This is a genomic window from Chromatiales bacterium (assembly GCA_020445605.1).
In the GTDB taxonomy this organism is placed as follows: Bacteria; Pseudomonadota; Gammaproteobacteria; order JAGRGH01; family JAGRGH01; genus JAGRGH01.
On the sequence record JAGRGH010000057.1, the window covers coordinates 1 to 57,671 of the forward strand.

Annotated in this window: 51 protein-coding genes (1 of these 51 running past the window's edge); 21 read left to right on the forward strand and 30 right to left on the reverse strand. The window is 65.6% G+C overall.

Annotated elements, in window-relative coordinates:
* Positions 1 to 208: 208 nt before the first annotated feature.
* From KDG50_14515 to KDG50_14525, 3 genes are all read right to left on the reverse strand, one after another.
* Entirely contained in the window at positions 209 to 1,510 is a 1,302-nt protein-coding gene (locus KDG50_14515; GenBank protein MCB1866628.1) for a methyltransferase domain-containing protein, read from the reverse strand.
* Positions 1,511 to 1,631: 121 nt separating this feature from the next.
* Positions 1,632 to 5,123: an FAD-dependent oxidoreductase gene (locus tag KDG50_14520; protein ID MCB1866629.1), complete on the reverse strand. Its 3,492-nt coding sequence runs from the start codon at positions 5,121 to 5,123 to the stop codon at positions 1,632 to 1,634.
* Positions 5,124 to 5,156: 33 nt separating this feature from the next.
* On the reverse strand, positions 5,157 to 5,660 hold the full coding sequence (locus tag KDG50_14525; protein MCB1866630.1) for a TIGR00645 family protein: 504 nt from the start codon (positions 5,658 to 5,660) through the stop codon (positions 5,157 to 5,159).
* A 128-nt stretch (positions 5,661 to 5,788) separates the two neighbouring features.
* On the opposite strand from KDG50_14525, the gene KDG50_14530 reads away from it, so the two are divergent.
* The gene (locus KDG50_14530) at positions 5,789 to 6,760 is read left to right on the forward strand and encodes a DnaJ domain-containing protein (protein ID MCB1866631.1); all 972 of its coding nucleotides are present in this window, start codon (positions 5,789 to 5,791) and stop codon (positions 6,758 to 6,760) included.
* A gap of 29 nt (positions 6,761 to 6,789) precedes the next feature.
* Complete coding sequence (locus tag KDG50_14535) at positions 6,790 to 7,083, forward strand: MerR family transcriptional regulator (protein ID MCB1866632.1); 294 nt, start codon at positions 6,790 to 6,792, stop codon at positions 7,081 to 7,083.
* Between the two features lie 96 nt (positions 7,084 to 7,179).
* Here KDG50_14535 and erpA read toward each other — a convergent pair whose 3' ends face one another.
* The 4 genes from erpA to KDG50_14555 all read right to left on the reverse strand — a co-directional run bounded on the left by erpA (position 7,180) and on the right by KDG50_14555 (position 9,908).
* Entirely contained in the window at positions 7,180 to 7,527 is a 348-nt protein-coding gene (gene erpA / locus KDG50_14540) for an iron-sulfur cluster insertion protein ErpA (GenBank protein ID MCB1866633.1), read from the reverse strand.
* 120 nt (positions 7,528 to 7,647) lie between these two features.
* Positions 7,648 to 8,097: a polymer-forming cytoskeletal protein gene (locus KDG50_14545; GenBank protein ID MCB1866634.1), complete on the reverse strand. Its 450-nt coding sequence runs from the start codon at positions 8,095 to 8,097 to the stop codon at positions 7,648 to 7,650.
* Positions 8,098 to 8,126: 29 nt separating this feature from the next.
* A complete protein-coding gene (locus KDG50_14550; GenBank protein MCB1866635.1) occupies positions 8,127 to 8,858 on the reverse strand; it encodes a hypothetical protein in 732 nt (243 codons plus the stop codon).
* Between the two features lie 9 nt (positions 8,859 to 8,867).
* Positions 8,868 to 9,908 (reverse strand): N-acetyl-gamma-glutamyl-phosphate reductase, encoded by a 1,041-nt coding sequence (locus tag KDG50_14555; protein ID MCB1866636.1) that lies wholly within the window; start codon positions 9,906 to 9,908, stop codon positions 8,868 to 8,870.
* Between the two features lie 187 nt (positions 9,909 to 10,095).
* Between KDG50_14555 and KDG50_14560 the strand changes: the two genes are divergently transcribed.
* Entirely contained in the window at positions 10,096 to 11,859 is a 1,764-nt protein-coding gene (locus tag KDG50_14560; GenBank protein MCB1866637.1) for a chloride channel protein, read from the forward strand.
* Between the two features lie 194 nt (positions 11,860 to 12,053).
* Here KDG50_14560 and KDG50_14565 read toward each other — a convergent pair whose 3' ends face one another.
* From KDG50_14565 to KDG50_14575, 3 genes are all read right to left on the reverse strand, one after another.
* Positions 12,054 to 13,331 carry a TRAP transporter large permease gene (locus KDG50_14565; GenBank protein ID MCB1866638.1) on the reverse strand — a complete coding sequence of 426 codons (1,278 nt, stop codon included), beginning with the start codon at positions 13,329 to 13,331 and terminating at the stop codon, positions 12,054 to 12,056.
* Positions 13,328 to 13,855, reverse strand: coding sequence for a TRAP transporter small permease (locus KDG50_14570; GenBank protein ID MCB1866639.1), 528 nt, complete (start codon positions 13,853 to 13,855; stop codon positions 13,328 to 13,330). Before KDG50_14570 ends, KDG50_14565 begins: the two co-directional genes overlap by 4 nt.
* Positions 13,856 to 13,923: 68 nt before the next feature.
* Positions 13,924 to 14,925: a TRAP transporter substrate-binding protein gene (locus tag KDG50_14575; GenBank protein MCB1866640.1), complete on the reverse strand. Its 1,002-nt coding sequence runs from the start codon at positions 14,923 to 14,925 to the stop codon at positions 13,924 to 13,926.
* 143 nt (positions 14,926 to 15,068) lie between these two features.
* Between KDG50_14575 and KDG50_14580 the strand changes: the two genes are divergently transcribed.
* From KDG50_14580 to KDG50_14630, 11 genes are all read left to right on the forward strand, one after another.
* Positions 15,069 to 15,734, forward strand: a complete 666-nt coding sequence (locus KDG50_14580; GenBank protein MCB1866641.1) for a DUF4126 domain-containing protein — start codon at positions 15,069 to 15,071, stop codon at positions 15,732 to 15,734.
* 2 nt (positions 15,735 to 15,736) lie between these two features.
* Entirely contained in the window at positions 15,737 to 16,159 is a 423-nt protein-coding gene (gene hemJ, locus KDG50_14585; GenBank protein ID MCB1866642.1) for a protoporphyrinogen oxidase HemJ, read from the forward strand.
* Between the two features lie 72 nt (positions 16,160 to 16,231).
* Complete coding sequence (locus KDG50_14590) at positions 16,232 to 16,504, forward strand: oxidative damage protection protein (GenBank protein ID MCB1866643.1); 273 nt, start codon at positions 16,232 to 16,234, stop codon at positions 16,502 to 16,504.
* A gap of 32 nt (positions 16,505 to 16,536) precedes the next feature.
* Complete coding sequence (gene prmC / locus KDG50_14595) at positions 16,537 to 17,349, forward strand: peptide chain release factor N(5)-glutamine methyltransferase (protein MCB1866644.1); 813 nt, start codon at positions 16,537 to 16,539, stop codon at positions 17,347 to 17,349.
* A 232-nt stretch (positions 17,350 to 17,581) separates the two neighbouring features.
* Positions 17,582 to 18,868, forward strand: a complete 1,287-nt coding sequence (locus KDG50_14600) for a DUF11 domain-containing protein (GenBank protein MCB1866645.1) — start codon at positions 17,582 to 17,584, stop codon at positions 18,866 to 18,868.
* Positions 18,869 to 18,939: 71 nt separating this feature from the next.
* A complete protein-coding gene (locus tag KDG50_14605; protein ID MCB1866646.1) occupies positions 18,940 to 20,343 on the forward strand; it encodes a radical SAM protein in 1,404 nt (467 codons plus the stop codon).
* Positions 20,344 to 20,350: 7 nt separating this feature from the next.
* Positions 20,351 to 21,601: an ATP-grasp domain-containing protein gene (locus KDG50_14610; GenBank protein MCB1866647.1), complete on the forward strand. Its 1,251-nt coding sequence runs from the start codon at positions 20,351 to 20,353 to the stop codon at positions 21,599 to 21,601.
* 276 nt (positions 21,602 to 21,877) lie between these two features.
* Positions 21,878 to 23,104, forward strand: a complete 1,227-nt coding sequence (locus tag KDG50_14615) for a hypothetical protein (GenBank protein MCB1866648.1) — start codon at positions 21,878 to 21,880, stop codon at positions 23,102 to 23,104.
* Positions 23,101 to 24,741, forward strand: coding sequence for a hypothetical protein (locus tag KDG50_14620; GenBank protein MCB1866649.1), 1,641 nt, complete (start codon positions 23,101 to 23,103; stop codon positions 24,739 to 24,741). The genes KDG50_14615 and KDG50_14620 overlap by 4 nt, the downstream gene beginning before the upstream one ends.
* Before the next feature lie 262 nt (positions 24,742 to 25,003).
* Positions 25,004 to 25,783: a hypothetical protein gene (locus KDG50_14625; GenBank protein ID MCB1866650.1), complete on the forward strand. Its 780-nt coding sequence runs from the start codon at positions 25,004 to 25,006 to the stop codon at positions 25,781 to 25,783.
* A gap of 177 nt (positions 25,784 to 25,960) precedes the next feature.
* Positions 25,961 to 26,878 carry a hypothetical protein gene (locus KDG50_14630; GenBank protein ID MCB1866651.1) on the forward strand — a complete coding sequence of 306 codons (918 nt, stop codon included), beginning with the start codon at positions 25,961 to 25,963 and terminating at the stop codon, positions 26,876 to 26,878.
* A 100-nt stretch (positions 26,879 to 26,978) separates the two neighbouring features.
* Here KDG50_14630 and KDG50_14635 read toward each other — a convergent pair whose 3' ends face one another.
* Positions 26,979 to 27,710 (reverse strand): dienelactone hydrolase family protein, encoded by a 732-nt coding sequence (locus tag KDG50_14635; GenBank protein MCB1866652.1) that lies wholly within the window; start codon positions 27,708 to 27,710, stop codon positions 26,979 to 26,981.
* A gap of 262 nt (positions 27,711 to 27,972) precedes the next feature.
* Here KDG50_14635 and KDG50_14640 point away from each other — a divergent pair, with 262 nt between their 5' ends.
* The 3 genes from KDG50_14640 to KDG50_14650 are packed head-to-tail and all read left to right on the forward strand — an operon-like array spanning position 27,973 to position 31,500.
* Positions 27,973 to 28,227, forward strand: a complete 255-nt coding sequence (locus KDG50_14640) for an acyl carrier protein (protein MCB1866653.1) — start codon at positions 27,973 to 27,975, stop codon at positions 28,225 to 28,227.
* A 14-nt stretch (positions 28,228 to 28,241) separates the two neighbouring features.
* Complete coding sequence (locus KDG50_14645) at positions 28,242 to 29,951, forward strand: hypothetical protein (protein MCB1866654.1); 1,710 nt, start codon at positions 28,242 to 28,244, stop codon at positions 29,949 to 29,951.
* Between the two features lie 19 nt (positions 29,952 to 29,970).
* Positions 29,971 to 31,500 (forward strand): amino acid adenylation domain-containing protein, encoded by a 1,530-nt coding sequence (locus KDG50_14650; GenBank protein ID MCB1866655.1) that lies wholly within the window; start codon positions 29,971 to 29,973, stop codon positions 31,498 to 31,500.
* Positions 31,501 to 31,522: 22 nt separating this feature from the next.
* Here the strand turns inward: KDG50_14650 and KDG50_14655 are convergent, their stop codons facing one another.
* The 11 genes from KDG50_14655 to KDG50_14705 form a co-directional block, all read right to left on the reverse strand.
* Positions 31,523 to 33,814: a hypothetical protein gene (locus KDG50_14655; GenBank protein ID MCB1866656.1), complete on the reverse strand. Its 2,292-nt coding sequence runs from the start codon at positions 33,812 to 33,814 to the stop codon at positions 31,523 to 31,525.
* Positions 33,815 to 33,900: 86 nt separating this feature from the next.
* Entirely contained in the window at positions 33,901 to 34,722 is an 822-nt protein-coding gene (locus KDG50_14660) for a hypothetical protein (protein ID MCB1866657.1), read from the reverse strand.
* 361 nt (positions 34,723 to 35,083) lie between these two features.
* A complete protein-coding gene (locus KDG50_14665; protein MCB1866658.1) occupies positions 35,084 to 35,665 on the reverse strand; it encodes a cytochrome P460 family protein in 582 nt (193 codons plus the stop codon).
* A 145-nt stretch (positions 35,666 to 35,810) separates the two neighbouring features.
* A complete protein-coding gene (locus tag KDG50_14670; protein MCB1866659.1) occupies positions 35,811 to 36,290 on the reverse strand; it encodes a cupin domain-containing protein in 480 nt (159 codons plus the stop codon).
* Positions 36,291 to 36,392: 102 nt separating this feature from the next.
* Positions 36,393 to 36,842 carry a hypothetical protein gene (locus KDG50_14675; GenBank protein MCB1866660.1) on the reverse strand — a complete coding sequence of 150 codons (450 nt, stop codon included), beginning with the start codon at positions 36,840 to 36,842 and terminating at the stop codon, positions 36,393 to 36,395.
* 145 nt (positions 36,843 to 36,987) lie between these two features.
* Positions 36,988 to 37,779 carry an ABC transporter permease subunit gene (locus KDG50_14680; GenBank protein ID MCB1866661.1) on the reverse strand — a complete coding sequence of 264 codons (792 nt, stop codon included), beginning with the start codon at positions 37,777 to 37,779 and terminating at the stop codon, positions 36,988 to 36,990.
* A complete protein-coding gene (locus KDG50_14685; GenBank protein MCB1866662.1) occupies positions 37,779 to 38,615 on the reverse strand; it encodes an ABC transporter permease subunit in 837 nt (278 codons plus the stop codon). Before KDG50_14685 ends, KDG50_14680 begins: the two co-directional genes overlap by 1 nt.
* A gap of 50 nt (positions 38,616 to 38,665) precedes the next feature.
* Positions 38,666 to 39,775 carry an ABC transporter ATP-binding protein gene (locus KDG50_14690; protein ID MCB1866663.1) on the reverse strand — a complete coding sequence of 370 codons (1,110 nt, stop codon included), beginning with the start codon at positions 39,773 to 39,775 and terminating at the stop codon, positions 38,666 to 38,668.
* Positions 39,772 to 40,869, reverse strand: coding sequence for a polyamine ABC transporter substrate-binding protein (locus KDG50_14695; GenBank protein MCB1866664.1), 1,098 nt, complete (start codon positions 40,867 to 40,869; stop codon positions 39,772 to 39,774). The genes KDG50_14690 and KDG50_14695 overlap by 4 nt, the downstream gene beginning before the upstream one ends.
* Positions 40,870 to 41,003: 134 nt before the next feature.
* Entirely contained in the window at positions 41,004 to 41,498 is a 495-nt protein-coding gene (locus KDG50_14700) for a hypothetical protein (GenBank protein ID MCB1866665.1), read from the reverse strand.
* A gap of 11 nt (positions 41,499 to 41,509) precedes the next feature.
* Entirely contained in the window at positions 41,510 to 44,101 is a 2,592-nt protein-coding gene (locus KDG50_14705) for a leucine--tRNA ligase (GenBank protein ID MCB1866666.1), read from the reverse strand.
* A 191-nt stretch (positions 44,102 to 44,292) separates the two neighbouring features.
* Between KDG50_14705 and KDG50_14710 the strand changes: the two genes are divergently transcribed.
* The gene (locus KDG50_14710; protein ID MCB1866667.1) at positions 44,293 to 44,811 is read left to right on the forward strand and encodes a zinc ribbon-containing protein; all 519 of its coding nucleotides are present in this window, start codon (positions 44,293 to 44,295) and stop codon (positions 44,809 to 44,811) included.
* Positions 44,812 to 44,915: 104 nt separating this feature from the next.
* On the opposite strand, the gene KDG50_14715 is transcribed toward KDG50_14710, so the two are convergent.
* The 7 genes from KDG50_14715 to miaB all read right to left on the reverse strand — a co-directional run bounded on the left by KDG50_14715 (position 44,916) and on the right by miaB (position 51,379).
* Positions 44,916 to 45,773, reverse strand: coding sequence for a sterol desaturase family protein (locus tag KDG50_14715; protein ID MCB1866668.1), 858 nt, complete (start codon positions 45,771 to 45,773; stop codon positions 44,916 to 44,918).
* Positions 45,774 to 45,834: 61 nt separating this feature from the next.
* Entirely contained in the window at positions 45,835 to 46,047 is a 213-nt protein-coding gene (locus tag KDG50_14720) for a hypothetical protein (protein MCB1866669.1), read from the reverse strand.
* 61 nt (positions 46,048 to 46,108) lie between these two features.
* Positions 46,109 to 47,614 carry an apolipoprotein N-acyltransferase gene (gene lnt, locus KDG50_14725; protein MCB1866670.1) on the reverse strand — a complete coding sequence of 502 codons (1,506 nt, stop codon included), beginning with the start codon at positions 47,612 to 47,614 and terminating at the stop codon, positions 46,109 to 46,111.
* Positions 47,611 to 48,477, reverse strand: coding sequence for a CBS domain-containing protein (locus KDG50_14730; GenBank protein MCB1866671.1), 867 nt, complete (start codon positions 48,475 to 48,477; stop codon positions 47,611 to 47,613). Before KDG50_14730 ends, lnt begins: the two co-directional genes overlap by 4 nt.
* An 88-nt stretch (positions 48,478 to 48,565) precedes the next feature.
* Positions 48,566 to 49,027, reverse strand: coding sequence for an rRNA maturation RNase YbeY (gene ybeY / locus KDG50_14735; GenBank protein MCB1866672.1), 462 nt, complete (start codon positions 49,025 to 49,027; stop codon positions 48,566 to 48,568).
* Positions 49,024 to 50,001 carry a PhoH family protein gene (locus KDG50_14740; protein MCB1866673.1) on the reverse strand — a complete coding sequence of 326 codons (978 nt, stop codon included), beginning with the start codon at positions 49,999 to 50,001 and terminating at the stop codon, positions 49,024 to 49,026. The genes ybeY and KDG50_14740 overlap by 4 nt, the downstream gene beginning before the upstream one ends.
* Before the next feature lie 25 nt (positions 50,002 to 50,026).
* Positions 50,027 to 51,379, reverse strand: coding sequence for a tRNA (N6-isopentenyl adenosine(37)-C2)-methylthiotransferase MiaB (gene miaB, locus KDG50_14745; protein ID MCB1866674.1), 1,353 nt, complete (start codon positions 51,377 to 51,379; stop codon positions 50,027 to 50,029).
* Positions 51,380 to 51,456: 77 nt separating this feature from the next.
* Between miaB and KDG50_14750 the strand changes: the two genes are divergently transcribed.
* Positions 51,457 to 53,364, forward strand: a complete 1,908-nt coding sequence (locus KDG50_14750; protein ID MCB1866675.1) for a sulfotransferase — start codon at positions 51,457 to 51,459, stop codon at positions 53,362 to 53,364.
* A gap of 17 nt (positions 53,365 to 53,381) precedes the next feature.
* On the forward strand, positions 53,382 to 55,295 hold the full coding sequence (locus KDG50_14755; protein ID MCB1866676.1) for a sulfotransferase: 1,914 nt from the start codon (positions 53,382 to 53,384) through the stop codon (positions 55,293 to 55,295).
* 36 nt (positions 55,296 to 55,331) lie between these two features.
* On the opposite strand, the gene KDG50_14760 is transcribed toward KDG50_14755, so the two are convergent.
* Positions 55,332 to 56,282, reverse strand: coding sequence for a PDC sensor domain-containing protein (locus KDG50_14760; protein MCB1866677.1), 951 nt, complete (start codon positions 56,280 to 56,282; stop codon positions 55,332 to 55,334).
* A 286-nt stretch (positions 56,283 to 56,568) separates the two neighbouring features.
* Between KDG50_14760 and KDG50_14765 the strand changes: the two genes are divergently transcribed.
* A protein-coding gene (locus KDG50_14765) for a DUF853 family protein (protein ID MCB1866678.1) crosses the window boundary here: on the forward strand, positions 56,569 to 57,671 show its 5' portion. The gene runs 382 nt beyond the window's last position; the window shows 1,103 of its 1,485 coding nt (coding positions 1-1,103); the start codon lies at positions 56,569 to 56,571; its stop codon lies beyond the right edge, outside the window.

Genomic DNA, 57,671 nt, shown 5'->3' on the forward strand with positions numbered 1-57,671 from the left:
AGGCGTCGCGATTGTTGCCGCGCTGGATGATGTGCATGGGTACGCCGGGGAGGGTGATCCGAGGCCTTCTTGGCATGATCGTTCAGTCCGTTGATTGTGGAGTTTCAGGGTATCAGGGCTGGCTTCCCGCGGAAAACCGTGGTCTGTCCCCTATGAAACCTTGTCCCCTATGAAACCTAAACGCTCCCTATGAAACGCTGACAGCCCGTCAACGAACCAATTCGGCGACAATGTTCATCGCCGGGAACAGGCGCGCGAGCGCGGTGCGTTCCCAGCGCCGCATGTGGCCCACATCCGCATTGACCCAGCGCGCGACGCGGCGCACCAGCCAGCGGCCCGATTCAAATGTCAGGCGCAGTTCACGAATCGCTGCGAATCTGAAGTCGAAGTAGTAGTCGCGCCCGACGTCACCAGCGAAGAACCCGAAGGTCTCGATCGAAAACAGGCGACGATGGGTCGGATCGGCATAGGCGCACCAGCACGAGAAATGCGGCACCTGCGCATGCAGCGTCCCGCCGGGCTTCAGTACGCGGTGAATCTCGGCGAGCAATTCCGGATACCGGTCGAGGTGTTCGAGGATATCGATGCACAGCACCTCGTCGATGCTCGCATCGGCAAACGGCAGCCGCCCCCGGGCCAGGTCGAGCTGTACGTCCACCTGCGGCAATGGCGCTATATCGACATTCCAGTAACCAAACCGCGGGTCCGTCCCGCAACCCAGATGCAGCCGTGATGGCGCGCGGTACAGTTCGCCGCCACGCGAGACCAGTCGCAGGGTGCGCGCGTGCAGCTCGCGGCGCTGCGAGTCGAATCCGTCCTCGCGCTTGTGAATCGCCTCGGCACTGCGGTAGCTGTGGCAGAACAAGTTGTCGTGCCAGCGGGCCTCGGGACGCATGTCCCCGGCGAGACTCAGCAGCACATCCTCGCCGTTGCGAAGTTCGCCAAGATCAATGCCGAGCCGACCGGCAATCGCAATGCAGCGATCGAGCTGCGCGCGCGTGAAACAGAACACGCCCCAGAGCGTGTCGACCGGCCCGGTTCCGACCCAGCGCTCACCCGTTTCCAGAAAGCGCCCGCCACGGATTCCGGCCGGCGCACCGGGACGCGCAAGCAGACGTTCGACGAGTTCATAGATCGCCGCGGTCGACAGAAACACGTCGTCGTCAAACGACAGATAGAACTCGGCCGGGTGCTCCGCGCAGCGCAACCAGCGCACACCGACGCCAAAACGGCGCGGCTCATTGATCGCGACGATGCGTGGATCGTCATACGGGATGAACGCACGGACATCGATGGCCGTGTTCGAATTCGAGATTACGATGCGCTCGACGAACGGACAGGCGAGCGGCGCGCGCAGCAGGTGCGGCAGGTTCTGCGGACGCGTGTAGACCGGGATGACGACCGTGATTTTTGCCGCAGGCAACGGCCGGTCCGACAACGCAACAGCGTGCCCGCGCAGAAACCTTGCACGCCGCAGCCGGTAGGCCCACGAGCCGCCTGAGTTCTTCATTCTGGAATCGCCATGGGAGAGCCTGGCGGCATTCGACCGGTCCGGTGAATTCGCCACGCCTTTGACCAGGTTGATTGTTTCACCCACCGACAAGCATCCGCTATCACCGAAACGATCCGGCTCAGGGCGTCTCGCGGCCGTGGTCAAGAAGGTGGCGCACCCACAAATTCGTCAGGTGTTCGGAAAGACGGTTTTGCGCCTGACGCGCGGCGAGATTGTCCAGATCGATCCACTCCAGCGGCTGATCCTGCATGGCGCAGGCAAACACCGCGCGCGTGCGTTCACCGGTCTCCGGATCGATCTGCCATTGCAGGCACTGGCCGCACACCCCCTTGAGCATGCACTGCATGGGCGTTCCGACGGTACCGGTGATCGCCACATCCGGCGCGAAATGCGCGCGCAATTCCGAATGCCAGCGCCCCTGCAGGGCCGCGAGCAGCCCCGTAGAACCCATCACGTATACCTGTTCGATGCTGCCCGGCTTCCATTCGGCGCCAAACTCACCGGCGGCCGCGCGTTCGAGCAGCGCAATCACGTCGCCCTCGATCACGGAACGGTCGCCCGCACGCGCGTTTTCGATCGCCTCGCCGCGCGCGCAGGCCCACAGGATGCGATCGGCGGCCTGTTCGAGTTCCGCGCGCGCATAGCACTGCTCGCGCGAGCCATAGGCCGCGATGTAGTGCACGCGATTGCCGGCCGCGCGCAGCGCGGGGCCCAGGTCCAGCATCACGGCCGCGCCCCAGGCGCCGGCGATCACCAGCACGTCGCGGTCGCGCGGCAGGTGTGCCGGCGCGCCGGTCGGCCCCATCAGCACGACGGGTTCGTCGGCTTGCAGGCGCGCGGCGATTTCCGCATTCGCACCGCCGCGCAACAGCATGAGCCGAACCATGTCGCCGTCGACCCCGGCGCCGCTGACGGTCTGCACCGGAATCTGCACGCGCGTACCGTGCACGACCGGTGCCGCGTGTTCGTAGGTCTGGAGCCGGAAGAACTGCCCCGGTCGAAAGTTCGCCGCGGCCTGCGGCGCACGCACATGCAATTCAATCACACCCGGATCGCCCGTCAGCACGCGCGCCACCCGCGCGACGAGCCGCTCGCTCATGCGCGCATAAAATGCCCTGAGCTCACTTGCCTCGCCGTGACCATCGACGACCGGTGCACAATCCGCTATGGCCTTCAGTACATATGGATAGCTGCGTTGCGCGGAGGCGATCGCCTTGACCACGGAGCCGTGAAATACCGGGTGCGTATCACCGATGAACGTGACCGTGTGCCCGTTCGATGAATACGAGGTGAACGGGCCGAACTCGCGCGCCTTCGCATGCGCGGCGACATCCACCGGCTGTAGCTGGTCGTGATGACACACGTGCGGCAAAAAATGCCGGCCATCGAGCTGGAAGGTGCCGCGGTGCTCGGTCTCGTAGACGGTGTTCGGCGACGCACCGGCCGCGATCAGGACCGCCCGGGCCGGCAGCCGCAGCTCGCTCCACTTCTCCAGCCAGCGACCGTCCTCGGCACGTTCGCGGCGACGGAACACCACGGCCTCGACATGCTCGTGCTGATCGAGTTCGGCACGCAGCGGTTCCAGTGCTTCGGCGTAGTAGATGCCCTCTTCGAGCGCTCGCACGACCTCTTCATGATTGCGCAGATACGCGGGCGACTCGTTGAGACTGCGTCGATACGCAATCGTGACCCCGCCCCACCCGCGCAGCAGTGGCAGGAAATCGGGCGCGATGCCGGCCTGTTCCGCCTGCGCACGCACCGCGCGGACGGCACGCCCATGCGCGAGGAACTCGTCGAGCACGCCGTTGTTTTCGGCATCGAGCCGGGCGCGCGCCGCCGATTCCCCGATCGAATCAACCAGGCGTTCGTAGCGCGTGAGCGTCTTTTCGACCTGCACGACGTAGTAGGCCTGCACCTCGGTCGCGGCATCCACGGCGGTGAGTCCGCCGCCGATCACCACCGCCGGCAGGCGAACCTGAAGGTTGGCAATCGAATCGCGCTTCGCCGCACCCGTGAGCTGAAGCGCCATCAGAAAGTCATTCGCCTGACGCATGCCGCGCGCGAGCGAATGGCCCATCGGGATGACCTTCGGCAGCCCCGCACCGGTCGCGATGCAGACGTGATCAAAACCCTCGCGCCAGGCATCGTCGAGCGTCAGCGTGCCGCCGAGCCGCACACCGCCGAACGCCTGAAACGTCGCGCGGCGTGCGAGCGCGAGATGGATCAGTTTCAGGAAATTCTTGTCCCAGCGCACGGTGATGCCGTATTCGGCGACACCGCCGAAGCCCGACATGACACGAGATTCCAGCGGCTCTTCGAGCATCGCGTAATCGCGCACCGGCGCATCGAGCAACTCGCGCGGCAATGGTTCGAGCTTCAGCCCGTCGATGCCGACGACGGCGCAGCCCTCCATGCTCAGGTGATGCGCCATCGTGAAACCCGCCGGCCCCAGCCCCGCGATCAGCACCTTTGTGCCGTTATAGGACCGCATGCACGGCTGCGTCGCGCGCAGCGGATTGAATCGCGCCAGCAGATCGTAGAGTTCCACACCCCATGGCAGTGCAAGCACGTCGGTCAGCACGCGCGTCTCGATCTGCGGGATGTCGACCGGCTGCTGCTTCTGGTAGATGCAGGCCTTCATGCAATCGTTGCAGATCCGATGGCCCGTTGCCGGCAGCATCGGATTGTCGATCATCGCGACCGCGAGCGCGGCGATGGCATGACCGTCGCGCTTGAGCAGGTGCATCTCGGAGATCTTCTCGCCGAGCGGACACCCCGTCAGCACCTCGCCGAGCGGATTGACCTTGAGCCCGAGTTCGGGCGCGCCCTTCTTTTCGGGAAAACCCTTCGAGCAGAAGTCGCCGTCGTGATCGTGACAGAACACGCAGTAGTTGACCTCGGCCTGCACGTTGCGCCGATCCATGCGCGGATCGGTCAATGCAAAGCCGTCGCGCGGGCGATGGTTCACGGACGGTCCCTGGCGACGACGCAGTTCGTCACCGGGCACCGGCTCCAGCGCGACCAGCTGCGCGTGATCCACGCGTTGCGGACTACGGAAGCTGCGCCAGCCGGCCACCGCGGCCTGGCCGGCCGGGTCGCGCTGGGCAAGCACGCACCAGTGCAACAACGTTGAAGCTTCGGGGCTGCTCGCATCCAGTCCCATCGCATACTGCGCAATGGCATGTTCGCGATCGCTGCCTTCGAGACCGGCATCGGCCAGCAGGCGGTCGAGCGCGGCGTCCAGCGCGGCAAAGTCCCCGGCGATCGGTTCGCGAAACCGCCGCACGCGTTTGGCGATCCATTCGCGACGAAACGCGTCGATGACGTTTTGGGCGACGGTCGTCGCGCGCAGGGCCGCGAGTTCGGCCTCGATACCGAAGCCCTGCGCGAGGAACCGTTCCAGATGCGGCGCGACCGCGACCAGCAGCCCGGACAGCGCCTCGGGTTCGAACGTCTCGCCGGCGCGCAGCGCGGCCAGTCGCGCCGCGAGTTCCGGCTCGGCGGCGACAAGGCGTTCGCGAAACAGCGCGTCCAGACGCGCAAGCCCCGCCGGGCCCTGCAGGTCCGCCCAGCTCAGGCCGTCAAAACGCAGCTTCAGGGTCGGCGACATGGCTTGGACCGGCCGGTGGCCGGCCGCTGGCGGTCAGTGTTCGCGATGCGAGGAAAACGAAATCCGGTCGAGCACGCCCATCAGCACGGCCGAGACCACGAAGGTCAGGTGGATGATCACATACCACATGAGCTTTTCGGCATCGATCTGCTGGGCGTTCATGAACATGCGCAGCAGATGGATCGACGAAATCGCGACGATGGAGGCGGCGACCTTGAGCTTCAGCGTGCCGGCGTCGAGCTTGCCCAGCCAGTCGAGCTTCTCGGCGCCCTCCTCGACATCGATCCGCGAGACGAAGTTCTCGTAGCCCGAGAACATCACCATGACCACGAGGCTCGCGACCAGCGCCATGTCGATCAGCGACAGGATCGTCAGCACCATGTCGGCCTCGGCCATCACGACGACGTGCGAGAGCACGTGCCAGACCTCCTGGAAAAATTTGATCGCCAGCGCGACCAGCGCCAGCGACAGCGCTAGATAGACCGGCGCAAGAATCCAGCGGCTTGCGAACAGGGCGCGTTCGATCAGTCGTTCCAGCGTGAGCATGGCGGTCCCGGGCGGAAAATCGGCCGCCGATGGTAGCAAAAGCCGTGGCCGGGGCGTTTGAACCGGCGACCCGCTGCCCCCATCATCGGCAGCAGACCCGCACCCGCCACGGCCAGGCCATGCAGTTCAAAGACTATTACGACACGCTCGGCGTCAAACGCTCCGCAACGGCGGACGAGATCAAGCGCGCCTACCGCAAACTCGCCCGCAAGTACCACCCGGACGTCTCCAAGGAGCCGGACGCCGAGGCCCGCTTCAAGGAGGTCAACGAGGCCCACGAGGTGCTCAAGGACCCGGAAAAACGCGCCGCCTACGACCAGCTCGGCGCGAACTGGAAGGCCGGGCAGGACTTCCGCCCGCCGCCGGACTGGGATACCGGCTTCGAGTTCCGCGGCGGCGGCTTCACGGACGCCGACGCGCGCGGTTTCAGCGACTTCTTCGAGCAGCTGTTCGGCCAGCGCGGCGGCTTTGCCGGCGGCGGTGTTCACCGCGGCGCCGGCCGTGGCGGCATGCGCGTGGCCGGCGAGGATCACCACGCCCGCACCCAGATTGCGCTCGAGGACGCCTACGCGGGCGCGACCCGCTCGCTGAGCCTGCGCCTGCCCGAGGTCGACGGCGGCGGCCACGTCGTCAGCCGGGCCCGCACGCTGAACGTGCGCATTCCCAAGGGCGTGACCGAAGGCCAGCGCATCCGCCTGCAGGGCCAGGGCGGCCCGGGCATCGGCGGGGCGCCCAGTGGTGATCTGTATCTGGAGATCCAGTTCGCCCCGCACCCGCTGTTCACGGCCGAGGGCCGGGACGTTCATCTGACCCTGCCCATCGCGCCCTGGGAGGCCGCACTCGGCGCGCAGGTGCCGGTGCCCACACTGGGTTCGACGCTGACCGTCGCCGTGCCGACCGGCGCGCGCAGCGGCCAGAAGCTGCGGCTGAAGGGCCGCGGCCTGCCCGGCAACCCGGCCGGCGATCAGTACGTGACGCTGCAGATCAACGCCCCGCCCGCGCAGAGCGACGCGCTCAGGGACGCCTACGCAAAACTCAGGGAGGCCGCCGATGGCTTCGACCCGCGCGCGGGGCTCGGAGGTCGGTCGTGAGCGCGCGACGGGTGATCGAGGCCGTGCTGATCGACGAACGCGGCGTATTCACGCTGAGTGAACTGTGCGTGCTGTGCAACGCGTCCGGTGAAGCCGTCTGCGCGCTGGTCGACGAAGGCGTGCTGCAACCGCGCGGCGCAAACCCGCGGCGCTGGAAATTCGACGCCCAGGATGCGCGTCGGGCATTGACGGCGTTGCGACTGGCACGCGATCTGGGCATCAACACGCCGGGCGCCGGCCTGGCCGTGGAACTGCTCGATGAACTCGACCGCCTGCACCAGCGCGTGCGCGTGCTCGAACGACTGCTGGCGCCGGAGCGATAGGGAATTCAGTGGGGTGCAATACGCAATACGCAATGCACCGATCAAGTTGCGCCCACTCGGCGCAATGCCCTTCGGGTAACGCGCCCCGCGGACCTGCTAGACCGAAAACGATGAGCCGCAGCCGCAGGTGGTCTTGGCGTTGGGATTGCGCACGACGAACTGCGAGCCGGTGAGGTTATTGACGAAATCGACCACGGCGCCTTCGAGATACGGCAGGCTCATCGGATCGATCACCAGCGTCACGCCGTCGGTCTCGATGGAGAAGTCGCCATCCTGCGGGCCGTCGGCAAATTCAAAGCCGTACTGGAAACCCGAACATCCACCGCCCTGCACATAGACGCGCAGCATGGGATCGGCGCGACCCTCCGCTTCAACGATCTGACGCACCTTCGCGGCGGCGCTGGCGGTGAAGGTCAGCTGCGGATCGTAGACTGCGGTCGACATTGGATGGGCTTCCGTAAAGGCTTCAGGTGCAACGGCGCGTGGCCGGACCCGGCAAACTGGGGCCACGGGCGCCGGGATTCAAGCCCGCGACCAACGAGACACCCCGAGCGCTGCGCGGCATCAGCTGGTCGACTCCGTGGTGCCGCCCCGCCCGGCCTTGGTCTTTTTCTCGGTGTCGTCGTAGCCGAGCCGGCGCTGGGTCATGTCGGCCGAGTGCAGAAGGTTGCCGTTGACGGTCGCACCCAGGGCCATTTCCAGAAACTGGTAGTGGAGGTTGCCGTTGACGCTGGCGTGCTCGGCGAGTTCGACCCGCTGACTGGCGTAGACGTCGCCGTTGATCGTGCCATCCAGGATCAGGTTCGGCACGCGCACTTCGCCGGTCACCGTGCCCTTCGCACTGACGGTGAGTGCCGAGCCCGTGTCATCGTCCAGCTCGACGGCGATGTTGCCCTGCACGGCACCGTCGACATGCAGACCACCGGAAAAACTGATGTCGCCGACGATCTTGGTGCTGTCGCCGATGACCGTGTTCACGCGCGGCGCCTTGAAGCGGCTGACCTTTCTTTTCATCACAGCAATCTCCCCGAATGGACAATGGCCTACGAAGTTACGACCCAATCATACGATCGACGTGAGGGCTTCTGATCCTTGCCCTTCGGTTCTATATCGAGTTCAAGATTATCAGGCACGAAGCCCGCCGGCAGCCGAACGATACCCTGAAGCTCCTGAAAATTGCGGAACTTGAAGCTCAGCTCGGCGCCGCGATCGGCAGTGACCTCGTCGAGCTCCACCCGTTCGATCACCCCGTCGCGAACACCGGACAGGCCCACGCGCACGGTGCCGGAAACCACGCCCGTGGACTTCAGTGCGCGCGTGAGCGTAAAGCGGAAACGGAACTCGTCGTCGCCGTCACCCGAAAACAGGCTGAAATTCTTCACATCGATCGTGCCACCGCTGCCGTCGGTGGAGACCACGCTGCGCAGGAACGTGACCTCCTTCTCCAGCCGCAACCGATCTTCCTGCAATTCCTTGATCCTTTCGCGCAGCGCCCCCTCGGCCACGGTGTCGATCTGCGCGCCACGCTCGATCAGCGCCAGCTTCGAAACAAGCTCGGCATTGCGCCGTTCGAGCCGGTCGATCTCATCCTCGACATCGCCGAGCTCCGCACTCGCGCGGGCGCTGAAGTAGCCCGCGCGCTCACGACCGAGATCGAACATCATCCAGCCAAAGTAACCGACCGCGACGACCATCAGACCAAGTGCGATCAGCCACATCGCGCGGCTCGGACCCTGAACGATCCGCGGGCCGCGCGACGGGTTCAGGCGGGCCATCGCGAAGCCTCAGGGCACCAGTGCCGGGGCGTTGAGCGCCATGCGCTCGTCGAGCCCGAACATCAGGTTCATGTTCTGCACCGCCTGCCCGGCGGCGCCCTTGGTCAGGTTGTCGATGACCGAGAGCACGACGACCGTATCGCCACCCTGCGGACGATGCACGGCGATCCGGCAGGTGTTCGCGCCGCGCACCGAGCGCGTGTCCGGGTGCGCACCGGCCGGCAGCACGTCGACGAACGGCTCGTCCGCATAGCGACGCGCGAACAGCGCCTGCAGGTCCACGTCCTGATCGGCGAGCCGCGCATACAGGGTCGCGTGAATGCCGCGGATCATCGGCGTCAGGTGCGGCACGAAGGTGAGCCCGATCGCACCGCCCGTCGCGGCCGCGAGACCCTGGCGAATCTCCGGCCAGTGCCGGTGCCCGGGCACGGCGTAGGCCTTGAAACTGTCGCCGGCCTCGGCAAGCAGGATGCCGACCTCGGCCTTGCGCCCGGCGCCGGACACGCCGGACTTGCAGTCGGCGATCAGCCCGTCGCGCTCGACCGCGCCGGCTTCGAGCAGCGGCAGCAGACCGAGTTGCACGGCGGTCGGATAGCAGCCGGGGTTCGCGACGATGCGCGCCTTGCGGATCGCCGCGCGATTGACCTCGGGCAGGCCATAGACGGCGTCGTCGAGCAGCCCAGGGCAGGCGTGGTCCATGCCATACCACTGTTTCCAGAGATCCGGATCTTTCAGCCGGAAGTCGGCCGCCAGATCGATGACCCGCGCGCCGCCGGCGACCAGATCCGGCGCCATACCCATCGCCGTGCCGTTCGGTGTCGCGAAGAACACCACGTCCAGCGCGCGCAGCGCAGTGACGTCAGGCTCGGTGAACGCGAGGTCCAGATGCCCGCGCAGGCTCGGAAACATCTCGGCCACGGGCCGGCCGGCCTCGCCGCGCGAAGTGATGGTCTCGATGCGCACGTTCGGATGCTGCACCAGCAGGCGCAGCAGTTCGACGCCGGTGTAACCGGTACCGCCGACCACGCCAACCCGGATTCGCTGCGTCATGAGCTGAGCCTTTTCGCGCCAGAACAGAGGGACCGGAAATGATACGGACCACACACGGGCCGCGAAAGCCGCGGGGAAAACGCTGAACACTTCGGAGTTTCCCGCGGCACAGGGATGAGCCGCCGTTCGCCCGACCCGGGCACACTGGTGCAGAATCCCGTCACCCCGGCCACGAGCAACCCGCGCCATGACCGCCCCGCAGAACCCTTCCGGCCGCTGGCGCCGCTGGCTCGAGGCCCGGCAGCAGGCGTTCGCCGGGGTGGACGGCCTGCCGTCGCTGGCGGGTCTGGGCCTGCTGGTCGGGCTGCTGGCCGGGGCGGTCATCGTCGGATTCCGGCACGCGATCGACGCCGCCCAGACGCTGACCATCGGCACCCCGGACCGCTTCGAACTGCTGCCACCCCTCGCACGGCTCGGGCTGGCCATGGCCGGCGGACTCGCGATCGGGCTGGTCCTGCTGCGATTGCCCGCCGCGCTGCGCGCGGGCGGTGTCGTGCATGTCATCGAACGGCTCGACCGACATCAGGGCCGACTGCCGTTCGGCAACGCCGTCGCGCATTTTCTGCTCGTGGTGCTGGCGACCGCGACCGGCCAGTCGGTCGGCCGCGAGGGCCCGGGCGTGCACCTGGGCGCGGCGGTTGCTGGCAGCGCCGGCGGGCACCTGGGTCTGCCGAACCACAGCCTGCGCACACTGGTCGGCTGCGGCGTGGCGGCGGCGATCGCGGCCTCGTTCAACACCCCGCTGGCCGGGGTCGTGTTCGCGATGGAGGTCGTGCTGATGGAGTACACCATCGCCGGCTTCGCGCCCGTGATCCTCGCGGCCGTGTCGGCCACCGCCATCTCGCAGCTCGCCTTCGGCGACGCACCGGCGTTCGGCGGGCCGATGACCGCGCTGGGTTCGCTCGGCGAACTGCCGATCGTGCTCGCGCTCGGCATCGGCTGCGGACTGCTTGCGGCGGCGTTCACGTTTCTGACCAGACACATCACCCGCGTCTCCGACCCGTGGCCGATCTGGCTGCGCCCGGCGCTGGCCGGGTTGATCGTCGGCCTGATCGCGCTGGCCGTGCCCGAGGTCATGGGCCTTGGCTACGACTCGGTCGGCGCGGCCCTGGCCGGGGAACTCGCCGTCGCGACGATGCTGGCGATCGTGGTCGCAAAGCTGGTCGCCACGGCCGCCTGCATCGGTCTGGCCATGCCGGGCGGGCTGATCGGTCCGTCGCTCGTGATCGGCGCCGCGGCCGGCGGTGCGGTCGGCCTGCTGGTCGCGCAGGCGCAGCCCGATGCCGCGGTGAACCCGGCGTTCTATGCGCTGGTCGGACTCGGCGCGATGATGGCGGCCACACTACAGGCCCCGCTGGCGGCACTGACGGCCATGCTCGAACTCACGGCGAATCCGCACATCATCCTGCCCGGGATGCTGGCCGTGATCTCAGCCGGGCTGGTCTCGCAGGAATGGTTCGGACAACGTTCAGTGTTTCGCGAGCTGCTGCGTGCACGCGGCATGGACCTGCGCGATGACGCGCTGACCCTGGCGCTGCGTCGCGTGGGAGTGGCGCGGCAGATGGATCGCGCGGTTGTGACGCTCGATACGCAGATTTCCGCGGACACCGCGCACAAAGCGCTGGCGAACAAACCGAACTGGGTGCTGGTGCGCGCTATGTCGGGCGACGCATCAACGATCGCTGCGCTGATGCCCGCGGCCGATCTGGCGCGTGCGCTCGCTGCGCTCGCTGCGCTCGAAGCCGACGACGATTCGCCGATTGATCTCGCAAAGATCCCGGCGAACCGGCTGGATGTCGTTTCCGTGCCGTACCGTGCGAGCCAGTTCGAGGCGCTGGAAGCCATCGAACGCGCCAACGCGGATGCGGCCTGGATCGCCGCGCCGCACGCCGCCGAGCAGCCGCGCGGTGTGCTCACCCGCGCTGCGATCCTCAGAAGCTACGCCGATTGATTTGCGGAACGATAGCGCAATACCTTACGAAGTGTAGGGTGCGCACCGCGCACCGTTGACGCGCCTTGGAATCCCCATGGTGCGCAATGCGCACCCTACGCGCGCCGAGGTTTGCGTTCCGTGTAGGGTGCGTATCACGCACCGTTGTGGCGGTTGATGCGCCGACGACGGTGCGCGGTGCGCACCCTGCATGACTAGAACATCACCTCAACGAGCGCGAGGCTGAACCACGGCACGTAGGTGATCACCAGCAGGGCCGCGATCAGCACGAACATCCACGGCAGCGCGGCACGCGTGACCGCACCCAGACTCATGCCCGCCAGCCCGGCGGCGACGTAGAGGTTCAGCCCCACAGGCGGGGTGATCATGCCGACCTCCATGTTCGTCGTCATGATGATGCCGAGGTGGATCGGGTCGATGCCGAGCGACACGGCGATCGGGTGAAACAGCGGCGCGAGAATCAGCAGGATTGCCGACGGCTCCATGAAGTCGCCGGCGAACCACAGGATGACGTTCACCATCAGCAGGAAGGTCCACGGCGACAGGTCCTGGTCGATGATCTTCTGCGCGAGGTGCTGCGGCACCTGCTCCTCGGTCAGCACATGCGCAAAGATGATCGCGCAGGCGATGATGAACATCAGCATGGAGGTCATCTTCGCCGCGCCGAGCATCACGCGCGGCACGTCGCGAAAGCCCATGTCGCGATGCACGAACAGCGCGATGATTGCCGAATACACGGCGGCGACCGCTGCGGCTTCCGTCGGCGTGAATACACCGCCGTAGATGCCGCCAACGATGATGAAGATCAGCAGCAGGCCCCAGAATGCGCGCCCGAACGAGCGGACCAGATGTCCCCAGCCCTGCCACGGTTCGCGCGGCATGTTCGTGCGCCGCGCGTAGATGTAGGTCGTCACGAGCAGGAACGTGCCCATGAGGATGCCCGGCAGAATGCCGGCGATGAACATCTTGCCGACGGATTCCTCGACTGCATCGGCATAGACGATCATCGGAATCGACGGCGGAATCAGGATGCCGAGCGAACCGGCCGTGGCGACGACGCCCACGGCGAAGCGCTTGTCGTAACCGGCACCGACCATACCCGGAATCATGATCGAACCGATCGCGACGACGGTCGCCGGCGAAGAGCCGGAAATCGCGGCGAAGAACATGCACGAGACGACCGTCGCCATCGCCAGCCCGCCGGTCATCCAACCGACCATGGCCTTGGCAAAGTCGATCAGGCGCGCGGATACGCCGCCGACGGTCAGGAAGTGCGAGGACAGCACGAAGAACGGGATCGACAGAAGCGTCGTGTGCTCCATGGTGTCGAACAGCTTCTGCGCAACCACGGCGGGCGGACTGTCGGTCGAACTCGCGATGAAGGCGAGGCTGGAAAATCCGAGGCTGATCGCGATCGGCACACCGAGCAGCAGCAGCAGGATCAACCCGCCGAACAGCAGCGCGACGCTCATTCGGTCGGCTCCGGTTCGCGATCGCGCACGGCGTCGTGCTCGGACTGCCCGACGTGCAGGCGTTCACCGCGCCAGATCTTCACGCCAATCTGCACCAGACGGTAGGTCATCAGCGCCATGCCGATCGGAATGGCGAGATACGGAATCCACTGCGGGATCTCCAGGTTCAGCGTCAGGTCGCCCCAGCGCCGCACCTTCATCGTGTACTGGATCGCAAGCCACAGCACCGGGATTGCAAAGCCGAGACTGATCGCCAACGCGACGAGCCCCAGCCAACGCTGAACCTCACGCGAAAAACGGATCGTCAGAACATCGATGCCGAGATGCACACCCGCTTTCACACCGTGCGCGGCACCGATCAGCACGACCCAGGCGAAGATGTACTGCACGGCCTCGAGCACCCAGGTAAACCCGGTGTCGAACACGTAGCGCAGCACGACGTTGGTGAACAGCAGCAGCGTCGCCACGGCGAAGCCCACCGTGATGACCCACTGCTCGAAGATCGTGAGAATCCGATCGATCATGACTGTGGCCTGATCTTGCGGCCACGCGGGCCGGCGTCAGTTGCGCCGACCCGCGCGAACGCAGGCGATCAGTTGCCCAGCAGGGCGTGGATTTCCTTCAGGAGATCAGCGCCGATCTCGTCACGGAATTTGTCTTCCACGCTCGCCGTTATTGCACGCCACTTCGCGATCTCCGCCGGGGTCAGGTCGACGATCTTCGCGTACCCGGCCGCGGCGACCTTGTTGCGCTCTTCAGTGTCGGCTTCGGCAGCGGCCTTGCGGTTGACCTCGGTCGCCTCTCTGAGAATGGCGGCGACCTGCTTGCGCAGATCAGCCGGCATGCCGTTCCAGAATTCCGTGCTGACCACGACCAGGTAGCCGAGGTAGCCGTGGTTGGTGACCGAGATGTAGTCCTGAACTTCGTGGAATTTCTTCGAGTAGACGTTCGCCCAGGCGTTTTCCTGGCCGTCGACGACGCCCTGGCCGAGCGCCGTGTAGACCTCCTTGAACGGCAGCTCCTGCGGAGTGCCGCCGAGCGCCTCGACCATCGCGGAGTGCACGTCGGAGGTCTGGATGCGGAATTTCTTGCCCTTGAAGTCGCCGGGCGGATCGCGCAGCGGCTTGTCGCCGCGAATCGAGAACACCTTCATGCCGTTGTCCCAGAACGCCAGGCCCTTGACCCCCTTGTCCTCCATCGGCGCGACCATCTTGTCGGCGAGTTCGCTGTCGGCCAGCTTGTGCACGTCGGCAAGCGAGCCGAACAGGAACGGCAGGTCGAACGCCTGAAGGCGGTTCGAGAACTTCACAAATTTTGACAGGCTCGGTGCGGCCATGATGCCGGTCTTGCCCTCGGACAGGCGCATCGCCTCCATGACCTTGTTGTCGTCATAGAGCTGGGAATTCGGGAACACCTCGACCCGCACCTTGCCGGCCAGGCGCTTGTTGACCTGTTCGGCAAAATATTCGGCCGCAACGCCCTTCGGAGTCTGCGGCGAGACGACGTGCGAGAACTTGATGACATATTCGGCCTGCGCGGCGCCGGCGGCGAAAAGGCCGGCTGCGGCAACCGCGAGCAAGGTGCTGGTACGCATGGGGAACTCCGGATGGTGGTGGTCACTCCGGCGCGCGACTGCTTCTTTGGCAATCGCTGCGCCAGACATGACTTATAGCCGATCACGGCGCGAAGGGAAAGCCGGCCGTTGGTACACTGAATGCCCTTGCGCCTGGGGATCGGATTGTGGAAACCGTACAACTCATCGCGCTGACGCTGGGCGTCGGCTGGGCGTCGGGCATCAACCTGTATGCTGCGGTGTTCATGCTCGGGCTGCTCGGCAACGGCGGCTACATCGAGCTGCCGCCGGGGCTGGAGCCGGTCATGAACCCGCTGGTCATGGCGGCCGCCGGGTTCATGTACCTCGTCGAGTTCTTCGCGGACAAGACCCCGGGCGTGGACACCGCCTGGGACACCCTGCACACCTTCATCCGGATTCCGGCCGGCGCGATCCTCGCGGCCGGCGCGCTCGGCGGCGAGAGCCAGGCGCTGGAACTCGTCGGCTACCTGGTCGGCGGCAGCGCGGCGGCGGCAAGCCACCTGACCAAGGCCGGCTCGCGCGTGCTGATCAACACCTCGCCGGAGCCGGTCACGAACTGGGTGGCCTCGATCACCGAGGACATCGCGGTCATCGGCGGACTGTGGACCGCACTGAACCACCCGTGGGTGTTCATCGTGCTGTTCATCCTGTTCGTGCTGCTGCTGATCTGGCTGCTGCCGAAGCTCTGGCGCGGCATCCTCGCGCTGTTCCGGCGTATCGCGGGCTGGTTCGGCTCGAAACCGGCCGCGCCGGCGGACGAGGCCACGCCCGGCGACACCCCTATCAAACACCACGACGGGAAGACCTGAACATGTGGCTGAAGGCATGGCATCTGATCTTCATGGTGACCTGGTTCGCCGGGCTGTTCTATCTGCCACGGCTGTTTGTCTATCACGCCATGGCCGACGACGCGCCCGGCATCGCGCGCTTCAAGGTCATGGAGCGCAAGCTCTACTACGGCATCATGACCCCGGGCATGGTGCTGACCGTTGCGCTGGGCGTCTGGATGCTGATCGACTACGCTTGGGCGGCGTTCAGCGCGCAGGGCTGGCTGCACGTGAAGCTCGCGCTGATCGCGCTGCTGGTGGCCTACCACCTGTATTGCGGCAAGCTGGTGACCGACTTCAAGCACGATCGCAACACCCGCAGCCACGTGTTCTACCGCTGGTTCAACGAGGCCCCCGTACTGGCACTGATCGCGATCGTCCTGCTCGCGGTGCTAAAGCCGTTCTGACCGACCGCGGCGCCCCAGGGTCCCGTGTGGGATAATGGTCGGCCAATTCCCGCCACTTTGCGGTATCCAACGATGTCCCGAATGGTTCAATGCGCCGTGCTCAAGCGCGAGGCCGAAGGCCTGAGCGCCCCGCCGCACCCCGGCGAACTGGGCGTGCGAATCTTTGAAAACGTCTCGCGCGACGGCTGGCGCCAGTGGCTGGACCGGCTCGCGATGATCATCAACGAGACCGGCCTGAACACCGCGGACCCGCGCGCGATGCCGGTGATCGAGGATCACATGCGCGGCTTTCTGTTCGGCGAGGGACAGGCCGGCCAGGCCCCGCAAGGGTTCCGGCGCAAATAGACCGCTGCGCGCCCACGGATCTCCGCGCCGCGCTGACGGCCGCGAAGGCGGCGCTGGCCGGTCTGGAATCCGGCGCGCTGGATGCCGAACTGCTGCTCGCGCACCTGCTGGGTGTGTCGCGCTCGCATCTTTACGCCTGGCCCGACCGTCCACTCACCCCGGAAACCGCTGAGCGCTACGCGCAGCTGGTGACGCGCCGCGCCGCCGGCGAACCGCTGGCCTACCTGACCGGCGGGCGCGAGTTCTGGTCGCTTGCGTTCCGCACCACGCCCGACGTGCTCGTGCCCCGGCCCGAGACCGAGACGCTGGTCGCCGCGGCCCTGTCGCGCATCGCGCCGGGTCGGCCCTGCCGCGTGGCCGATCTGGGCACCGGCAGCGGCGCCATCGCCGCGGCCATCGCGATGGAACGCCCCCTCGCCACCATCGTTGCCACCGACCAGAGCGCCGCCGCGCTGGAGATCGCCCGCGAGAACTTCGAGCGGCTCGGACTCACCGCCCGAATCGAGACCCGTGCCGGTGACTGGTACGCGGCACTCGTCGGTGAACGCCTCGACTGCATCGTCAGCAATCCGCCATACATCGCCGAAGGTGATGCGCACCTCGGCGGCGACGGCGTGCGCTTCGAGCCACGCAACGCACTGGTTTCCGGGCCGGACGGTCTGGATGCGATTCGCACACTGGTCGCCGGTGCGCGCCAACACCTGCGCGATGGCGGCTGGCTCATCATGGAACACGGCGCCGACCAGGGCGCGGCGGTACGCGCGCTGCTGAGCGGAGCCGGTTTTCTGTCGATCGCCACCGAACCCGATGCGGCCGGCCGCGAGCGAATCACCGCAGCGCACTAGATTTCGTGCGCTCGACCCAGCAGCGGATTCTCCCGAGCGACGAAACTTGACTCGTTTCGTCGCGCCTGTCGGCTAATGTCGCGGGGGTTTTCGCAGGAACCCGGAAGCGGACCATCTCCAACCCACTGATCGCAGCGATCAATTCCCAAGCACCTACAGATGGCACAACATATGCCTGCTCAACGATAGGGTATAGGCAATGTCCGCCGGTTGCGGACAGGGGAAAGGGAAAATGGACGGCATACGCAACGCAATTGCATCGCTGCTCGTGTGCGCGACGCTCACGGCAGGACCGGTCGCCCGGGCACACGAGAGTAGCGGCTCGGCCTTCGGCGAACAGGTCAATCTGGCGATCTCACCGCTGGTGGGCGCTACAGTGAACGTGTCTAGCGGCCCGCTTCCCGCGGTTTCAGGTTCCACTCCGCCGGCCTTCATCGATTTGGATAGTGCCGCCAGCGTGGCGGTCAACGCCACGGTCACGAATGCGGGACTGCCGTTCGCGGTCGGCGTTTTGAACACCGGCCTTCTGACCGTTTCGACCCAGGGCACCGACGGCCCGTCCGCGCAGTCCGGCGCCATGGTCAACAATCTCGATCTCGATCTGCTCTCGGCCGCAACCGTCACCACGCTGCTCGCCATGAATGCCACCACGGTCAGCACTTTGGCCTCGGTTACCGGGAGTTGCGGCGCGGGCGGACTCACGGCGAGCGGCTCCACGACGCTCGAGGACGCCACGGTAGCCGGCACCCTCGCCGATCAGGCAAGCGTGACGGGAAGCGTTCTGGCCTCACCGCCGCCAAACTACGTCCTGCTATACGTCAACCTCGGCGCCGCAGGCCGCCTGCGCGTCACCCTGAACGAACAAATGGTAGGCGGCAACGGCATCTCCGGCGCGCAGATCACCGTGAACGCGATTCATGTCGAAGCAGTGGGGCCGCTGCTGTCGTCGATCCTCGGCTTCTCCGGCAATGTGATCATAGCGAGTTCCACGGCCCAGGCGAGCTGCGCCGAGGCCGATCTTTCCGTGACGGTGACGGATGCACCCGATCCTGTCGAACTCGGGCAAGTGCTGACCTACACCCTGAATGTTTCCAACGACGGGCCGGATGATGCGGGTGACGTCGAGGTGACGGGCACGCTGCCGCCCGAGGTGACGCTCCTCAGCATCGCACCGGATCAGGGAACCTGCGCACAGGTATCCGACACGGTGCAGTGCTCCTTCGGCACGCTGGCCAGCGGTGCGACCCGTCAGATCCGTATCCGGGTGGCTCCCCAGCAGGCCGGCCCGATTCAGAAAACCGCAAGCGTGAGCGGTGATGTGTTCGATCCGAATCCGGACAACAATCAGGACACTGAGGCCAGTCTAGTGACGGAGCCCGTGCCTGGACCACAGTCCGATGATCCCGTGCTGGACCCACAGGCCGACCCCGTTGAATCCATACCCATGCTGGGCCTTCCCGCTCTGCTGCTGCTGATGTCGTTGCTGACGCTGGCGGCGCGGGCACGCATGCGCGACTGACGTACCTCGCGCCACGGCTCGCGCCGCCGCCGGGCCGGTTCGCGCAACCGGCCCGGTGTCATAATGTGCGTATGAATCTCAACGTTGCCCTTGCGAAACCGGTCGCGAGTCCGATCGTTCTGATCAGTCCGTACGAACTCGGTCGTCAACCGTTTGCGCTGGCCGAGCCCGCCGCGCAGTTGCGCGCAGCCGGACATGGGGTGCGCTGCATCGACCTTTCGCAGCAGTCGCTCGATGCGGAACAGTTCGCGAACGCGCGCGTCGTCGCGATCTATCTCGGCATGCATACCGCCACCCGCATCGCCCTGGAGGCGCTCGACAAACTGCACGGCTTCGCGCCGGATGCCACATTCGCCGCCTACGGTCTGTATGCGCCGGTCAACGCCGCGATGCTGCGCGAACGTGGCATCGCGCATGTGTTCGGCGCGGAGTGCGAAAACGATCTGCTGCAGCTTGCCGCGCAGGTCCTCGGCGGCACGCCGCCGCGCTCGCGCACTCGCGTGGAGTTCATGGTGCCGGACCGCAGCGACCTGCCCGCACTGTCGCGCTACGCGCAGTTGCAGCTGCCGGACGGCGAGTCGCGCACCGTCGGCTTCGTCGAGGCCTCGCGCGGCTGCAAGCACAAGTGCCGGCACTGTCCGGTTGTGCCGGTCTATCACGGCCGCTTTCGCGCCGTGCCCGCCGAGATCGTGCTCGCCGACATCCGCCAGCAGGTCGCGGCCGGCGCCCGGCACATTTCATTCGGCGATCCGGATTTCCTGAACGGCCCCACGCATGCCGCGCGCATCATCGAACGCATGCACGCGCAGTATCCGCAGCTGACCTGGGATGCGGTCGTGAAGGTGCAGCACCTGATCGACCATGCGGATCTGCTGCCGCATTTCGCTCTGCGCGGCTGCCTGTTTCTGACCTCGGCGGTGGAGTCGCTCGACGATGCCGTGCTCAGGCGCCTGGAGAAGAATCACACGCGCGAGGATTTCGAGCACGCCGTAGGGCTGATGCGCAACGCCGGCATCGGGCTCGCACCGACCTTCATCCCGTTCACGCCATGGACGTCGATCGACGACTACCTCGATCTGCTGGATACGCTGGTTCGGCTCGAACTCGTGCATGCCGTGCCGCCCGTGCAGCTCAGCATCCGGCTGCTGATCCCCGCAGGCTCGTACCTGCTCGAACTGCCGGGCTTTCGCGATCAGCTCGACGGGTTCGATGCCAATGCGCTCGGCTACCAGTGGCGCCATGCCGACCCGCGCATCGACGCGCTGCAGCGTGAGATCCAGGACTGGATCGCCCGCGCGGAACAAGGCAATGTCGAACGTACAAAAATCTTCGCGGGTATCTGGCGCCGCGCGCACGATGCCGCCGGACGCGCGGCGCCGGCCCTGCCCGAACAGCTGGGCAAGGCGATTCCGGCGATGAGCGAACCCTGGTATTGCTGCGCGGAGCCGACCGAACAGCAGCTTGCGTCAATCTGAACCAACCTTGTACGACTCCCCGCGCGTGGTGCTCGTCGCGCCGCGCTACAGCTACCGCCTGCCGGCCTATCTCGCGGCCTGCGAAACAACTGGCATCCGCGCACTGATCGCATCAGAAGGCGAACTGGCGCTGTCGGCGCGCTGGCCCGGCGTGCGATGCCCGTTCGACCGACCGGATGCGGCCGCGCAGATCATCCATGCCGCACTCGGCCCGGCGGGTGCACAGGCGGTTGTCGCGACGGACGACTCCGCGACCGAGATCGCCGCACATCTGGCAGCGGCGCTTTCTCTGCCGCACAACCCGCCTGCGGCGATGCATGCGAGTCGCCGGAAAGACCGTGCACGCGCAGTCCTTGCAAGCCATGGCCTTGCCGTGCCCGATCACCGTGTCGTGCAGCTCCGCAGACCGGTCGCCCCGCAATGCGCAGAGGCGGGCTGGCCGGTCGTGATCAAGCCGCTTGCGATGGCCGGCAGTCGCGGCGTGATTCGCGCGGACGACGCGGCATCGCTTGAAGCCGCCGCCACCCGCGTTGCACGGATCGTTGCCGAATCAGGCGACGAATACGAACGCGAACACGCGCTGGTCGAAGCCTTCGTCGACGGGCCGGAATTCGCACTCGAAGCGGTCCTGCGCGACGGCGAGATCGAAGTGCTGGCGATCTTCGACAAGCCCGAGCCCATGAACGGGCCATACTTCGAGGAGACCTATTACATTTCACCGGCGCGCATTGATGCAGTGACGCGTCGGGCGCTGATCGATTCCACCCGCGCGGCCTGTGCTGCGTACGGATTGCGACACGGCCCGGTGCACGCGGAACTGCGGATGCACGATGGACGCGCATGGATCATGGAAGTCGCGGCGCGCACCATCGGTGGCGACTGCGCCCGGCTGGTCGAACACGCCACGGGGCGAACGCTCGAATCGATCGTCATCGGCAACGCGCTGGGGCTCGAACACACGCTGCCCGAGATGACCGGGGCCGCCGGCGTGTTGATGCTGCCGATCCCCGCCGCCGGCATGCTGCGCCGGGTCGAGGGCCTTCTGAACGCACAGGCGGTCGACGGCGTAAATGAGGTCAGAATCGCGATCCAGCCCGGCAACCTCGTCACGCCGCTGCCCGAGGGTTCAAGTTACCTCGGCTTTGTCTTCGCGACCGGAGCCGACGCGGATCGCGTCGAGCGCGCGCTGCGCCACGCGCACGCGCAACTGAAGTTCGTGATCGCCCCGCTGTTGCCCGCGGGACTATCGGTCTTTTAGCTAGACTGCAAGCGCTCTCGGCGGCTCAACGCCAGTCCCGCCTTGCGACGGCTGAAACGACCGACTAGCCTTAACAGGTTGTTGAAAAAGGCCCATCCATGGCCTTTTCAACGTCGCAACCGAAAAGCGCGGTTTTCGGTTGCTCACGAAAATCAGGCACTTGCGTGTTCGATTTTGGGCGAGACGTCCCTGTCTCGCGCTACCAGGCCGTTGAAGAGAGAATTTCAACAGCCTGTTAACTGCGCATGCCCGCGACGCTCACGAGGAACTCGCGCGATGACCCGACGACATTCCGTGGCGGCCTTCGTCGCACTGTTACCGGCGATGTATGCCGGGCTGACCTTCGCGCAGCTCGATACGGGGCCGGCGGGCGACGCGCCGTTCCGGGCGCTGCCACCGCCGCGCGGCACCGACGGCGAACCGGCGCTGGCGACCATCCTGCAGGGTCGCTGGGGCGACTCGAGCGGAAAGGATTACTCGGTCTCGAACGGCGCGTTCAGCCGGGATGGCTACCGAAGCCTGCAAATCACCTGCGAACGGAAAACCGACGTCGAGAGCATCACACCTCTCTACACGTGCTCGGGCGAGTGGTACAACCGCAAGGGCGAGGTGAAAGGCAACTATCTCGGCACGTTGTACTGGGAGGGCAGCCGTCAGCGCTGGTACCTGGAAGGCACCTACAACGACTACTCGAGCCCGCAGGGCCGTTACGGCTGGAACCTGTCGCCCTTTGAGACCGCTCCGGCATCGATCCCGGCGCTCTACAGAAAGCCACTGGCGGAAACCATTGGTCCGGTCGATTCCGATGCGCTGGGCATCCTGACCGGGCACTGGGGCAGTTCGTCGGGCAAGGAATACGACGTGACCCGTGGCTATTTCGTTCGCGACCAGCGGGTCGCTGCACGACTGACCTGTCGACGTCAGCCGGCGGACGACTCGGCAACGCCGTCGTTCGAATGCGGTGGTGATCTGCATAACGTCAAGGGCGAGGTCGTCAACGGCTACACGGGAAAGCTGTACTGGCAGAAGAACCAGAAACGCTGGTACATCGAAGGAAAGTACAACTATCCCGCTGATGCTGCCCGGTGGTATGGACTGAACTTCGCACAGATCACCGGTGCGGATGGAGCGCCGCCGTCGCCGCAGGCGGCTGGAGGCGCGCCGCCGGCAGCCGCCGATACTTACACGCCAAACCGCGCAGGAAACACGCCCGACAGCGGAAGTGATTCAAATTCGGTCCCGATCGACGAAATCGTCACGAGCAGCGACGGCGCAGCGCTCAGGGGTTGTCTGAAGTCAGCACACGCCGCATTCACGCAAAACGGGCTCAAGGTCGATGCACGCTCGCATACCTCGCTGATCGGGCACGATGCGAATCACACCGTTCGGGTTCGCTGTCCGACCAGCGAATCGAACCCGACCACCAGCGTCACGGTCATTGCCACGGGCGACAACGACCCGACTGCCCTGCGCGACCGGATCGTGGGAGCGCTGCAACCATGAATACGAAACAAGCTCAGGGCTTGCCGCCGGCCATTGTTGCGATCGCACTGGCTGCGATCGGTCTGTTTTTTGCACCGGCCACGCACGCGTGGCTACCCGATCCGCAATGCACGAACCTGACCAGCGAAACCAATACGGACTTTCCGGAGAAGATCTCGTGCAGCGACCTGAATGACGACAAGCTCATCAAGGACGCCGCGAAGGATCTGGCCGACGCCTGCATCCTGTCGTTTCTGGAAAAGATTCATGGCCAGGTCGATGTCCTGTCCGCGCTGGTGGCCGATCTGATCTATGTGCCGGAAGACGTCACGGTGAAGCGCGTTGCGACCACGTTCATGTCGTCGAAGACCTCGATCAGCGGCATCCTGAACACCGCAAAATCGCTGGCAACCGGTGGCGCTGACTATCTGGGCAGCTGCGCGAAGAAGGCGGTCATGGCGAATCTCGCCCGGAATTTCGAGACCTTCAAGTCCTACCAGACGGCAAAGAAATCCTCGGACGCGATTTACAAGAACCTGTCCGAGATCACCAAGGTCTCCGGGGTTCAACAGGGCGTGACGATCACGATCGACACCAACAAGAAGATTCATCAGCTCCAGAGTCAGATCACCCAGTACTCGAGCCACCTGCAGGCGCTGGAGCGCGACTGGAAGACGATTCGCAACAGCTTCCTGGGCGAGCGGGTCGCCGACGAGCTCGAACTCAAGGACAGCACGGCCGCCGTGGAGCAGGCGCTGGGCGTAGTCGCCGACATCGGGGCAGTGGATTCCGCGGGCGGCTGCATCATCGACGCGGTCGACGGCCTGATCCAGAACGCGCAGCAAACGCTCGCCCAGCACCGCGGATTCGTACTCGAGCGACGTCAGCACTATTCAAAGGCCGTGGAGTGTATTCGCGAAGGCCAGTATCCGGCACCGTCGGTCAGCGACTGGGAACGCAGCCGGTTCCGGGAACTGCGCGGCCGCTTTGAAGAGGCCGAATCAGGGCTCCGTGCCTATTTCGCGACCAGCGACGCGAAATGCGATCAGCTCACCAACCAGGTCGCGCAGGTGCGGGCGCGCGGCACGGCGCTCGAAAGCAATCTGAATCGGGCGTTGTCCGCGGCGACGAACTGCGACCGGGCCGCGGCAACTCGCGAGCTGGACGAGGTTCGCGCCGCCATGGACGCCAGCAAGTGTCTGGCGACCAGCGCGTTCGGCAGTCGCTACTATGCGACGCTGGCACAGGCGCGTGATCAACTGAATGCCTGCGCCGGAGTCGCAACGGACAAAACTCCGGACATCAACGTGGGTCCTGCCGGCCAGACCTTCGAACCGAATCGGTATTACAAGTACGTCATTTACAAGGAGGCCTACGGAACCTGGCACTGGAACAACTACAAGTGCCTGATCAAGAACTACGAGGTCATTCAGGAAACACCGACGACCATCCACGACAAGGTCAAGCAACTGACCGAACGCTGGAACACGGAGAACGAAAAGTGCAAGGCCAAGGGCTGCGAGCGCAGCGCGGGCTTTTCGCGAATCTGGCGACCTGAGCGCTGGTCGCTGACGCTCGAACGCGGGCCGCTGGAGTCCTACCCGACGGATGTCCCGGGAAACAGCATCAAGGAATGCACCGGAACGATGACCAACTAGGGCCTGTTCGCACTACGCGTGACTCCGGCCCCGTCTGGCGACACCGATGGCGGCGGGTTGGCCCCAGACCGGGCGGCCCACAAGCTGTCGAGTTTTTTTACACCCCGATCGATCTACGCCTTGGCCGCTCACACAACTCATTGATTGATATCAAGGGTCGTGGCATGGCGTGAATCTTGCTTTCCGATGGTAGAGAGCGATTTCCGGGTCCGGCGCCGCCATCTAAAGTCGCGCGCCGTTCCCACCAACCGGACGATCAAAGATGCATGACGATTCCGCCGAAAACCCGCCGTTCGCCTACCTGCTCGACCGCGGGCGTCGCGCCCTGCATGCGCTGGCGGTCCTGCTGGCACTGGGCTTCGGAAATCCCGCCACGGCCGCGCCAATGCTGTTCGACGTGGACATCTCGCTGGATTTCCCCGCGCTGACTTTCATCGATGCGCCGTATACGTTCGACCGCATCCACGGCACGATGACTGCGGATCCGTTGACGATACCAAGCACCAACGTCGTCGACTGCTTCGGCGACGGAGCAAATCCCTGCGAGGTCTCCAGCATGTCGCTGGTCATGTCGCTCGGTGGCGCACCGGTCGGCACCATGGAGCTTGCGATCGCCAACACGCTCGACGCGATCTTCATTGGCACCTTCGTCGGCGGCGGCGGCCCGGTGCCGATTCTGCTGGAAGTAAACAACCTAGTTTACGAGATCGGCCCGATGGGCGACTGCACGGCTGGTCCGGATCAGCTCTGTTTTCTCGGCGACTGGACATTCAGCGGCCCTGGCGGCCCGTTTCTGTTCTTCGCGCACTTCTCCAGCGCGCCCGGGGATTCGGCGCCATTGACGTACTGGGAAACCAACGGCGCGTCCAACTGTGAGGCAGGACTTCAGGAGCAGGTCCCGCCCGGACAGGTCCCCCCGGCCCAATCGGTTGGCTGCGGCACCTTCGACGTGAATGTCCATGTACCAGCCCCGGCACCGCTCGCGCTGTTCGGCGTCGGCCTGCTGGCGCTGGTCGTGGCACCAAAACGCCGCGCGACCTGAGAGCGCAGCATCCAGCTTGCATCCGCGGCGGTCAGCCGACCGCCGCACGGACCTTACCCCCCGGAAACCGGCGTCAGGACCGGGCCTCACCCCGCCAACCGCTTCGCATCTGTCTGGCATCTCCCGGTACGAAGGCCCGCGCGCCGGAGGTAAAGCCGGATTTACAGTGCCGTCGCTGTGCAAAAGCGGTTCGTCGCCAAGCCGTTGATCTTGTTGACCGCGCGTCTGTTGGCACAGATCGTGCTTTCCGAAATGGCAGAATCAATAATCGCACCCGTGTGTCATACGGGTCAGTCGCGGCGAACGCCGGCTGGAGTTCTCAACCATGAATTGCAACTTCGGGGCGCCAGCGATGCGCGCCCTTTTCCGCATGCTAAAAAAAACGGACGCCGTGCACTGCGGCCCCTGCTGGGACTGATCGCACTGGGCGCTGGGCAACACGTCTACGGCGCAGTGATGCCGTTTGAACTGGACGTGATGTTCAACACCCCGAAAACCATCATCGTCTTCGACCCCTACACCATCGACCGGATCACCGGCACGCTCAGCGCCGATCCGACAATCGGTCCAGTGTTGCCGTCCACGGTGGAGTGTTTCGGCGACGGAAGCATCTGCGAGGTCGCCAGCATGTCGCTGGCCTTTTTCAACGCCGGCAGTCAGGTGGCGATCGCCGACCTCGTGCTGATGTCCGCTGGCGGCCCGACGGCCGTTTTTTCCGGCACCTGGACCGGTAGCGGGATGCCCGAAGCAATCACACTCAACCTCGGCGATCTGTACTACGACATTGATGGCATGGGGTGTTCGCCCGCTGCCGACTCGTTGTGCGATGGCGCAAATTGGGTGTTTTCCTGGGCCGGCCCGTTCTTGGACTTCACCTACATCGCGAGCGGCGTACCTGGACCTGTGGTTGTCAATACCGCCTACACACCGCAGTTGCCAGAAAGTTCCTGTGAAGGCGATGCAATGTTTCCCTGCGGCTCGTTTGACATCGACGTGGCTAGCGCCCCCGCCGCGGCCCCGACACCGACCCCGATCGCCCTGTTCGGCATCGGCCTGCTGGCGCTGGTTGCTGCACCAAAGCGCCGCAGGGCCTGATCCGATCTGTTCTTGAGTGCGGCGGTCGCCCGACCGCCGCAACGCCGAAATTCCACCTGAGTGGAATTCGCCCTGCGCGGGCGCGATTTCCACGGTCGGCCTACAACACCTCGGCGTACAGCTTGCGCATTGCGTCCCACGAGGCTTTGTCCGCAGCTTCATTGTGGCCGACGGGTATCCCAAAACGCTTGCCACGCTCCGTTGCCGCAGGCACCGCGAAGCCGTGCATGGCATCGGGGTAGACGATGACCTCGTAGTCGGCGCCGGCGGCGTCCATCTCGGCACGAAACGCCTCGACGTCGCCCGCCGAAACCATCGCATCCGCCGCGCCGTGGCAAACGAGAATCCGTGCCTTGACCGAACCGGGCGCCGGCCGGTGAAACGAACCGAGCGCGCCATGGAAACTCGCCACGGCCTTCAGTGGCAGACCGATGCGCGCCATGTGCAGGGCCATTGCGCCGCCGAAGCAATAACCCATCGCCGCGGTTCGGTCGGCATCCACCAACGGCATGGCCCGCAGGGTCTCGAAACCCGCGCGCAGCCGGCGTGTGCCGGTTTCCATGTCATCGAGCACGCCCTGCATCAGGCCAGCGGCGCCAGCCACGTCAGCCGCCGTCCGGCCGTCGCCGAACATGTCGATCACGAACGCGACGTAGCCGAGCGCCGCGATCTGACGGGCGCGCTCGCGAATCTCGTCGTCCACACCCCACCATTCGTGGATCAGGATGACCCCCGGGCGCGGTCCCTGAATCGCCGCATCGTGGGCCACAAAGCCGACATGGCGCGCGGCGCCGACGGTGTACTCGTGGTCGGAAGTCTGGATGTTCTGCATGGGGCCTCCCGCAGGAATGCTGGTTGAACGATTCGCCGCGGCCCGCGCCCGCAGGCGAACCGGGCTGCCGTGGCCGGGAACCTTACTCGAAATTCCCTGCCACTGCGTCGGAAATTCCCCGCACGGGAACGGAATACGCCAAGGACGTTACCGCGGCTTGCGCCGCAGGTTCCGGCGCACGCTGACGCTGGTGTAGCATCGCGCTGCCAGCGCTGAACGGCGAACCGGCCTCTGCGGCCTTGACCGAGAACAACACAAGAACATGAACAAGCCGGAAGTCGTCACCGAACTCATGCAGTTTTTCGCCGCCGAGTTTCCCGAGCCGGACGAGGCGCTCACCGAGGACACCAACCTGCTGCAGGGCTGGTTCATGGACTCGCTGGCGATCGTGACCACGACGCTGTTCATCGAAGAACATTTCGGCGTGCCGCTGTCGCGCGCCGACATCAACGGCGACAACTTCCAGAACGTATCGACCCTGGCGGACCTCGTACTCCGCAAACTGCCGGGCGAGTAGCAGGATCTTCCGCCATGGCTGTGTTGCTCACGACCACGGTCACCGACGAGCTGCGCCAGAAGCACGACACGCACCGCGCGGGCGTCGTCGCGGCCGTGCTCGGCGTGCTGCTTGTGTACATGTATCTGTTCACCTATGCCTACGAGTTGGTCGGCCTGCCGGCCCCGAAGGCGGTGGCCGAGGCCGTGGGCATGGATGTACGGCATGTGTTCGACGATGACGGCAATGTCGACTCGAACGTGGAGATTTCCGACACACAGCGCTACGAGACCAACGACGACGAACGCCTCGTCTTTCTGCTGACCCTGGTCTGCGCGTTCCTGTCCGCGTATTTCCTGCCGCTCGGGCTCAAGCAGGCCTCGCTCGTGGTCTGGGCCTCACTGGCCATTGCGCTGCTGTTTGGCGTGCCGGCCGCACTCATGCTGCTCGCCGCGCACGTGACCGTATTCCTGACGCTGCATCCGCGCGCGGACGGCGCCTATCTCTGGGGTGCCGCGCCGGGATTGCTGGTCGCCGCCGGGCTGGCCGCCACCGGCGACCCACCGTCGCCGCTGGTCGTGCTGCTGCCAGCGATCAGTGCGGCTGCGTACCAGCATGTCTGGCTGCCGATCCTCGCGCAGCCGCGCGCCGGCGCCGTGCTGCGCACGATCGTCATGCAGGCGGCGCTGATCACGGTCTGTATCGGTGCGATCGCCGAGGGCTTCACGGACGAGGAATGGAAGCTGCCGGTTGGCATCCTGTTCTTCTTCTGGCAGTGGGAACGCCTGCTGATGTATCACGCCGACTGGAAGGATGGCACGATCCCCGAGGACATCACGCTGTGGCGCTACCTACCCGTGTTCGTCACGCCCGCGGCCATTCCGAACATCGGCATGCGCGTGGCGATCGGTCAGGGCTATTCGTACATCGACCGCACGTTCCTGTGCGAAGACAAGAACCGCATCGTCGCCGCCGGCATCAAGCTGCTGCTGATCGCCATGGCCTATCTGATTCTGGGCCACTGGGCGCGCTGGGCACTCGTCGACCTGTTCGAAGGTTTCGGCATCGAAGTCTACAACGCGCGTATCACGGAGATGATCAAGGCGTTTCACGCCGGCGAACCGGTCAGCACGGCCTCGGTGCTGACGACGACGCTGCTCGATCTGGTGCGCTGGGTGATGGTCTATGCGTCGGTCGCGCATTTCAAGGTCGGCGTATGGCGCATATGTGGCTACAGGGTCGATCCGAGCTTCGACAAACCCTGGATGGCGACGAACCTCGTGACCTTCTGGGCGCGGTTCACATTCCACTACCGCGAGTTCCTCGGGCGCATCTTTTACTACCCGGTCTTCTTCCGGTATTTCCGCAAACATCGGCTGCTGAGGATCGTCGTCGCGACGCTCGCCGCAGTCACGGTCGGCAACCTGATCTGGGGTCACATGGTCGAGCGCTTCTACTACGCCGGTATCGAGGCGCAGCAGTTCGCGCACACCTTCGCGACCTGGCCGTATTTCGTGCTGCTCGGTCTCGGCATCGGTTTGACCGAGGTCTATCTGGTCAAGAAAAAGCGCAAGCGCAAACCCTGGACACCCGGCGCCGGACTCGTCGGCGATGTCATCGCAACCTATTGCACGCTCCAGTTCTACGCGCTGATCCACATCTTCATCGTCAGTCGCGGCGCGTCTGACAACGCGGAGCTGTTCCGCCTGTTCCTGACGGCGTTCGGGATCCACATCCCTGCGTGATGGACTGAATCCGGACCCCATGCAGAAACTGGCGATCGAATACCTGCGGACCACCGTCGCCCGCCTGCCGGACAAGACCGCGCTCGTGGACGACTCCGGCGAGATCACGTTCGGCGCGCTGTGGCATCGGGCCCTGCACGCGGCGCGTGACATCGCCGATCGTGTGGGCCGAAACGGCCTGCCGGTCGCGGTCGAGATCGAGAAATCCATCGACGCGATCGTCGCGATCGTCGCGATCCAGCTTTCCGGAAACCTCTACGTTCCGTTCGACCCGAACAGTCCACCGGAACGCCGCGAGCGCATGCTCCAGACACTCGGATCGCCCGCGACGATTCGCGTCAACATCGGCGCGCTGGAACTGGATGGACAGATCATCGGCGGCAGAGCAACCGGTGCGGATACCTCCAACGCGGAGATTGAAGCCGCATTGTTCGACGGGCTCGTCGCGCGCAAGAACATCGACCCGCTGTATGTGATCTTCACCTCCGGCACGACCGGCACGCCGAAGGGCGTGACAATCTCCAACGCCGCGGTCATCGATTACATCGACTGGGTCCGGCACACCTACGCCGTGGACGAGTCCGAGATCATCGCAAACCAGGCGCCGCTGTATTTCGACAACTCCGTCCTGGATATTTATCTGTGCTTTGCCTGCGGCGCCACGCTGCATCTGCTGGCCGCGTCGCGCTTCATGTTCCCGGACGACGTCGTCAGCTACCTGGCCGCGAACAAGATCAGCCTGATCTTTTTCGTGCCGTCGCTGCTGTCGAACTTCGCGGCCGTCAACGCACTTCAGGAACACGATCTCGGCGCGCTGCGCAAGGTGCTGTTCGCCGGCGAACCGATGCCGCTTTCGACCCTGCGCTATCTGCGCGAGCGGCTGCCCCAGGCGCTGCTGTCGAACCTGTACGGGCCCACGGAAATCACCGTCGATGCGATCTACTGGACCTTCGGGACCGAGATCGAAACGCTCACGGAAGTGCCGCTGGGCAAGGCCTGCGAGAACAAGACGATCATCTTTCTCGATGAACACGGTGCGCCGGTGACCGAACCCGACGCCGTAGCCGAGATCTGTGTGGCGGGTGTCGGCGTCGCGCTGGGCTACTGGAACAACCCGGAACGCACCGCCGAGGTCTTCATCCAGAACCCCGAACACTCGCGCTACGCCGAGCGCATCTATCGCACCGGTGATCTCGGCTATGTCTCATCGCGCGACGGGCTGATCTACATGACCGGCCGCAAGGACGGCCAGTTCAAACACCGCGGCTATCGCATCGAGCCCGGCGAGATCGAGAGCGCGCTATCGGCGCTTGGCGAGGTCACGCAGAGCTGCGTGATCTACGACGCGGACCATCGGGAGATCGTCGCGTTCTACACGCCCGCGGAACCCGGAAAGGAACTCAGGGGCGCCCACAAACTGCTGGCCGGACGGCTGCCGGCCTACATGATCCCGCGGCGTTTCGTGGCCGTTGCCCGCATGCCCGTCACGCCCAACGGCAAGGTGGACCGCAAGGCACTCTGGGCGGGGTATAAGAAGCCGGGAGGCTGAGAGTCTTGCAAGCGCCGGGGCGCTATGGAAGCGGCGCCGGCTCGAAGTCCGCGATACCGAAGTTCTGCTGCTGCTGTGACCACTCCAGCGTGGTCGTCTCGCCGGGTTGCGGGAAATCGTCGACCGTCACGGTCTTCTGGGCACCGAGCAGAAAGTCCGTCCCGTAAGTGGCGACGGTGAAGTTCGAAACCGATTCCACAACGCCATCGCGATAGATGCGAAGTTCGTGGGCGCCGTCTCCCGCCTCGTTCCAATTCACGAGTGCGGCATAGCCGTTCAGCGTGTCCCAGCAGACGGCTTCGGTATCCGTACGTTTCAGATGATGTGCGAGCGGTTCTATCGGGCCGTCGTCGATCTGGTAGTCCAGCGTATCCGCATTACAGCTCCAGCCGCGCAGCACGTCGATGCCGCTGACGGTGGCGCCATCCCGCGGGCTCTCATGGAAGAAACCTTCGGGTATCGGCCCGTTGCCGTCGGACTCGAACGCTTCGATGTCCGTGTGCGCACCGACGATACGGGGAAAACCCGCGCCGCGCTGGTCGTAGGGTTCAGCCGGATTGGTCAGCACCGCATCCAGCGCGGGGCTGTTGCCGGCCAATGCGCGCGTGGGCACACACATCTGCATGCCGGGCGCACCGGCCGGACGTTCGCAGCCATTGTCGGCAAGCGGGCCGAGCATGGGTTCGTCAGTAAAAATGTTGCCGTTGCCTTCGCCACCGAACTCCGCGGCGGAATCGCCAAGAAGACTTCCAGTCACCCCCGTCGAAGGCAACGGGGTTGACGTCCCGGTCATATCAAAGTTGCCACGCGCCGACGTGTTCGCAGCCAGAATTGTACTTTGCACAACGAAGCTATCGAGCGCTTCGACCGTGAGCCCCCCTCCACCGCGAGAAGCCGAGTTGTGGGAAATCGTGCTGCTTACGATCTCGACCACTCCAGATGCATAGATACCGCCGGCGAGCGCCCTCGCGCCCACCGCATCATTCGCAGCGATCGTGGCGTTCGACACCACGACCGAATCATCGGAGAAAACACCGCCGCCTCTCGCACTGCGACCATTGCTCTCATTGTTCACGATCGCGCTGTTCGATATGGCGCAGGATCTGCAATAAACACCGCCGCCATTTGCCCACTCGTAGGTTGCACGGTTTCCGGTCACCACGCTGTTTTCAAGACTGACAGTGGACGCATAGACTCCACCGCCGTGCCCAGAAGACAGATTGTCGCGCAGAGCGCTATCCACAATTTCCGCATTCGTTGCTGAAACACCTCCGCCCGCACTGGCGAGGGTGTTTCCGGAAACGGTGCTTCGCTCCAGGGTCAGGCCCGCAGCCGATACGCCACCGCCCGCGTTGCTCGAAATCACACTGTCGACAATATGGGCTTGCTGCCCACGCACACCCCGCCCGATGTTGTGCGAAACAGTTACGCGATCTAGCCCCAGATCACCGGTCGAATAGACTCCGCCGATGCCGAGGCTCGCGCGATTGTTGCTGATGTCGCTGTCGGTTATGTGCGCGGAACCCGCATAAATTCCGCCGCCACCATAGGAACCCCCACTGGATGGGCTCCCGGTGATTTCGTTTCCAGTAACCTCGGAACGCAGCATCTCAAGGCTGGTCGCTCGCAGGCCGCCGCCTGTAGTCGAAGCACGATTGTTAGTGAACATGCTGTCGGCTACTGTGACCTGCCCGCCGTAGGCACCGCCCGCGCTACCGCCCGTATTGCCCGACAGATCACTACGCGTTATCTCCAGCCTGCCCTTCACATAGATTCCGCCACCGAGGGAATTCGCTCTGGAATTGAGGATCTGACAATTCACCAGGGTGAGATCACCACACGCAGCGACCGCCCCACCGTAACCGTTGTACGCACCGCCCAGATGCTCTATACAGGTCCAGGATGGAAACTCGCCGAGGGGGAGCGTGTTTCCGTCTCTGAGAATCAGGTTTTCCAGTGTCAGGTGCGGCTGCGGATAATTGTTGACGAAACCTTGCAGAAAAATTCGGGACGCATTGTTCGCGGTGATTTCCTGTCGCCCCGGCGGCCCAACAATCGCCAAGTCTTCCGTGATCAGGATATGTCCGGATGTCAGAACGATTGAACCCAGCCCCGGAGAAAAGCGGATCTCGTTGCCACCCCCGTTACCCACGGCCTCGGCAATCACCGCTCGCAGGCTGCCGGGCCCGGAATCCGCGTTGCTGGTGACGTTGAAGATGGCCGCTGCGGCGAACGGACTTCCAAACGCGGCAAATGCCAATGCAGCAAGCACCGCGGTGCCGCATCCGCATGGAAGCGCATAGCGGCCGCTCATCACTACGCGTCCCCCACGTACGAGCCGAGAGCACAGCATGCGATCCCTTCGTACAATATGGCCTGCCAGCGTCGCGCCCTGGGCGGTCATGGCGTTACGCCCCCGGTGCCGGGTTGAAAATGTTTCAGGAGGAACCTCTGCTGTGGCGGCGACCATTCCAGCGTTGCCGCATCGCCGATCTCCGGGAAGTCGTGGACTGTGATCGAACGCTCAACGTCTGTTACGAAACTGGTCCCAGGCGAAACCACGATGAAGCGCTCGATCGCGACCGCGCCAGATCCGCGATAGATACGCAGGTTGTGGATGCCCGTGGAATATTCGTTCCAGTTCACGATACCCGCATATCCATTGTCGACGTCGCCACAGTCATTAAGGGTATCCGGGCGATTGAGCTTCGCGGCCAGCGGGATGAGCGGTCCGGAATCGACCTGGTAGGAAAACGCGTCGCCGTCGCATGACCAGCCCCGCAACACGTTGACACCGCTCACGGTCTCGTTGGCGCGCGGCGTTTCGTGGTTCATCGTGCCCGGCAACTCCCCCTGCACGGTGAGGCTGGTCTCGAAGGCCAGCACGTGCTCGAGGCTCGCGCTGTCGATGTCGAACACCCGGAACTGATAATCGCCAGGCGGAAGCGGTTGCACAATGTGCGTTTGCGGCCCTGGCTGTGGAAGGAAAAAGCCTCCAGGGGTCAGCCACAGGCGCGGGTCTACAAGATTGACCACCGGCCCGTCCACGTCCACCTCCAGACCGTGGTAGACGACGTCCCCGGGATAACAAATACTCGTCAGAGTTAAAACGATCTCGTCCGAGTTGTCGGGCGTCGGATCGAGAAGCAAACTGACAAAGGGGTGCCACTCGCAATCGGCATTCGCGTTGCTCAGACACAGACTGGCGAGCAGGAACGCCAACGCCCGCGGCACCGCCGTTGTGTGCGCGCGCCTGCCGAGAGGGGCTATGAGATAGCCGGTACGAGCCGCGCCGGACGGTGACTGCGGTCGCGAGGACTGGACAGGCAGGCCGCACACCGCATGCGCGGATGGCCGCCCAAATGGCAGAAACGCTGAATCCTTCATCCGAACCCCACCCTGGTACCTGTCGTGCGCAAGCGTTGACGCACGGTCCCAAACCTAGCTCCATGCGCTGGTTCCCGTCAAGGCATTCGATACGCTGAGCGGCGGTGGGCCAGAGCGCTCCCGGCACGAACCGCCCGCCGCGACCGGTGCGCTCGCCTGGAACGGCGCACCGGTCGCTGCGAACGCGATCGTCAGGTCAGTTCTTGCGGGTGTCGAAATGCTCGGAGTAGCGGGCGATGTAGTCGTCGCTCGCCAGCGGCACGTGGCAGCCGCGGCACTTGCTGAAGTCCGAGGTGGCGGGCGTGGTGCCATCGGCCTGGTAGGCGGAATACACCCAGTCGCCGGTGGCGACCGTGCCGGCCCGCAGCGCCTGGCCCCAGCCCGCGCCCTTGGCCATCACGAAGACCTTGTCGAGCTTGTCCTTGACCAGCCGCCCCTCGGCGTCACGCTGGAGATTTCCCGAGCCATCCTTGCGCGCGGTGTAGATCTCCATGACGGAAACGGTTCCGGACGGAAACGCCTCGCCACGCTTCGCTTTAAGACCCGTGTCGTTGATATAGATCTCGCGGACCTGCCCAGCCTTGTCCTTGTCGACCGTCGGCACGAATTTCGGCCAGCCGGCGTAGCCGGTGGGCACGGTGATTTCGCCGTCTGCCTTGGCGCTTTCGCCCGAGGATTTGCTCGTCAGGGTATTGCAGCCCGCGCCCGCCAGCAGCAGCGCCGCCGCGGCAACGGCACCCGTCGCTAACCGGCCCCGTCCAGTCGTGGTGTTGTCCATCGGTGTCTCCATGGTTCGAATCTGACGTATCCACGCGGATACGTACGCCTATACGTCGGCGGGTCGCATACGGATGCACGCGGCGGACAAATTCGACGCGAATGGGCCCCGAACGGCGGAAAAGGCAGAGCGAGCGGTCGCGCGACTAGCGATCCCGCGCCGGCGAGATGACGTCGATCGGGCGGCGGTCCTTGCCGTCGAAGGCCGGCGAAAACACCACGAAGGCCAGCGCCGGCCCGGCGCCGACGTTTTCGGCCCAGTGGAACACCCCGCGCGGGATGAATGCGCTGTCGCCGGGGCGCAGCGCGACATCACGGTCGGCCAGATGCAGCACGGTGTCGCCGCGAATGGCGACGACGGTCAGATCGTGGCGGTCGTGCGCATGCGGAGACTCCCGCGTGGCGAGCCGGATCAGGTGGGCGCTGGCGGCCTCGGTGCGATGCAGCTCGCGAAGGGCAATGGGGGCGGCAAGCTGCGCGGCGCTCCAGTCGTCGAGCCGGACGTCGTCCGGCGCCACCGTCACCGTGGGGCCGGGATCGCCCCCCGCGTGCGCGGCGCCAGAAAAAAACGCCAGCGCCACAACGAAGTACATCGCGCTGCACCGCGCGGGCTTGGTCCTGCTCATCGCCATCCTCCAAAAACAAAAACCCGCGGCCAGGCCAAACAGCCCCGACCGCGGGTCCGGTTCGCACTCCGCGGCGCAGGGCGCCGCGGAGGAGCTGCGGGCTTAGCCCGCCGGCGTGCCGGCGACCATCGCGCCACCGCCGAGCACGGCGGCCAGGACGAGGCCGATGACGATGCTGATCGCGACGATCACGAGCGCGACGATCACGCCCTGACCGAAGCCGACCGGCTGGCCGGACTGGCCGATGAGCTTGTTGCCGTAGTACCACCCACCGAACAGGATGCCGATCACCCAGCTGGCGATGTTCGGGATCGAGAACGTCGAACCCTGGGCGTCCATCCCCATCACCAGGCCGATGATCATGCCGATCACCGCGGTCACGAGATAGACGACGAAGGTCAGGCCGTAGGCCTTGCCGTAGGACAGCTTCGTCTTGACGATGATCTTGTTGGCGAGCATCAAAAAGAGCGCGCCGATCAAGCTTCCGATTGCGACCGCAACGACGAGAATTACGAGCGCAATTGCAATTCCAATGATTCCGGCTGATTCCATGATTTTCTCCAGACGTTATTGAGTTGGTTTCCGCAGGCGGCGTGCCCAGACACCGACCGACGAGCCACGGCATCCAGGCCCGAGACACCCCGTGCGTCGGGCCATTATGCGCGCCCCGCGACCCGGCGCGCGACCTTGCGAGCGATCAACGTCCCGGCCGCACGACCCGACCCGCGACCAGCACGCCGACGGCGACGGTCACGATCAGCAGCGTCGCGAGCGCGTTGATCTGCGGCGACACGCCCAGCCGGACGCTGGAATACACGACCATCGGCAGGGTCGAACTGCCCGGCCCGGAGGTGAAGCTCGCGACCACCAGATCATCGAACGACAGCGTGAACGCCAGCAGCCAGCCGGCCGCGAGCGCCGGCCAGAGCAGGGGCACGGTCACGCCCCAGAACGTCCGCCACGGCGGCGCGCCGAGATCGGCGGCGGCCTCCTCCAGCGCGGGGTCCATGCGTACGACGCGTGCCTGCACCACCACGGCCACATAGGCCACCGCAAAGCTCGCATGCGCGATGCCGACCGTCAGCACACCGCGCCCGGACGGCCAGCCGACGACAGACTCCAGCGCGACGAACAGCAGCAGCGAAGACAGCCCGAGGATCACATCCGGCATCACCAGCGGCGCGCTGGTGAACAGCACCAGCAGGCCACGGCCGCGAAACCGCCGATACCGCGCCAGCGCGAGTCCCGCGAGACCGCCAAGTACGGTCGCGACCGTGGCCGCGAGCGCCGCGACCTTGACGCTGATCCACGCCGCGCCCAGCAGCTGATCGTTTTCCAGCAGCGCGCCGTACCACTGCGTCGAGAAACCGCTCCAGACCGTCACCAGACGCGACTCGTTGAACGAATACGCCACCAGCAGCGCGATCGGCAGGTACAGAAACACGAAGCCGAACACCAGCAGGCCGAACACCACCGCGCCGCGTCGCATCAGGCCGCGCCCTCGTCACGCGCGCGCACGCGCTCGAAGATCAGCACCGGAACGGCCAGCGCCAGCAGCAGCGCGACGGCCACGGCCGAGGCCATCGGCCAGTCGCGGTTGGAGAAGAACTCCGTCCACAGCACCTTGCCGATCATCAGCGTATCGGGGCCGCCGAGCAGGTCCGGGATCACGAACTCGCCGACCGCCGGCACGAACACCAGCAGCGCGCCGGCGATGATGCCGGGCATCGCGAGTGGAACCGTCACGCGCCAGAAAACGGCGGTCGGACCGGCACCCAGGTCAGCCGCGGCCTCGCCGAGCGAGCGGTCCATGCGTGCCAGCACGGCATACACCGGCAGCACCATGAACGGCAGATACGCGTAGACCATGCCGAGCACGACGGCGAAGTTGGTGTGCAGCAGTTCCAGCGGCTCGTCGATCAGCCCGAGCCAGATGAGGAATTCGTTCGCGAAGCCGTTGGGCTTGAGGATGCCGATCCACGCGTAGACACGGATCAGAAAACTCGTCCAGAACGGCAGGATCACCGCAAGCAGCAAGGCAAACCGCAGCCGCGGCGCGGCGCGCACGATGCCGAGCGCCATCGGCACGCCAATCAGGATGCAGCCGAGCGTCGCGAATGCGGCGAGCCCCAGGGCACTGAGCCAGGCGTCGAGGTACAGGCCGTCCTGCCACAGCAGCGCGTAGTTCGCGCCGTACAGGTCGAGTGAGTGGGTGCCGTCGGCGGCGGTCGATACAAGCGGCGAGTACGGCGGCTGTCCGAAGCGCGATTCCGACACGCTGATGCGCAGGATCATCGCCAGCGGTGCACCGAAGAACACCGCCATCCAGACCAGCGGGGCGGCGGCCAGCCAGCCGGGACGCGGGCCGGCGGCCCTCACCGGGTCAGCACCCGCCCGTCGTGAATATGCCAGCCGATCCAGAGCGCCTCGCCGCGCCGCGGCAGTCCGCCCGCGGCGACGCCCGCATTCGTGCGCTGGGCGAGTACGCGCTGCCCGCCGGCGAGGTCCAGGTGCAGGATCGAGACATCGCCGAGATACTGGACCTCCGCGAGCTCGCCGTGCGCGCGGTTCGCGAGGTCCACCGGCTCCGCCTCGCTGACCAGCATGCGTTCCGGGCGCACGACCACGCTGACGGCGCTGCCGGCGGCAACGCTGTCGTCGACCGGCGCCCGCACGGAACGCGCGAAGCCGTCGCACTGGATCTCGGCGACCCCCTTCGACTGCGCCAGCACGCGGCCATCGAAACGATTGCTGCTGCCGACAAAGCCCGCGACCAACCGGTTCGCGGGCCGTTCATAGACTTCCTCGGGCGGGGCGACCTGCCACAGCTGACCTTCCGCCATCACGCCGACCCGGCCGGCGAGCGTGAGCGCCTCGTCCTGATCGTGGGTGACCATGATGAAGGTCATGTCCAGCCGGCGCTGGATCGCGGCAAGCTCGAAGCGCGTGTGCTCGCGCAGCCGGCGGTCGAGCGCGGCCAACGGTTCGTCGAGCAGCAGCAGTTTCGGTCGCGGCGCCAGCGCGCGCGCCAGTGCCACACGCTGGCGCTGACCACCGGAGAGCTGATCGGGACGGCGCCGGCCGAATTCCGCCATGTGCACGAGTTCGAGCATCTCGTCGACGCGTGTGCGGATCTGCGCGCGCTCCATGCCGCGCTGGCGCAGGCCGAACGCGATGTTGTCCGCCACACTCAGATGCGGAAACAGCGCATAGGACTGGAACATCGTATGCACCGGCCGGCGGTGGGCCGGCAGGTCCGTGACATCCTGCCCGCCGATGCGGATGCGGCCGGATTCCGGCCGCTCCAGCCCCGCGAGCAGACGCAGCAGTGTGGTCTTGCCGCTGCCGGAGGCGCCGAGCAGGGCGAAGAACTCGCCCTGCCCGATGTTCAGGGATACCGAATCGAGCGCCAGCGTCGATCCATAACGCTTGGTGACCGACTCGATTTCGACCAGCGGCGCGGATACGCCGCCGCCATCGCTCAACGTCCGGCCTTGATGCGGGTCCACACCCGCGAGCGCGTGCGTTGCTGGGCGCCGCTCTGTTCGGCCGGCGAATGCAGCTTCGCGCGCACCTCCGCGGGCGGATAGACGCTGGGATCGTCACGCACCTCGGCCGAAACGAATTCCAGTGCCGCGGCATTCGCGCTCGGGTAGACCACCTCGTCGGTGATCCGCGCAATGACCTTCGGGCGCATCAGGAAATCGATGAACCGGTGCGCATTGTCCGGATGCGGCGCATCGGCCGGGATTGCCATCACGTCATTGGCGAGCAACGCGCCCTGGGCGGGCACCAGATAGCGAATCTCGTTGCCGTTGTTGGCCTCGACGGCACGATCGCGGGCCTGCAGGATGTCGCCGGAATAGCCGTGCGCGATGCACAGATCGCCATTGGCGAGATCGTTGATGTACTGCGAGGAATGGAAATAGCGGATGTTCTTGCGCACGGCCGCGAATGTCTTCTCGGCGACACCCATGTCCGCGCTGGTGCTGGAATCCGGGTTCTTGCCGGCATAAAACAGCGCACCGGCCAGCCCCTCGGTCGAGTCATCCAGCACACTGATGCCGCATGCGCCGAGCTTAGACGAAACCGCGGGATCGAAGATCAGCCCCCAGCCCATCGGCATCGGCGTGTCGCCAAGTGCCGCCTTGACCTTCGCGACGTTATAGCCGAGGCCCGTGGAACTCCACATGTACGGCACCAGGTGCGCATTGCCCGGGTCGATGCCCGAGAGCTGCTTCATGATGTTCGCGTCGAGGTTGGCGTACTGCGTGAACTTCGACTTGTCGAGGGCGCGGTAGAGCTTCGCCTGCAGATGGCGGGCGGCAAACGGCCGGTCGGTCGGGAACACCACGTCATAGCCGCTGTTGCCGGCAAGCAGCTTGGCCTCGAGGATCTCGTTGCTGTCGTAGACGTCGTACACGACCTTGATGCCAGTCTCCGCGGAGAACTCCTCGAGCACGTCGGTCGCGATGTAATCGCTCCAGTTGAAGACGTTCAGAACGGGCTCTTCCGCGGCCCGCAGCGGTGCCGCCGCAAACAACGCGACGGCAATGAGGCAACCACGCAGCGATTTCATGAATCGACGACCTCTGAGAAAAGGGAATCCCGGGACTCGCGCCATGCCGACCGCCCGAGGGAAGGGGCAGCAATCCAGACAGCGCGCGGGGGAAGGTCGAACAACCGTCCCGCGCGGCAAATCATACGCCGCAGTCAGCCGCCCTGCGCGCGAATCCGGCGCAGGATGGCGGCGACCAGGTCGCGCTCCATCTCGCGGCGCACAAAGGTCTCTTCCTCGGCGCGGCCGACGACCTGGGTCTCGTCGTAAAGCTGTTCGCGGACGACCTGGAGTTCCTGCGACTCGATCAGCGTCCCGCCGGCGGCGGACCGCAGATCGAAACGGGCGGACAGGGTCAGCTCGCGCTCGCGCACCCGCCCGTCGGCACCGACCGAGAGCGTGCGCCGCTCGAAGCGTGAATTCAGCAGCCGCAGCGCGGAACCCGAGCCGTCGTCGACGACCCGCGCCCCGGCCGCCTCGAGCTGACGGCGCAGGCCCTGGACGAGCGGGTCGAAGGCATCGCCGACGACCGCGACCGTGCCGAGCGAGGCCGGCAGGGGCTCGTCACCGCGCAGGTGAAAACCGCAGCCTGCGAGCAGAAACAGGCCGGCCAAGATCGTCGCTGAGGCAATCCGCTTGGAAAAACGCATCGGGCTACCCGTCAGTCCGAAACCACGAGATTGACCAGTTTGCCCGGAACGACCACGGCTTTGCGAATCGAGCGGCCCGCGGTGAAGCGGCGTACGTCCGGATGCGCCCGGGCGATGGCCTCGAGTTCGGACTGGTCGGCGTCCGACGGGGCCTCGGTCTCGCCGCGCTTCTTGCCGTTGACCATCAGCACGATCCGCTTCGTGTCGCGCACCAGGGCGCGCGGATCGACCTCCGGCCAGCCGGCATCCAGCACCTCGTCGCCGTAGCCGAGTTCGCGCCACAGCTCGTGTGCAACGTGCGGCGCGATCGGCGCCAGCAGGCGCAGCACGACGCCCATGCCCTCGACCAGGGTCGCCTCGTCGGCGGGTTGGTCGCCGAGTTTGTAGAGCGTGTTGACGATGGTCATGCAGGTCGACACGACCGTGTTGAACTGGTTGCGCTCGTAGTCGAAGTTCGCCTTTTTCAGCGCGCTGTGAATCTCGAAGCGCGCATCGGCATTGGCGCCGTTCGCCGCCGCAGGCCGGCCGTAGAACGCCGTGCGACGCTCGGCGGCCAGCGCCCACAGGCGTTTCAGAAACCGGTGCGCACCCTCGACGCCGGCATCGCTCCACTCCAGCGTCTGCTCCGGCGGCGCGGTGAACATCATGTACAGGCGCACGGTATCGGCGCCGTAGCGCTCGACCAGCGACTGCGGATCGATGCCGTTGCGCTTGGATTTCGACATGGTGCCGATGCCGTCGTAATCGACCGGCCGGCCGTCGGCCTTGCTGGTCGCGGCGGTGACGTTGCCGGCCGCATCGCGCGTGAGTTCGACCTCGTCCGGCGCGAAATACACCACGCCGCCCTTCTCGGTGCGACGCTTGAAGATGTGGTTGAGCACCATGCCCTGGGTCAGCAGGCGCACAAACGGCTCGTCGTATTCGACCAGCCCGGTGTCGCGCATGACGCGGCTCCAGAAGCGCGAATACAGCAGGTGCAGGATCGCGTGTTCGATGCCGCCGATGTACTGGTCGACCGGCATCCAATACCGGGCGCCGGCGTCCACGGGCGCGGCGTCCGCCTTCGGGCTGCAATAGCGCGCGTAGTACCAGGACGAATCCACGAAGGTGTCCATGGTGTCGGTCTCGCGCCGTGCCGGCGCGCCGCACTTCGGGCATTCGGTGTTGATGAAGTCCTCGCGCGTGCGCAGCGGATTGCCGCTGCCGTCAGGCACGCAGTCCTCGGGCAGCACGACCGGCAGCTCGCTGCCCGGCACCGGCACCACGCCGCAGGTCTCGCAGTGCACCAGCGGGATCGGGCAACCCCAGTAACGCTGCCGCGAGATGCCCCAGTCACGCAGCCGGTACTGCCGCTGTCGGTCGCCGAGACCGTGACCGGCGAGGCTCGCCGCGATGGCATCGACGGCGGCTGCGTAATCGAGCCCGTCGTACGCGCCGGAGTTCACGCAGCGACCGCGCGTCTTGTCCGCGTACCAGTCCTGCCAGGCCTCGGTCGAGAACGTCTCGCCGTCCACCGCGATGACCTGCTGGATCGGCAGGCCATAGCGCTGCGCGAAATGAAAGTCGCGCTCGTCGTGCGCGGGCACGGCCATGACCGCCCCTTCGCCGTAACCCATGAGCACGTAGTTACCGACCCACACGGGAACCTCGGCACCGGTCAGCGGATGGGTCACGGAGATGCCCGTGGGCATGCCCTTTTTCTCGATCGTCGCGAGATCGGCCTCCATGACTGAACCGTGCCGGCACTCGGCGATGAAGGCGGCGAGTTGCGGATTGTCGCGCGCCGCGCGCTCGGCGAGCGGGTGTTCGGCCGCGACCGCGCAGAAGGTCACGCCCATGATGGTGTCGGCGCGGGTCGTGAACACCCACAGCTGGCCGGGCTCGCCATCCAGCTCATAGGGGAACGCGAAGCGCACGCCCTCGCTGCGGCCGATCCAGTTCGCCTGCATCGCGCGCACGCGCTCGGGCCATTCCGGCAGCTGCTCGAGCCCGTCGAGCAGTTCGTCCGCATAGCGCGTGATCGCGAGGTAGTACATCGGGATCTCGCGCTTTTCGACCGGCGCGCCGGTGCGCCAGCCGCGGCCGTCGATGACCTGCTCGTTCGCGAGCACGGTCTGGTCGACCGGGTCCCAGTTCACGACACCGGTCTTCTGATAGGCGATGCCGCTTTCGAGCATGCGCAGGAACAGCCACTGGTTCCAGTGATAGTAGTCGGGCTGGCAGGTCGCGAGTTCGCGCGACCAGTCGATGCCGAAACCGAGCGCGCGCAACTGGCCGCGCATGTAGTCGATGTTGTCCCAGGTCCATTTCGCGGGCGGCACGCCGTTGGCGATGGCGGCGTTTTCGGCCGGCAGCCCGAAGGCATCCCAGCCCATCGGCTGCAGGACGTTCTTGCCGAGCATGCGCTGGCGGCGCGTGATCACGTCGCCAATGGTGTAGTTGCGCACATGGCCCATGTGCAGCCGTCCGCTCGGGTACGGGAACATGGACAGGCAGTAGAACTTCTCCCGGTCCGGGTCCTCGCTGGCGCGGAAGCGGCCCTGTTCATCCCAGTGACGTTGCGCATCGGCCTCGATGCGCGCGGGGTCGTAGATCGGCTCCATGGGGGATTGTTCTGGATCGGCGCGGCGCTGAAAGGCCGCGAAGCTTACCGCAAATGACCCGCCGCCTGCCGTATCGCGCGGGCCTGAACGACCCGGCGCGAACGCCGAAATCCGCGATTTCCTTGACCCCGACGTGCGTGGCACGCGGCCGCTTGATCTATGATCGGGACCAGTCGCCCCGGGAGGTCCACATGAGCGAGAACGAACCGCAGCACCACGAGCGCATGAAACGCCTGACCGACGCCTACGAGCGCATGCTCGAACACGTCTCCAGCGCGATCGACAAGGCCGGGCACGAGACCCTGCCCACACTCAAGCGCCTGCTGGCCGATGCGCGCGAGGCCGCGGTCGAGTTCGGCGAGATCACCCGCGAGGAGGCCGAGAAGGTCTCGCACTGGGTACACCGGGACGTGGAACACGCCGCGGAGTTCCAGCAGCGCACCGGCAACGAACTGCGCGACTGGCTGCGCTTCGACATCGAGCAGGTCGAGGCGCGGTTCATGGACTGGTTCGCGCTGGCGACCGACACCAGCCGTGTGGTGCTGGGCCAGTGGGCCGAACGCGCGAGCCACTATCACACCGGCGAGATCACCGGCCCCGGTCGACTGACCTGCGAGAACTGCGGTGCGCATGTCACGCTGCGTGCAGCCGGTCCGGTGCCGCATTGCCCGCAATGCGACGGTACGGAGTTCCAGCGCGAGGAGCCTTAGCAGCCTATTGAAAAAGGTCCATCCACGGCCTTATCAACGTCGCAACCGAAAAGCGCGGTTTTCGGTTGCTCACAGGCCGTTGAAAAGAGAATTTCAGCAGCCGGTCAATCCGTAGTAACGACCGCGCCGATCGGCCTTGGCGGTGCCGGTGCACGAAATCGCTCGCCACGAAACGGCATCAGCAGCATCTGGTCCAGCCGCGTGTCGCGGCGGTCGCGAAAGCGTTCCAGACCGATCTCCATGCTTTCGTGATCCTGAAACGGGCGCTGGCGCGCGGTGCCGAACAGATGGTCGAACCAGGGAAAGTTCTGCCCATAGTTGCTGTCGGTATAGCGCCGATCACTGGAATGGTGCAGGCGGTGGAAATCCGGTGTCACGATGAAATACCGGAGCCAACGCTCGATCTTTTCCGGAATCCGCACGTTGGCGTGACTGAACAGGTCGTGCAGCACGCCGAACGCCTCGTACAGAATCAGCGCCCACAGCGGCGCGCCCAGCGCCACCACGACCGGCAGTCGCAACAGCGCCATGACCAGCACCACCAGCGGGTGCGAGCGATAGGTCAGCGTGACATCGAATTCCGTATCGCTGTGATGCACGGCATGCAACCGCCACAGCAGCGGCGAACGGTGCATCCATCGGTGATAGAGATACAGCGTCAGGTCCATCACCAGAAAGGTGACGATCAGCGAGGCAACCGCGCCGGGTTCCCACCATTGCAGCAATCCGAACTGCTGCTGGTCCACCCACCAGGCGGTGGACAGAATCAGGGCGAGTTTGACCCAGTCGGCGGCGAGAATGCTGACCAGCGTAAGGCCCAGATTATTGAGCCAGCGCCAGCCCAGCGTGGCGGTGATGTTTCGTCGGGGAACGGTGGATTCCGCCAGCGCGACCACCACGAAGCCGAACACCATGGCGGCGAGGATGATCTCGCCCTCGTGTTCCAGAAGGAACGCTTCCACCGGCGGGATTCGATCGAAACGGGCACGGTGACCGTTGCGGCCACCGTGCCCGGGACTTCTGTCAGCGCTTGCGACTCTTCAGCACGCGAGCCGCCGCGACCGCCGCAACGACCGCAAGACCGCCCAGTGCCCAGGGCGAGTCAATCGGTACCGAGGTCGGCGGCAGGCCAGCCAGGGCCGAACCAGAAACCAGTGCAGCCGCCACCGCAACAACAGACTTGAACATTTGCATGATCGATCTCCAAAAATCCTTGGGATTCCGCGCGCCGGCCATCTTGTCAGATGCTGGTTTTCGATTCAAATTCCCGATCGGCCGGACCGGCGAGCGCCCCCTGTCATTGGGCTGAATGCGTGCGCCGCCACGGTCGCCCGAACAGAAACGACACCAACGCGATCAGTACCGCCGGCCAGTCGCCGAACCGCACATAGGGCGTCGCGCCGGCCCGGGGCTGGAGGTCGGCGATCAAGACATGCTCGGCGAACTGCGGCGAACGCACGCTGACACGACCGTCGGCGTCGATCACCGCACTGATGCCGGTGTTCGTTGCGCGCAACATCCAGCGCCCGGTTTCCAGCGAGCGCATGCGGGCGATTTCCAGGTGCTGATGCGGGGCCAGGGAATCACCAAACCATGCGTCGTTGGACGCATTGAGCAGAAACCGCGCCTGCGGCAGTGCCGCGCGGGTCTCCCGCCCGAACGCATCCTCGTAGCAGATGCTCGCCGCGGCCTGGTAGCGGCCCACGTCGAGCAGGGGCGGTTCATCCGGGCCGGCGCTGAACCGCGACATCGGAATCTCCAACCAAGTCAGCAGCGGCCGCAACCATGCGTCGAACGGCAGATATTCGCCAAACGGCACGAGATGGCGTTTCGCGTAGACCTGCTCGCCGCCGCCGGCAAAACTCACCAGCGCGTTGAAATATTCGCGCCCCGGCTCATACGGCACACCCACGACCAGTGTCGTGCCCTGCCCCGCCAGTTCCGCGGCGAGCGGACGCAGCCATTCGTCGGCGACCGATTCAAAGAATGCCGGAACGGCCGTCTCCGGCCAGACCACCAGATCGGCCGCGCCGGCATCCCGGCTCAGTCGGGAATACAGCGCCAGCGTCTTCCAGCGCTGCGTCGGCAGCCACTTTTGTTCCTGCGCAATCGCGCCCTGAACCGCGGCGACCCGAAACGGCCCATCCACCGGCTGTGTCCACTGCATGCGCGCCGAGAAATGCGCGGCCGGCCACACAAGTGCCGCGCCTAAGAGCAACGTTACGTATACAACCGAGCGCTCGCGCAGTGCGCCCGCCAGCGCCGCCGCGGCAAAGGCAAGCGCGAGACCGATCAGATACACGCCGCCGACGGGCGCCAGCCCCGCGAGACCGGCATCGACCTGCGAATAGCCAAGACTCAGCCACGGAAACCCGGTCAGCGCCCAGCCGCGCAGCCACTCGATCAGCAGCCACGCACCCGCGAAGGCGACCACGCGTGACGCGCCCGGTGCCGCGCGCGCGCCCAGCCATAGCGCAAGCGCCGGAAACACCGCCAACAACGCAACAAACGCCGCCGTGATCACGACTGCCAGCGGCGTGCCGACATTGCCGAACTGATCGACAGAGACCACGACCCAGGACACGCCGGCACCGAACTGGCCAAGGCCGAATCCGTAGCCGAGTGCGAAAGCGCGACGTCCGCGCGCGGACCATGCGAGCACAAACAGCGCGGCCAGGGCCGCCGGTGCAAACCAGCGCCACTCGAACGGCGCGAATGCAAGCACCGACGCGGCGCCCGAGACCGGTGCGAACGCAAACGCGAGCCAGGCGCGCCGGCGCGCGCCCGACGCAGCCTGGTTCATGCGCTGTCGCCGGGACCGGCGTCTTCGAGCGGCGGCGGTGCCTCGATACGCAGCAGGTGGATTCGGCGCGCATCGGCGCGCAGCACCTCGATGCGGAAGCGGTCTACGGTGATCTGCTCGCCACGCTTGGGCACATGGCCCAGCTGTTTGACCACGAGTCCGCCGATGGTGTCGACCTCGTTGGCATCGAACGCCGCATCGAAGTAATCGTTGAAATCCTCGAGCGGCGTTGCCGCCTTGACCGTGAACAGCGTCGAATCCAGTTTGAGGATGTCCGTATCCTCGTCGAAGTCGTACTCGTCCTCTATATCGCCGACGATCTGTTCGAGCACGTCTTCGATCGTGACCAGACCGGAAGCCGCGCCGAACTCATCGACCACGATCGCCATGTGATTGCGATTCGCGCGGAATTCCTTGAGCAGGACGTTCAGTCGCTTGGCCTCGGGCACGAACACGGCGGGCCTGAGGATCTGCCTCATGTCGAAGCGCTCGTTGCCGGCCGCACTGAAGCCGAGCAGGTCCTTGGCGAGCACGATGCCGACGACCCGCGCGCGATCGTCACCGAGCACCGGGAAGCGCGAATGCGCCGACTCGATCACCGCTTCAAGAATGGTTTCCAGCGGGTCGTCGCGTCCGACCGCAACGATCTGCGCGCGCGGGATCATGACATCGCGCACCTGCATCTCCGAGACATGCAGCACGCCCTCGATCATCGCGAGCGCCTCGCCGTCGATCAGCTCGCGCTCGCGCGCGCCGCGCAGGACCGTGACGAGTTCCTCGCGATCGCCAGGAATCCCGAGCAGCGCCCGGCGCAGCCGCTGATACCAGCCGGCCTTTTCGCCGGGACGCGATCCTTTGCGCATGCGGATCATCCGGCGCGGGGTCGGGCGACGCCGGCCGCCGTTGCGAACTCAGCCCCGCCGGGCGGCGGGCCTATAGGGCCATCGGGACTCATGCCACCTCGCGTGGCTCGTAAGGATCGGAGAAGCCTAAACCGGCCAGGATTTCCGCTTCAAGCGCCTCCATGGCCTCGGCCTCGTCGTCGCGCTCGTGGTCGAGTCCGGCCAGATGCAACGCGCCATGGACGACCATGTGCGCCCAGTGCGCGTCGACGGGCTTGCCCTGTTCGGCCGCTTCGCGCGCGACGACCGGGGCGCAGACGACGAGATCGCCGAGCGGCGCATCCGGCCCGGAATCGGCATCGCCGAGTGGAAACGACAGCACGTTGGTCGCGTAGTCGCGCCCGCGCCAGTCGCGGTTCAGCGCCGCGCCTTCACGCTCGTTGACGATGCGGATGGTGACTTCGCCCGGCACGTCGACACGGCGGAGCGCCGCCTGCGCCCAGGCGCGCAGCAGCGGCGCAAGCGGGATGTCGCCGCCGCGCGTGGCACGTTGTACCCAGATGCGATTCAAGTGTCCTGCCCGGCGTCGGGCGGGGTTGCGGATGCGCGTGCGTCCCACGCGTCGTAGGCGTCCACGATCTTCTGCACCAATGGGTGACGCACGACGTCCGACGAAGTGAAAAACGTGAACGAGATGCCAGGCACCTCGCGCAACACGCGCGTGACTTCACGCAGCCCCGAACGGCTCGCCTGTGGCAGGTCGATCTGGGTGATGTCGCCCGTCACGACGGCGGTCGAACCAAAGCCGATGCGGGTCAGGAACATCTTCATCTGCTCGGTCGTGGCGTTCTGGGCCTCATCGAGGATGATGAACGCATCGTTGAGGGTCCGTCCGCGCATGTAGGCCAGCGGCGCGATCTCGATGACATTGCGATCGATGAGTTTTGCAACACGCTCGAAGCCGAGCATTTCGTAAAGTGCGTCATACAGCGGGCGCAGGTACGGGTCGATCTTCTGCGCGAGATCGCCGGGCAGGAACCCCAGCCGTTCGCCCGCTTCGACCGCGGGACGTGTCAGCACCAGACGACGCACGCGGTCGCGCTCGAGCGCGTCCACGGCGCAGGCCACGGCGAGATAGGTCTTGCCGGTGCCGGCCGGCCCGATGCCGAAGTTCAGGTCGCCGCGCCGGATGCTCTCGACATAGGCGCGCTGCTGCGGCCCGCGCGGACGAACGACGCCGCTGCGGGTGCGGATCGTCGCGGGGTCGCCGGCCGGCGCGCGCGCGATGTCGTTCAGCCCGGATTCCTGCAGAAACAGGTGTATGCGCGCCGGCGTCAGGGGCTCGGCCCGCGCGGTCTCGTACAGCGACTTCAGCAGCTCGGCCGCGGTCGCCACGTCGGCGGGATTGCCGAGAATCGTGAAGTCGTGGCCGCGATTGTTGATCTCGACGCCCAGACGCCGTTCGATCTGGCGCAGGTGCTCATCGAGCTGCCCGCAGAGATTCGACAGCCGCTCGTTGTCCTCGGGTTCGAGCCGCAGGCGCAGCGCACGGGCCTCGCCGGCGGCGACCTCAGGCACAGGCACGCACGCTGGAGACCGGTCCGGCCAGGCGGCCGCGCAGGGAGTTGGGCAGGGCCTCGGTGATGCGCACCTCGACGAATTCGCCGATCAGCGAGGGATCACCGGCGAAGTTCACGACCCGGTTGTTGCCGGTACGGCCGGCGAGCATCAGCGGGTCCTTGCGCGAAGGGCCGTCGACCAGCACCCGCTCTACGCTGCCGACCATGGCCGCACTGATGTCCGCCGCGAATGCGTCGATACGCGCCTGCAGGCGCGCGAGCCGTGCCTTCTTGACCTCGATCGGCACGTCATCGGGCAGCGCCGCGGCCGGCGTACCCGGACGCGCCGAGTAGATGAAGCTGAAGCTCTGGTCGAAACCGATCTCTTCGATCAGGGCCATGGTGGCCTCGAAATCCGCGTCGGTTTCGCCGGGAAAGCCGACGATGAAATCCGAGGAGATGCTGATCCCCGGGCGTGCTTCGCGCAGGCGCGCGATGCGCTCGCGGTAGTAGGCCGCGTCGTGGCCGCGCTTCATCGCGGCGAGCACCCGGTCCGAACCGCTCTGCACCGGCAGGTGCAGAAAGCCCACCAGGCTCTCGACCTCGGCGAACGCATCGATCAGTTCGTCGGAGAGTTCGGCCGGATGCGAGGTCGTGAAGCGAATGCGCTCGATGCCGGGAATCCGTGCGACATAGCGGATCAGCAGCGCCAGATCCGCCTGGGCGCCGTCGTCCATGGGACCCGCATAGGCGTTCACGTTCTGGCCGAGCAGGGTGACTTCGCGCACGCCCTGGCGGGCCAGCTGCGCGCATTCGGTGACGACGCTCTCGACCGGTCGCGAGACCTCCTCGCCGCGCGTGTACGGAACGACGCAGAAGGTGCAGTAGCGCGAGCAGCCTTCCATGACCGAAACGAAGGCCCGCGGACCGTCGGCACGCGGCGCCGGCAGGTGGTCGAACTTCTCGATCTCGGGAAAGCGCACGTCGATGGCCGGGCGCCGCGCCCGGCGCACGGACTCGACCAGCTCCGGCAGCCGGTGCAGCGTCTGCGGGCCGAAGACGATATCCACGTACGGTGCCCGCGCCCGCAGGGCCTCGCCCTCCTGGCTCGCCACGCAGCCGCCGACGCCGATGATCAGGGCCGGTCGCTGCTGTTTGAGCAGCTTCCAGCGGCCGAGCTGCGAGAACACCTTCTCCTGCGCCTTTTCACGAATCGAGCAGGTGTTCAGGAGCAGGATGTCGGCGTCCTCGGCACAGTCGACGCACTCCACCCCGCGCGCGCTGACCAGCAGATCGGCCATGCGCGAGGAGTCGTATTCGTTCATCTGACAGCCGTGCGTCAGGACAAAAAGCTTGTCGGCCATGGGGCGGATGCAAGGTTCGCGTGGGTCCAGTACCCTTCGATTATCCCTTTTTTGTCCCGAATCCTGCAGCACACCCCATGACGACCCCCTCCAACGGCCTGCGCGAGGCGCAGACCCTGATCCGAAACGGATCCCTCAAGACCGCACGTACCACCCTGGAAAAAACGCTCGCCCAGTCGCCTGATGACACGAGTGCGCGCCAGTTGCTGGCCGACCTGCTGGTGCGCACCGGCGCGATGCCCGAGGCGATCGGACACTATCGCGTGCTCGCCGCCCAGCATCCCGAGGATGCCGGCCTTAGGGGGAATCTCGGCAACGTGCTGCTGTTCACGGGCGCATTCGGCGAGGCGGTCGATGCCTACACCGAGGTTCTGGCGCACGCGCCCGAGCACCCGCTCGCGCTCGACGGTCTGGCCGCGGCACACCTTGGCATGGGCGACCCGCAGAGCGCGCTGGCGTTTGGCGAGCGTGCGGTCAAGGCGTCGCCGACCCTTGCGTCGGCGCACTACAACCTGGCGAGGGCACAGATCGCGCTCGGGCGTACGGCCGAGGCCGAGGCCACCCTGCGCCGTGCCGTCGCCTGCGGCCCGGGATTCGCGGACGCCCATGTCAACCTCGGGGCGCTGCTGCTTGCGCGAGGGCAGGACGCCGAAGCCGAGGCCCGCCTGCGCGAAGCAGTGCGGATCAACCCGCGCCACGAAGGCGCGCACTACAACCTCGGCAACGTACTGCGGCGACGCCAGAAATACGACGCCGCCCTGGGCGCGTATTCAGCCGCACTGGAACTCAACCCCGCGGCTGCGCGCACGCATGCACAGATCGCCGCTGTGCTCGAGCAGATCAATCGCTCCGACGAGGCGCGCGCAAGCGCCGAAAGCGCGCTCACGCTCGATCCAGGGCAGACGTCAGCGACCCTGACACTCGCCCGAACGCTGCGCCGGTCACCCGACACGGCCCCACGCGCCGTCGAGCTGCTGCGCGGCTGGATCAGCAATCATCCCGAGCCAAGCGCCGACGGTGGCTCGGCGCGACTGCTGCTCGCGAGTCTGCTCGACGCAGCCGGAGAAACGGACCAGGCCTGGTCGCTGATGACGGACGGCAACACCATGCTGGACCTCAACGGCGAGCGTGATCGCGAGACCTACCGCGCCTACGTCAGCGCGTACGAACAGGCGTTCAGCGAGGAACGTCTTGCCGAGTGGCCGGACGACGACGACTATCCCGAGGCGCCGGTCTTCATCGTCGGATTCCCACGCTCGGGCACCACACTCCTCGACAGCCTGCTGCGCGGTCACCCGGCGCTGGCGGTACTGGAGGAAACCGACCTCAAACACGCAACCGAACGGCGGCTGTGGGATCAGCCCGGCGAGTTTCCGACCAATGTCCTGTCGCTGGAGTCCAGCGAACTCGACAAGCTGCGCAGGGACTGGCTGGTTCGTGCGCGCGAACTCGCTGGTCGGCGCGACGGCATCATCGTCGACAAACTGCCACTGAATCTGGTCGCCGTACCGCTGCTCGCGAGGCTGTTTCCGCGCGCACGCTTCGTGCTGGCGCTGCGCCACCCGATGGATGCGATCCTCAGCGCGCTGATGCAGGATTTCGCGCCAAATCCGGCGATGGCCCACCTGCGTGACCTGGACACCGCCGTCGCGCTTTACGTGCAGGTCTTCAAGCTCTGGGAGCGCTATCGACGCCGACTGCCACTGCAAGTCCACGCGGTTCGATATGAGGATGTGGTGGCCGATGCCGAGCGCGAAATGCGAGCGCTGATCGCATTTCTCGATCTGGAATGGGACGACCAGGTGCTCGCGCACCGTGATCGAAAGGGCCGCGGTATCGCGACCCCGAGCTATCACCAGGTCGCGCAGCCGATCTACGACACCGCCGTGGAACGCTGGCGACGTTACCGCGACCACATCGCGGCCGAGGCCATCGAACGGATCGCGCCGGTCGCCCAGGCCTACGGCTACTCGGTCGAGCCCTGAACGGGCCGGGATTCTCGGTGGGGCTGGAATCAAAACGCCTGCTCGAGGCCCGGACGCTCTGGCAGGACGGTCAGTTCACAGCGGCCCGCATGACGCTGGAACAGTTTCTGGTCGAGCACCCTGATGATCCGGACGGTCTGCAACTGCTTGGCGCCCAGCTGCTTGCGCTGGCGGAATACGCCGAATCCTCCCGCCGTTATGAACGCCTCGCCGCGTTGCGCCCGGACGACCCTGCAGTGCACGGCAATCTGGCCAACGCATTGCTGCTTGATGGCCGGTTCGATGATGCCGCGAGCGCCTATTCAAGAACGCTCGCGCTCGCACCCGACCACCCGCAGGCGCTGAACGGACTGGCCGAGGCCGAACTGGGCCGGAATCAGGCCGAGCGGGCGCTGGCACTCGCCCGACGCGCCTGCACGGCGGCCCCGAACCACGCGCCGTTTCAATACACGCTCGGCCGGGCGTTTGAGGCTCTGGAGCAATCCAGAAACGCCGAAGCGGCGTACCGTTCAGCGATAGGGCTGGCACCGAACCTTGCTCAGGCGCGTGTAAACCTTGCAGTTGGTCTGATGGACAGACATCAGTACCGCGAGGCCGCCGATCAGCTGATCGAAGCGGTGCGCGCAAATCCGGCGCTGGAACCGGCCCACTTCAACCTTGGACGGGCGTTGTTCTACCTGCAGCGACTGGAACCGGCGCTGGCGGCATTCGACGCCGCCCTGGACCTTGCTCCGCGTCATGCCGACACGCTGGCAATGAAAGCCACCGTTCTCGAACACCTCAACCGGCCGGATATGGCGCGTTTGGCGGCGGAACAGGCACTTGAGATCGAGCCGTCCAACGCCCAGGCAACCCTGACTCTGGCGCGCTGCCTGAAGCGTTCCGAGGACGGACTGGAACCCGCTGCGGACTTGCTTTCGACCTGGGTCGACCTGCATCCCGACGAGACAGACGCCACAGCCGGGTCCATTCGCCTGGAACTGGCAACGATTCTTGACCGGCTTGGCGACGAACAAAATGCCTGGGCAATGGCCAGCGCGGGCAACACCATGATCGCGGATGTCACCAAGGTCCGCACCACGGAATATGCCGAACACCTTGCTGCGTATGCCCGCGCCTTCCCGCCCGAACGCCTGAGTGACTGGCCGCAGCCGGACAGCAGCGAAACCGCCAACGAACCCGTATTCATCGTCGGTTTTCCGCGCTCGGGCACCACCCTGCTCGACAACCTGTTGCGCGGCCATCCCGGGCTGACGGTGCTGGAAGAAACGGACCTTGTGGCCACCCTTGAGCAACGCCTGCGACTGCGCGCCGGCCAGTTTCCCGTCAATGTGCTCGAACTTGACCGCACCGAACTCGCAACGCTGCGGGAGCTCTGGTTCGAGCGCGCACGCGAGCATGCACGCGGCCCGATTGCCAGGGTGGTCGACAAACTACCGCTGAACCTCGTTGCCGTGCCACTGATTGCACGCGTGTTCCCTCACGCCCGGTTCGTGCTCGTTCTGCGACATCCATTCGACGCGGTACTCAGCGGGTTTTTTCAGGATTTCGAACCAATCCCGGCCATGGCGTACTTCTTTGGAATCGAAGCCGCCGCGCAGCTGTATGAAACGGTGTTCACACTCTGGGAGCGCTACCGGGCGCATCTGCCTCTTGCCATACACGAAATCCGTTATGAGTCACTGGTGAGCGACCCCGAGGCAACCATGCGCGAACTCATCGGATATCTCGGGCTGGACTGGGATGCGCGCATTCTCGAACACGAACAGCACAGTGGCAGAGGCATCAACACACCCAGCTACCATCAGGTCGCGCAGCCAATCTACGACCGCGCCGTGGAACGCTGGCGACGTTATCGCGAGCAGATTCCCGCCGCTGTGCTCGAGCAGCTAAGACCGTTCGCCACGCAATTCGGCTACAGCGCCGATTGACGCCGAGAATCGCCGGCGGTGCCCCGGGCAACCGCTTCACTTCAGTGTGCAGCCGAACCAGAATTCGGGCGGCTTGGCGAGAAATTCCGCGGCCGGCATGTAGTGTGAGCCGTCACAGGAAAAATTGAGCCCGACCAGGCCGTTGATGACGTTCAGCGAGGCCGAGCGCAGGTAGATCGTCGAATCCGCTTCGCGTAGATCGCGCATGCGGTCGAACACCTGCGCCACGGTGTCGGGCGGAACGATCGCCCGCTCGTGATAGGGCCGGCGCGGATACGCCAGACAGACATCCGGTGCGAGTATTTCGTCGAGCACATGCAGGCGATAGCAGAACGGATCGTCGATCTGCCAGAGCGTTGCACGCGAGCTCGAGTAATGCAGCTTGGCGTGGAACACGCCGTGTTCGCGAATCAGCTGCGAGACCAGCGCGGAGACATCATCGATGCGCGCGTCCATGGCCGAGTACACCCGCTCCTGCTGAAACAGGTTCTTGCGGATCGCGGGGTCGCCCTTGATCTGGCGCCACTGTGGGCGCTCGACCGGCATGCGTTCAGTGGACGGCAGCGCGTGCAGGTCGAAGTCCGCACAAAGGCAGGCCACCACGCGACCGTCACGGACCACGGGCTGAATCGCGGTGATGCAGGCCCGGCGTGTGACCCGCGAAAAATACACCTCCGACAGCGACAGCGTCTGGCACCCCGCGCTCTCACGCAAGTAGGGGCGGTCCGAGAGATCCTGGCCAACGACGTCGGGGTCGATCCCGTCGGGTTCGACGTTGCCGCTGATCTGGCGCCCGCCCGGATCGACCACATAGGCGAGCTGCGGATCCGGCAGCAACGCAAGGCCATTGGCGAGCGTGAGATCGAGCTGGATCCGATCCGCGAGCACGACGGCACAGCGGGTCGCCAGCACGCTCATCGATAGCGCGAGCTGGAGCCTCAGCTCGAGTCTCTGTTCGCTGATCTTGGCCTTTAGAGCCGTTTCCATGGTCCATCCCGTATTGTGGTGGTGGTTCGTTGTTATTGCGGGTCTTCTGCAGGCAACCCGTCTCTTTTGCATACCGTCCGCTGGCATGAACACTCAGAGTACGCCGGATCCATGGCGGTTCCATGAAAAACCAAGCAATCATTGTGCCTGTTTATGACGGCCGCGTGGCGCGGTTTCGGTCCTCATCCCTGCGCCGCCGTGGTGCGATTGCCCGTGCGACGGCCTGAATCGCACCGCACCAGCGCATACAATGCGTCGGCCTGACCGAACGGGAGCACAGTCCACCATGTCGACCACTGAAGCCGCTGAAATCTACCTGGGTGCCGCCGGCACGGAGCCGCAACGCCTGCTTGCCGCCCTGGCCAACCGTCACGGTCTGATTGCCGGTGCAACGGGCACGGGCAAGACCGTGTCACTGCAGGTCCTGGCCGAAGGTTTCTCGGCGCTGGGTGTGCCGGTGTTCATGGCCGACGTGAAAGGCGATCTCGCCGGCATCAGTCAGGCCGGCAGCACACATCCAAAGCTCGAGGAGCGCGCGCGCGTGATCGGGCTCGAGGATTACCGCTACCAGTCGTTCCCGACCGTGTTCTGGGACCTCTACGGCGAACAGGGTCACCCGGTACGCACCACAGTCTCCGAAATGGGGCCGCTGCTGCTTGCGCGTCTGCTGGAGCTGAACGAAACCCAGGAAGGCGTGCTGAACATCGCGTTTCGCGTCGCCGACGACGAAGGCCTGCTGCTGCTCGACCTCAACGACCTGCGCGCAATGCTCGGCTTTCTCAGCGACCACGCCAAGGATATCCAGGTGCGCTATGGAACCGTCGCGGCGGCCTCGGTCGGTGCAATCCAGCGACGGCTGCTGGTGCTCGAGCAACAGGGCGCCGATCACTTCTTCAGCGAACCGGCGCTGGACCTGCGTGACCTCATGCGCACGGATTTCGACGGTCGCGGCATGGTGAACGTACTCGCGGCGGACAAGCTCATGCAGTCGCCACGCCTGTACAGCACCTTCCTGCTCTGGCTGCTGTCGGAGTTGTTCGAACAACTTCCGGAGATCGGCGATCCGCCCAAGCCACGGCTGGTGTTTTTCTTCGACGAGGCACACCTGCTGTTCGACGAAGCCCCCAAGGCGCTGGTCGACAAGATCGAACAGGTCGTGCGCCTGATCCGCTCCAAGGGGGTCGGCGTGTACTTTGTCACGCAGAACCCGCTCGACGTGCCCGACTCCGTACTCGCACAGCTCGGCAACCGCGTCCAGCATGCCCTGCGCGCGTTCACCCCACGCGACCAGAAGGCCGTGCGGGCGGCCGCGCAGACGTTTCGCGCGAACCCCGCGTTCGACGCCGAGCAGGCCATCACCCAGCTGGGCGTTGGTGAGGCACTGGTGTC

Excerpts from the sequence above, each read along its gene's own strand:
- KDG50_14635 (MCB1866652.1), bottom strand. The coding sequence starts at position 27,710 with ATGCAGAACATCCAGACTTCCGACCACGAGTACACCGTCGGCGCCGCG.
- KDG50_14570 (MCB1866639.1), bottom strand. The coding sequence starts at position 13,855 with ATGATCGATCGGATTCTCACGATCTTCGAGCAGTGGGTCATCACGGTG.
- KDG50_14565 (MCB1866638.1), bottom strand. The coding sequence starts at position 13,331 with ATGAGCGTCGCGCTGCTGTTCGGCGGGTTGATCCTGCTGCTGCTGCTC.
- KDG50_14545 (MCB1866634.1), bottom strand. The coding sequence starts at position 8,097 with ATGAAAAGAAAGGTCAGCCGCTTCAAGGCGCCGCGCGTGAACACGGTC.
- KDG50_14760 (MCB1866677.1), bottom strand. The coding sequence starts at position 56,282 with ATGGAAACGGCTCTAAAGGCCAAGATCAGCGAACAGAGACTCGAGCTG.
- KDG50_14620 (MCB1866649.1), top strand. The coding sequence starts at position 23,101 with ATGAATACGAAACAAGCTCAGGGCTTGCCGCCGGCCATTGTTGCGATC.
- hemJ (MCB1866642.1), top strand. The coding sequence starts at position 15,737 with ATGTGGCTGAAGGCATGGCATCTGATCTTCATGGTGACCTGGTTCGCC.
- KDG50_14665 (MCB1866658.1), bottom strand. The coding sequence starts at position 35,665 with ATGGACAACACCACGACTGGACGGGGCCGGTTAGCGACGGGTGCCGTT.
- KDG50_14695 (MCB1866664.1), bottom strand. The coding sequence starts at position 40,869 with ATGAAATCGCTGCGTGGTTGCCTCATTGCCGTCGCGTTGTTTGCGGCG.
- KDG50_14550 (MCB1866635.1), bottom strand. The coding sequence starts at position 8,858 with ATGGCCCGCCTGAACCCGTCGCGCGGCCCGCGGATCGTTCAGGGTCCG.
- KDG50_14730 (MCB1866671.1), bottom strand. The coding sequence starts at position 48,477 with ATGCGCAAAGGATCGCGTCCCGGCGAAAAGGCCGGCTGGTATCAGCGG.
- KDG50_14670 (MCB1866659.1), bottom strand. The coding sequence starts at position 36,290 with ATGAGCAGGACCAAGCCCGCGCGGTGCAGCGCGATGTACTTCGTTGTG.
- KDG50_14640 (MCB1866653.1), top strand. The coding sequence starts at position 27,973 with ATGAACAAGCCGGAAGTCGTCACCGAACTCATGCAGTTTTTCGCCGCC.
- erpA (MCB1866633.1), bottom strand. The coding sequence starts at position 7,527 with ATGTCGACCGCAGTCTACGATCCGCAGCTGACCTTCACCGCCAGCGCC.
- KDG50_14605 (MCB1866646.1), top strand. The coding sequence starts at position 18,940 with ATGAATCTCAACGTTGCCCTTGCGAAACCGGTCGCGAGTCCGATCGTT.
- KDG50_14645 (MCB1866654.1), top strand. The coding sequence starts at position 28,242 with ATGGCTGTGTTGCTCACGACCACGGTCACCGACGAGCTGCGCCAGAAG.
- KDG50_14530 (MCB1866631.1), top strand. The coding sequence starts at position 5,789 with ATGCAGTTCAAAGACTATTACGACACGCTCGGCGTCAAACGCTCCGCA.
- KDG50_14655 (MCB1866656.1), bottom strand. The coding sequence starts at position 33,814 with ATGAGCGGCCGCTATGCGCTTCCATGCGGATGCGGCACCGCGGTGCTT.
- KDG50_14680 (MCB1866661.1), bottom strand. The coding sequence starts at position 37,779 with ATGCGACGCGGCGCGGTGGTGTTCGGCCTGCTGGTGTTCGGCTTCGTG.
- KDG50_14615 (MCB1866648.1), top strand. The coding sequence starts at position 21,878 with ATGACCCGACGACATTCCGTGGCGGCCTTCGTCGCACTGTTACCGGCG.
- KDG50_14675 (MCB1866660.1), bottom strand. The coding sequence starts at position 36,842 with ATGGAATCAGCCGGAATCATTGGAATTGCAATTGCGCTCGTAATTCTC.
- miaB (MCB1866674.1), bottom strand. The coding sequence starts at position 51,379 with ATGGCCGACAAGCTTTTTGTCCTGACGCACGGCTGTCAGATGAACGAA.
- KDG50_14590 (MCB1866643.1), top strand. The coding sequence starts at position 16,232 with ATGTCCCGAATGGTTCAATGCGCCGTGCTCAAGCGCGAGGCCGAAGGC.
- KDG50_14600 (MCB1866645.1), top strand. The coding sequence starts at position 17,582 with ATGGACGGCATACGCAACGCAATTGCATCGCTGCTCGTGTGCGCGACG.
- KDG50_14750 (MCB1866675.1), top strand. The coding sequence starts at position 51,457 with ATGACGACCCCCTCCAACGGCCTGCGCGAGGCGCAGACCCTGATCCGA.
- KDG50_14520 (MCB1866629.1), bottom strand. The coding sequence starts at position 5,123 with ATGTCGCCGACCCTGAAGCTGCGTTTTGACGGCCTGAGCTGGGCGGAC.
- KDG50_14720 (MCB1866669.1), bottom strand. The coding sequence starts at position 46,047 with ATGGCCGGCGCGCGGAATCCCAAGGATTTTTGGAGATCGATCATGCAA.
- lnt (MCB1866670.1), bottom strand. The coding sequence starts at position 47,614 with ATGAACCAGGCTGCGTCGGGCGCGCGCCGGCGCGCCTGGCTCGCGTTT.
- KDG50_14700 (MCB1866665.1), bottom strand. The coding sequence starts at position 41,498 with ATGCGTTTTTCCAAGCGGATTGCCTCAGCGACGATCTTGGCCGGCCTG.
- KDG50_14705 (MCB1866666.1), bottom strand. The coding sequence starts at position 44,101 with ATGGAGCCGATCTACGACCCCGCGCGCATCGAGGCCGATGCGCAACGT.
- KDG50_14515 (MCB1866628.1), bottom strand. The coding sequence starts at position 1,510 with ATGAAGAACTCAGGCGGCTCGTGGGCCTACCGGCTGCGGCGTGCAAGG.
- KDG50_14555 (MCB1866636.1), bottom strand. The coding sequence starts at position 9,908 with ATGACGCAGCGAATCCGGGTTGGCGTGGTCGGCGGTACCGGTTACACC.
- KDG50_14650 (MCB1866655.1), top strand. The coding sequence starts at position 29,971 with ATGCAGAAACTGGCGATCGAATACCTGCGGACCACCGTCGCCCGCCTG.
- KDG50_14625 (MCB1866650.1), top strand. The coding sequence starts at position 25,004 with ATGCATGACGATTCCGCCGAAAACCCGCCGTTCGCCTACCTGCTCGAC.
- KDG50_14685 (MCB1866662.1), bottom strand. The coding sequence starts at position 38,615 with ATGGCGGTGTTCTTCGGTGCACCGCTGGCGATGATCCTGCGCATCAGC.
- KDG50_14575 (MCB1866640.1), bottom strand. The coding sequence starts at position 14,925 with ATGCGTACCAGCACCTTGCTCGCGGTTGCCGCAGCCGGCCTTTTCGCC.
- KDG50_14710 (MCB1866667.1), top strand. The coding sequence starts at position 44,293 with ATGAGCGAGAACGAACCGCAGCACCACGAGCGCATGAAACGCCTGACC.
- KDG50_14560 (MCB1866637.1), top strand. The coding sequence starts at position 10,096 with ATGACCGCCCCGCAGAACCCTTCCGGCCGCTGGCGCCGCTGGCTCGAG.